This is a genomic window from Streptomyces sp. NBC_00158, assembly GCF_045160885.1.
In the GTDB taxonomy this organism is placed as follows: Bacteria; Actinomycetota; Actinomycetes; order Streptomycetales; family Streptomycetaceae; genus Streptomyces.
The window spans coordinates 4,365,717-4,422,385 of record NZ_CP108161.1; the positions used below are offsets into that span (position 1 = coordinate 4,365,717).

48 protein-coding genes, 1 tRNA gene and 1 riboswitch (1 of these 50 only partly in view) are annotated in these 56,669 nt (G+C 73.2%); of the genes, 30 read left to right on the forward strand and 19 right to left on the reverse strand.

All coding sequences use genetic code 11. From position 1 onward, the window contains the following. The first annotated feature begins 47 nt into the window (after nt 1-47). Nucleotides 48-905, forward strand: a complete 858-nt coding sequence (locus OG553_RS20215; RefSeq protein WP_405980336.1) for a trans-aconitate 2-methyltransferase — start codon at nt 48-50, stop codon at nt 903-905. Between the two features lie 2 nt (nt 906-907). Beyond that, nucleotides 908-1,273 (forward strand): VOC family protein, encoded by a 366-nt coding sequence (locus tag OG553_RS20220; RefSeq protein ID WP_405983085.1) that lies wholly within the window; start codon nt 908-910, stop codon nt 1,271-1,273. Between the two features lie 112 nt (nt 1,274-1,385). On the opposite strand, the gene OG553_RS20225 is transcribed toward OG553_RS20220, so the two are convergent. Next, nucleotides 1,386-2,060, reverse strand: coding sequence for a TetR/AcrR family transcriptional regulator (locus OG553_RS20225; protein WP_351826256.1), 675 nt, complete (start codon nt 2,058-2,060; stop codon nt 1,386-1,388). Then, nucleotides 2,057-3,028 carry an acyl-CoA desaturase gene (locus OG553_RS20230; RefSeq protein ID WP_405980337.1) on the reverse strand — a complete coding sequence of 324 codons (972 nt, stop codon included), beginning with the start codon at nt 3,026-3,028 and terminating at the stop codon, nt 2,057-2,059. The genes OG553_RS20225 and OG553_RS20230 overlap by 4 nt, the downstream gene beginning before the upstream one ends. Before the next feature lie 397 nt (nt 3,029-3,425). On the opposite strand from OG553_RS20230, the gene ppc reads away from it, so the two are divergent. Beyond that, nucleotides 3,426-6,119, forward strand: coding sequence for a phosphoenolpyruvate carboxylase (gene ppc / locus OG553_RS20235; RefSeq protein ID WP_405983086.1), 2,694 nt, complete (start codon nt 3,426-3,428; stop codon nt 6,117-6,119). 65 nt (nt 6,120-6,184) lie between these two features. Here ppc and pth read toward each other — a convergent pair whose 3' ends face one another. The 5 genes from pth to OG553_RS20260 all read right to left on the reverse strand — a co-directional run bounded on the left by pth (nt 6,185) and on the right by OG553_RS20260 (nt 10,384). After that, nucleotides 6,185-6,775 (reverse strand): aminoacyl-tRNA hydrolase, encoded by a 591-nt coding sequence (pth, locus tag OG553_RS20240; protein ID WP_405980338.1) that lies wholly within the window; start codon nt 6,773-6,775, stop codon nt 6,185-6,187. A 111-nt stretch (nt 6,776-6,886) separates the two neighbouring features. After that, complete coding sequence (locus tag OG553_RS20245; protein ID WP_405980339.1) at nt 6,887-7,471, reverse strand: 50S ribosomal protein L25/general stress protein Ctc; 585 nt, start codon at nt 7,469-7,471, stop codon at nt 6,887-6,889. A 173-nt stretch (nt 7,472-7,644) separates the two neighbouring features. Beyond that, entirely contained in the window at nt 7,645-8,622 is a 978-nt protein-coding gene (locus OG553_RS20250; protein WP_362459180.1) for a ribose-phosphate diphosphokinase, read from the reverse strand. 133 nt (nt 8,623-8,755) lie between these two features. Next, nucleotides 8,756-10,204, reverse strand: a complete 1,449-nt coding sequence (gene glmU, locus OG553_RS20255) for a bifunctional UDP-N-acetylglucosamine diphosphorylase/glucosamine-1-phosphate N-acetyltransferase GlmU (protein WP_405980340.1) — start codon at nt 10,202-10,204, stop codon at nt 8,756-8,758. 105 nt (nt 10,205-10,309) lie between these two features. After that, nucleotides 10,310-10,384, reverse strand: a tRNA-Gln gene (locus OG553_RS20260). A gap of 184 nt (nt 10,385-10,568) precedes the next feature. Between OG553_RS20260 and OG553_RS20265 the strand changes: the two genes are divergently transcribed. Continuing rightward, nucleotides 10,569-11,816 (forward strand): histidine kinase, encoded by a 1,248-nt coding sequence (locus OG553_RS20265; RefSeq protein WP_405980341.1) that lies wholly within the window; start codon nt 10,569-10,571, stop codon nt 11,814-11,816. Nucleotides 11,817-11,917: 101 nt separating this feature from the next. Here the strand turns inward: OG553_RS20265 and OG553_RS20270 are convergent, their stop codons facing one another. Then, nucleotides 11,918-12,427, reverse strand: coding sequence for an SUKH-3 domain-containing protein (locus tag OG553_RS20270; protein ID WP_405980342.1), 510 nt, complete (start codon nt 12,425-12,427; stop codon nt 11,918-11,920). A 5-nt stretch (nt 12,428-12,432) separates the two neighbouring features. Then, nucleotides 12,433-12,996 (reverse strand): YwqJ-related putative deaminase, encoded by a 564-nt coding sequence (locus tag OG553_RS20275; RefSeq protein ID WP_405980343.1) that lies wholly within the window; start codon nt 12,994-12,996, stop codon nt 12,433-12,435. Between the two features lie 228 nt (nt 12,997-13,224). Between OG553_RS20275 and OG553_RS20280 the strand changes: the two genes are divergently transcribed. The 5 genes from OG553_RS20280 to OG553_RS20300 all read left to right on the forward strand — a co-directional run bounded on the left by OG553_RS20280 (nt 13,225) and on the right by OG553_RS20300 (nt 19,384). Then, a complete protein-coding gene (locus tag OG553_RS20280; protein WP_405980344.1) occupies nt 13,225-14,220 on the forward strand; it encodes an SMI1/KNR4 family protein in 996 nt (331 codons plus the stop codon). A gap of 7 nt (nt 14,221-14,227) precedes the next feature. Further along, nucleotides 14,228-16,771: an SUKH-4 family immunity protein gene (locus OG553_RS20285; RefSeq protein ID WP_405980345.1), complete on the forward strand. Its 2,544-nt coding sequence runs from the start codon at nt 14,228-14,230 to the stop codon at nt 16,769-16,771. Nucleotides 16,772-16,938: 167 nt separating this feature from the next. Next, the gene (locus tag OG553_RS20290; protein ID WP_405980346.1) at nt 16,939-17,769 is read left to right on the forward strand and encodes a cellulose-binding protein; all 831 of its coding nucleotides are present in this window, start codon (nt 16,939-16,941) and stop codon (nt 17,767-17,769) included. A gap of 557 nt (nt 17,770-18,326) precedes the next feature. Continuing rightward, nucleotides 18,327-18,935, forward strand: coding sequence for a hypothetical protein (locus tag OG553_RS20295; protein ID WP_405980347.1), 609 nt, complete (start codon nt 18,327-18,329; stop codon nt 18,933-18,935). A gap of 2 nt (nt 18,936-18,937) precedes the next feature. Beyond that, nucleotides 18,938-19,384, forward strand: coding sequence for a hypothetical protein (locus OG553_RS20300; protein WP_405980348.1), 447 nt, complete (start codon nt 18,938-18,940; stop codon nt 19,382-19,384). On the opposite strand, the gene OG553_RS20305 is transcribed toward OG553_RS20300, so the two are convergent. Beyond that, nucleotides 19,359-20,219, reverse strand: a complete 861-nt coding sequence (locus tag OG553_RS20305) for an alpha/beta fold hydrolase (protein ID WP_405980349.1) — start codon at nt 20,217-20,219, stop codon at nt 19,359-19,361. The genes OG553_RS20300 and OG553_RS20305 overlap by 26 nt on opposite strands. An 82-nt stretch (nt 20,220-20,301) precedes the next feature. Here OG553_RS20305 and OG553_RS20310 point away from each other — a divergent pair, with 82 nt between their 5' ends. The 3 genes from OG553_RS20310 to OG553_RS20320 all read left to right on the forward strand — a co-directional run bounded on the left by OG553_RS20310 (nt 20,302) and on the right by OG553_RS20320 (nt 21,889). Then, nucleotides 20,302-20,862 (forward strand): CGNR zinc finger domain-containing protein, encoded by a 561-nt coding sequence (locus OG553_RS20310; RefSeq protein ID WP_405980350.1) that lies wholly within the window; start codon nt 20,302-20,304, stop codon nt 20,860-20,862. Next, nucleotides 20,859-21,248, forward strand: coding sequence for a hypothetical protein (locus tag OG553_RS20315; RefSeq protein WP_405980351.1), 390 nt, complete (start codon nt 20,859-20,861; stop codon nt 21,246-21,248). The genes OG553_RS20310 and OG553_RS20315 overlap by 4 nt, the downstream gene beginning before the upstream one ends. 140 nt (nt 21,249-21,388) lie before the next feature. Further along, nucleotides 21,389-21,889, forward strand: coding sequence for a hypothetical protein (locus OG553_RS20320; protein ID WP_405980352.1), 501 nt, complete (start codon nt 21,389-21,391; stop codon nt 21,887-21,889). A 49-nt stretch (nt 21,890-21,938) separates the two neighbouring features. Here the strand turns inward: OG553_RS20320 and OG553_RS20325 are convergent, their stop codons facing one another. Continuing rightward, nucleotides 21,939-22,820: a hypothetical protein gene (locus OG553_RS20325; protein ID WP_405980353.1), complete on the reverse strand. Its 882-nt coding sequence runs from the start codon at nt 22,818-22,820 to the stop codon at nt 21,939-21,941. 120 nt (nt 22,821-22,940) lie between these two features. Then, nucleotides 22,941-24,599: an MFS transporter gene (locus OG553_RS20330; RefSeq protein ID WP_405980354.1), complete on the reverse strand. Its 1,659-nt coding sequence runs from the start codon at nt 24,597-24,599 to the stop codon at nt 22,941-22,943. A gap of 374 nt (nt 24,600-24,973) precedes the next feature. On the opposite strand from OG553_RS20330, the gene OG553_RS20335 reads away from it, so the two are divergent. Together OG553_RS20335 and OG553_RS20340 are read left to right on the forward strand one after the other, a co-directional pair. Next, nucleotides 24,974-25,750, forward strand: a complete 777-nt coding sequence (locus tag OG553_RS20335; protein ID WP_405980355.1) for an ABC transporter ATP-binding protein — start codon at nt 24,974-24,976, stop codon at nt 25,748-25,750. Continuing rightward, entirely contained in the window at nt 25,747-28,320 is a 2,574-nt protein-coding gene (locus OG553_RS20340) for an FtsX-like permease family protein (protein ID WP_405980356.1), read from the forward strand. The genes OG553_RS20335 and OG553_RS20340 overlap by 4 nt, the downstream gene beginning before the upstream one ends. A gap of 162 nt (nt 28,321-28,482) precedes the next feature. Here OG553_RS20340 and OG553_RS20345 read toward each other — a convergent pair whose 3' ends face one another. Then, on the reverse strand, nt 28,483-29,895 hold the full coding sequence (locus OG553_RS20345; protein ID WP_405980357.1) for a DUF2079 domain-containing protein: 1,413 nt from the start codon (nt 29,893-29,895) through the stop codon (nt 28,483-28,485). A 223-nt stretch (nt 29,896-30,118) separates the two neighbouring features. On the opposite strand from OG553_RS20345, the gene mfd reads away from it, so the two are divergent. Together mfd and OG553_RS20355 are read left to right on the forward strand one after the other, a co-directional pair. Next, a complete protein-coding gene (mfd, locus tag OG553_RS20350) occupies nt 30,119-33,658 on the forward strand; it encodes a transcription-repair coupling factor (RefSeq protein ID WP_405980358.1) in 3,540 nt (1,179 codons plus the stop codon). Nucleotides 33,659-33,684: 26 nt separating this feature from the next. Beyond that, nucleotides 33,685-34,254: a GNAT family N-acetyltransferase gene (locus OG553_RS20355; protein ID WP_405980359.1), complete on the forward strand. Its 570-nt coding sequence runs from the start codon at nt 33,685-33,687 to the stop codon at nt 34,252-34,254. A 13-nt stretch (nt 34,255-34,267) separates the two neighbouring features. On the opposite strand, the gene OG553_RS20360 is transcribed toward OG553_RS20355, so the two are convergent. From OG553_RS20360 to OG553_RS20370, 3 genes are all read right to left on the reverse strand, one after another. Continuing rightward, complete coding sequence (locus OG553_RS20360; protein ID WP_405980360.1) at nt 34,268-35,125, reverse strand: hypothetical protein; 858 nt, start codon at nt 35,123-35,125, stop codon at nt 34,268-34,270. A 30-nt stretch (nt 35,126-35,155) separates the two neighbouring features. Continuing rightward, nucleotides 35,156-35,920, reverse strand: a complete 765-nt coding sequence (locus OG553_RS20365) for a hypothetical protein (RefSeq protein ID WP_405980361.1) — start codon at nt 35,918-35,920, stop codon at nt 35,156-35,158. Nucleotides 35,921-35,983: 63 nt separating this feature from the next. Continuing rightward, nucleotides 35,984-36,730 (reverse strand): hypothetical protein, encoded by a 747-nt coding sequence (locus OG553_RS20370; RefSeq protein ID WP_405980362.1) that lies wholly within the window; start codon nt 36,728-36,730, stop codon nt 35,984-35,986. A 171-nt stretch (nt 36,731-36,901) separates the two neighbouring features. On the opposite strand from OG553_RS20370, the gene OG553_RS20375 reads away from it, so the two are divergent. The 3 genes from OG553_RS20375 to OG553_RS20385 all read left to right on the forward strand — a co-directional run bounded on the left by OG553_RS20375 (nt 36,902) and on the right by OG553_RS20385 (nt 41,272). Further along, nucleotides 36,902-38,983, forward strand: coding sequence for an N-6 DNA methylase (locus OG553_RS20375; protein ID WP_405980363.1), 2,082 nt, complete (start codon nt 36,902-36,904; stop codon nt 38,981-38,983). A 106-nt stretch (nt 38,984-39,089) separates the two neighbouring features. After that, nucleotides 39,090-39,767 (forward strand): hypothetical protein, encoded by a 678-nt coding sequence (locus tag OG553_RS20380; RefSeq protein ID WP_405980364.1) that lies wholly within the window; start codon nt 39,090-39,092, stop codon nt 39,765-39,767. Beyond that, nucleotides 39,764-41,272, forward strand: a complete 1,509-nt coding sequence (locus tag OG553_RS20385) for a protein kinase domain-containing protein (RefSeq protein ID WP_405980365.1) — start codon at nt 39,764-39,766, stop codon at nt 41,270-41,272. Before OG553_RS20380 ends, OG553_RS20385 begins: the two co-directional genes overlap by 4 nt. Nucleotides 41,273-41,342: 70 nt before the next feature. On the opposite strand, the gene OG553_RS20390 is transcribed toward OG553_RS20385, so the two are convergent. Beyond that, nucleotides 41,343-43,766: a YfhO family protein gene (locus OG553_RS20390; RefSeq protein ID WP_405980366.1), complete on the reverse strand. Its 2,424-nt coding sequence runs from the start codon at nt 43,764-43,766 to the stop codon at nt 41,343-41,345. Between the two features lie 177 nt (nt 43,767-43,943). Between OG553_RS20390 and OG553_RS20395 the strand changes: the two genes are divergently transcribed. Together OG553_RS20395 and OG553_RS20400 are read left to right on the forward strand one after the other, a co-directional pair. Next, nucleotides 43,944-44,570 (forward strand): SurA N-terminal domain-containing protein, encoded by a 627-nt coding sequence (locus OG553_RS20395; RefSeq protein ID WP_405980367.1) that lies wholly within the window; start codon nt 43,944-43,946, stop codon nt 44,568-44,570. Between the two features lie 28 nt (nt 44,571-44,598). Beyond that, nucleotides 44,599-45,612: a nucleoside triphosphate pyrophosphohydrolase gene (locus OG553_RS20400; protein ID WP_405980368.1), complete on the forward strand. Its 1,014-nt coding sequence runs from the start codon at nt 44,599-44,601 to the stop codon at nt 45,610-45,612. Here OG553_RS20400 and OG553_RS20405 read toward each other — a convergent pair. After that, nucleotides 45,609-46,781: a globin domain-containing protein gene (locus tag OG553_RS20405; protein WP_405980369.1), complete on the reverse strand. Its 1,173-nt coding sequence runs from the start codon at nt 46,779-46,781 to the stop codon at nt 45,609-45,611. The genes OG553_RS20400 and OG553_RS20405 overlap by 4 nt on opposite strands. Before the next feature lie 197 nt (nt 46,782-46,978). Between OG553_RS20405 and OG553_RS20410 the strand changes: the two genes are divergently transcribed. The 8 genes from OG553_RS20410 to OG553_RS20445 all read left to right on the forward strand — a co-directional run bounded on the left by OG553_RS20410 (nt 46,979) and on the right by OG553_RS20445 (nt 54,715). Next, nucleotides 46,979-48,205 carry a cytochrome P450 gene (locus tag OG553_RS20410; protein ID WP_405983087.1) on the forward strand — a complete coding sequence of 409 codons (1,227 nt, stop codon included), beginning with the start codon at nt 46,979-46,981 and terminating at the stop codon, nt 48,203-48,205. Nucleotides 48,206-48,344: 139 nt separating this feature from the next. Next, complete coding sequence (locus OG553_RS20415; protein WP_405980370.1) at nt 48,345-49,400, forward strand: transglycosylase family protein; 1,056 nt, start codon at nt 48,345-48,347, stop codon at nt 49,398-49,400. A gap of 275 nt (nt 49,401-49,675) precedes the next feature. Continuing rightward, nucleotides 49,676-49,848, forward strand: a riboswitch (cyclic di-AMP (ydaO/yuaA leader). Nucleotides 49,849-49,850: 2 nt separating this feature from the next. Next, on the forward strand, nt 49,851-50,594 hold the full coding sequence (locus OG553_RS20420; protein WP_405980371.1) for a transglycosylase family protein: 744 nt from the start codon (nt 49,851-49,853) through the stop codon (nt 50,592-50,594). Between the two features lie 316 nt (nt 50,595-50,910). Then, entirely contained in the window at nt 50,911-52,197 is a 1,287-nt protein-coding gene (gene eno, locus OG553_RS20425; RefSeq protein ID WP_042801000.1) for a phosphopyruvate hydratase, read from the forward strand. A gap of 89 nt (nt 52,198-52,286) precedes the next feature. Beyond that, the gene (locus tag OG553_RS20430; protein ID WP_405980372.1) at nt 52,287-52,775 is read left to right on the forward strand and encodes a septum formation initiator family protein; all 489 of its coding nucleotides are present in this window, start codon (nt 52,287-52,289) and stop codon (nt 52,773-52,775) included. Nucleotides 52,776-52,826: 51 nt separating this feature from the next. After that, nucleotides 52,827-53,381: a DUF501 domain-containing protein gene (locus OG553_RS20435; protein ID WP_405980373.1), complete on the forward strand. Its 555-nt coding sequence runs from the start codon at nt 52,827-52,829 to the stop codon at nt 53,379-53,381. After that, nucleotides 53,378-54,346, forward strand: a complete 969-nt coding sequence (locus tag OG553_RS20440) for an exopolyphosphatase (protein ID WP_405980374.1) — start codon at nt 53,378-53,380, stop codon at nt 54,344-54,346. Before OG553_RS20435 ends, OG553_RS20440 begins: the two co-directional genes overlap by 4 nt. A gap of 99 nt (nt 54,347-54,445) precedes the next feature. Continuing rightward, on the forward strand, nt 54,446-54,715 hold the full coding sequence (locus OG553_RS20445) for an RNA polymerase subunit sigma-70 (protein WP_405980375.1): 270 nt from the start codon (nt 54,446-54,448) through the stop codon (nt 54,713-54,715). A 6-nt stretch (nt 54,716-54,721) separates the two neighbouring features. On the opposite strand, the gene OG553_RS20450 is transcribed toward OG553_RS20445, so the two are convergent. Beyond that, nucleotides 54,722-55,009 (reverse strand): hypothetical protein, encoded by a 288-nt coding sequence (locus tag OG553_RS20450; RefSeq protein ID WP_385762951.1) that lies wholly within the window; start codon nt 55,007-55,009, stop codon nt 54,722-54,724. A gap of 576 nt (nt 55,010-55,585) precedes the next feature. Here OG553_RS20450 and OG553_RS20455 point away from each other — a divergent pair. Continuing rightward, a protein-coding gene (locus OG553_RS20455) for an NAD(P)/FAD-dependent oxidoreductase (RefSeq protein ID WP_405980376.1) crosses the window boundary here: on the forward strand, nt 55,586-56,669 show its 5' portion. It continues 302 nt past the right edge of the window; the window shows 1,084 of its 1,386 coding nt (coding positions 1-1,084); its start codon is at nt 55,586-55,588; its stop codon lies beyond the right edge, outside the window.

Below are 56,669 nucleotides of genomic sequence, written 5' to 3' on the forward strand. Positions count from 1 at the left end.
GGAACAGCTTCCGCTTCCGACCGCCCCACCAGTAGGGAGGCTCGAACATGCATTCCGACATCGCGCCGGCCGTGCGCCACCACACGATGGACGGCTCCGCACCCGTCTGGGACCCCCAGCAGTACCTCCGCCACGCCGGCCACCGCACGCGCCCGTTCCTCGACCTGATGAACCGCATACCCGAGCTCCCCACCGCCCCCGCCCGCATCGCCGACCTGGGCTGCGGCCCCGGCAACGTCACCGCGCTCCTCGCCGAGCGCTGGCCCGACGCCCGCATCACCGGCTTCGACCTCTCCCCGCAGATGCTCCAGCGCGCCACCGCCGAGCACGCCGGCCCCACCCCCGGCGGCGGACACCTCGACTTCCGCCACGCCGACCTCGCCGACTGGATGCCCGAGGAGACGTACGACCTGATCGTCTCCAACGCGGCCCTGCAGTGGGTGCCCAGCCACCCCGGCTCCTTCGCCGCCTGGGTCAACGGCCTGCGCCCCGGCGGCACCTTCGCCTTCCAGATCCCCGGCAACTTCACCGCCCCCAGCCACCGGCTCCTCGCCGAACTGTGCGACACGCCGCGCTGGCGCGACCGCCTCGCCGGACACGGCGCCCGCTACATCCACATCCTCGAACCCGCCGAGTACCTGGCCCGCTTCACCGAGCTCGGCTGCGCCGTCGACGTCTGGGAGACCACCTACTCCCAGCTCCTCCAGGGCGCCGACCCCGTCCTCGACTGGGTCAAGGGCACCGCCCTGCGGCCCGTCCTCACCGCCCTCGGCGACGACCGCGAGGCCGTCGACGCCTTCCTCGCCGAATACCGCGAGGCCCTGCGCGCCGCCTACCCGCCGGGCCCGCGCGGCACCGTCTTCCCGTTCCGCCGCATCTTCGCCATCGCCCACAAGGAGGCATGACCGTGCTGACCGCAGTCGACCACGTCCAACTCGCCGCGCCGCCCGGATCGGAGGACAAACTGCGCGCCTACTACCAAGACGTCCTGGGCATGCGGGAGATCTCCAAACCGCCCGTCCTCGCCGCGCGCGGGGGCTGCTGGTTCACCGCCGGAGGCGTGCAGCTGCACCTGGGCGTGGAAGAGGACTTCAGGCCGGCCCGCAAGGCGCACCCCGGGCTGCGGGTGACCGGCATCGAGGCGTACGCGGACAGACTCCGCGAACGCGGCGCCGACGTCGTCTGGGACGACAACCTGCCGGGCCACCGGCGCTTCTACTCCCACGACCCCGTCGGCAACCGGCTCGAATTCCTGGAGCCCCTGGCCGGCTGACGGACCGGCGGCCCCCGCACGACGCGACGGCGCCCCGCCACCGGGACCTCCGGTGACGGGGCGCCGTCGCGTCCGCGTCCGCGTCCGTACCTGTAGCCGTACCCGTACGGCCTCAGCTCTTGCGGTGGCCCACCAGCCGCGGCCGCGCCTCCAGGTTCTCCAGCCCGTGCCAGGCCAGGTTCACCAGGTGCGCCGCCACCTCCGCCTTCTTCGGACGCCGAGTCTCCAGCCACCACTGGCCCGTCAGCGCCACCATCCCGACCAGCGCCTGCGCGTACAGCGGCGCCAGCTTCGGATCGAAGCCGCGGGCCTTGAACTCCAGCCCCAGGATGTCCTCCACCTGCGTGGCGATGTCACTGATCAGCGAGGCGAAGGTGCCCGTCGACTGCGCCACCGGCGAATCCCGCACCAGGATCCGGAAGCCGTCCGTGTAGTTCTCGATGTAGTCCAGCAGCGCGAACGCCGCCTGCTCCAGCAGCTCCCGCGGGTGCCCGGCCGTCAGCGCGCCCGTCACCCCGTCCAGCAGCTGGCGCATCTCGCGGTCCACGACCACCGCGTACAGGCCCTCCTTGCCGCCGAAGTGCTCGTACACCACCGGCTTGGACACCCCGGCCTTCGCCGCGATCTCCTCCACCGAAGTGCCCTCGAAGCCCTTCTCCGCGAACAGGGTGCGGCCGATGTCCAGCAGTTGCTGGCGCCGTTCGGCGCCCGTCATCCGGACCCGGCGGCCTCGCCTGGGCTTGTCGCTGCTGGAACTGCTGCCGTCGATCGCCACGTCCCCCATCATGCCGCGTTCGGCGTCTTGTCCCTGCGCCGGGCGTCGATCCTCGCCTCGGACGGCCAGCGCACGTCGGAGGCCCATCCGAGCAGCTCGAACCAGCGGATCAGCCGCGCACTCGAATCCACCTGGCCGCGCAGCACCCCGTGCCGCGCCGACGTCGGGTCCGCGTGGTGCAGGTTGTGCCAGGACTCACCGCACGACAGCACCGCCAGCCACCACACGTTGCCGCTGCGGTCCCGCGACTTGAACGGCCGCTTGCCCACCGCGTGACAGATCGAGTTGATCGACCACGTCACGTGGTGCAGCAGCGCCACGCGCACCAGCGAACCCCAGAAGAACGCCGTGAACGCGCCCCACCAGGACATCGTCACCAGACCGCCCACCAGGGGCGGGATCGCCAGCGACAGCATCGTCCAGAACACGAAGTCACGGCTGATCCGCCGGATCGCCGGGTCCTTGACCAGGTCCGGGGCGTACTTCTGCTGGTCGGTCTGCTCCTCGTCGAACAGCCAGCCGATGTGCGCCCACCACAGGCCCTTCACCAGCGCCGGCAGCGTCTCCCCGAACCGCCACGGCGAATGCGGGTCGCCCTCGTGGTCGGAGTACTTGTGGTGCTTGCGGTGGTCGGCCACCCACCGCACCAGCGGCCCCTCCACCGCCATCGACCCCATGACCGCCAGCGCGATCCGCAGCGGCCGCTTCGCCTTGAAGGAACCGTGCGTGAAGTAGCGGTGGAAGCCGATGGTGATCCCGTGGCAGGCCAGGAAGTACATGAACACCATCAGGCCGAGGTCCAGCCAGGTCACCCCCCAGCCCCAGGCCAGCGGCACCGCCGCCAGCAGAGCCAGGAACGGCACGGTGATGAACAGCAGCAGCGCGATCTGCTCCACGGAGCGCTTCTGCTCACCACCGCGCGTCGCGGAGGGCGCCGAAGGCGCCGAGGAGTCCTCGATCAGTTCGGGACTGATGGTCATGGTGGGGTTCCCCTGGGGGGTGAGAAGCCGGCAGGCACCGGGCCACGGACCTACGGATCCGTAACCTACGGCATCGTAAGTATGGCAAAGACGGCCCCCGCGGCAACATGACGACGCCACCCGCGCGAACCGAGTCCAAAGAGCGGGCGCTCTGCCGGGGCACAGGGGCAGGCCACCTATCCTGGTGTCGTCGGACAGCGCGGTCCGCACGGGCAGCCCGGGCTGCGCAGCACGACCGGCACGGCCGCGCACCCCCGGGAGCCCACAGCCCAGTAGCGCTCGAACACTGCAAGGAGCCGCACCTGTGAGCAGTGCTGACCAGGCCGCCCAGGCCCCCGTCACCCAGCCCGCCGCCCCCTCCGCCCCCACGCGGACGGCGGAGACGGCGAACGCGGAGCTGCGCGCGGACATCCGCCGCCTCGGCGACCTCCTCGGCGAGACCCTCGTACGCCAGGAGGGCCAGGAACTCCTCGACCTCGTCGAGCGGGTCCGCGCCCTGACCCGCACCGACGGCGAGGCCGCCGCGGCCCTCCTCGGCGACACCGACCTGGAGACCGCCGCCAAGCTGGTGCGCGCCTTCTCCACCTACTTCCACCTCGCCAACGTCACCGAGCAGGTGCACCGCGGCAAGGAGCTGCGCGCCCACCGCGCCGCCGAGGGCGGGCTCCTCGCCCGCACCGCCGACATGCTCAAGGACGCCGACCCCGAGCACCTGCGCGAGACGGTCAAGAACCTCAACGTCCGCCCCGTCTTCACCGCGCACCCCACCGAGGCCGCCCGCCGCAGCGTCCTGAACAAGCTGCGCCGCATCGCCGCCCTCCTGGAGGAGCCGGTCTCCGGCGCCGGCGAGCGCCGCCGCCACGACCTGCGGCTCGCCGAGAACATCGACCTCGTCTGGCAGACCGACGAACTGCGCGTCGTACGCCCCGAGCCCGCCGACGAGGCCCGCAACGCCATCTACTACCTGGACGAGCTGCACGCCGGCGCCGTCGGCGACGTCCTGGAGGACCTCGCCGCCGAGCTCCAGCGCGTCGGCGTCGAGCTGCCCGCCGGCACCCGCCCGCTCACCTTCGGCACCTGGATCGGCGGCGACCGCGACGGCAACCCCAACGTCACCCCCCAGGTCACCCGGGACGTGCTGATCCTCCAGCACGAGCACGGCATCACCGACGCCCTCGAACTCGTCGACTTCCTGCGGAGCCTGCTCTCCAACTCCATCCGCATCGCCGGCGCCACCGAGGAGCTCCTCGCCTCCCTCCAGGCCGACCTGGAACGCCTCCCCGAGATCAGCCCCCGCTACAAGCGGCTGAACGCCGAGGAGCCGTACCGCCTCAAGGCCACCTGCATCCGGCAGAAGCTCCTCAACACCCGCGAGCGCCTCGCCAAGGGCACCTCGCACGAGGAAGGCCGCGACTACCTCGGCACCGCCGAGCTCCTCGCCGACCTCACCCTCATCCAGAGCTCCCTGCGCGAGCACCGCGGCGCCCTCTTCGCCGACGGCCGCATGGACCGCACCATCCGCACCCTGGCCGCGTTCGGCCTCCAGCTCGCCACCATGGACGTACGCGAGCACGCCGACGCCCACCACCACGCCCTCGGCCAGCTCTTCGACCGCCTCGGCGAGGAGTCCTGGCGCTACGCCGACATGCCGCGCGACTACCGGCAGAAGCTCCTCGCCAAGGAGCTCCGCTCCCGCCGGCCCCTCGCGCCCACCCCGGCCCCCCTCGACGCGGCCGGCCAGAAGACCCTCGGCGTCTTCTTCGCCGTCAAGGACGCCTTCGAGAAGTTCGGCCCCGAGGTCATCGAGTCCTACATCATCTCGATGTGCCAGGGCGCCGACGACGTCTTCGCCGCCGCGGTCCTCGCCCGCGAGGCCGGCCTCGTCGACCTCCACGCCGGCTGGGCCAAGATCGGCATCGTCCCGCTCCTGGAGACCACCGACGAGCTCCGCGCCGCCGACGTCATCCTCGACGAGATGCTCGCCGACCCCTCCTACCGGCGCCTCGTCTCCCTGCGCGGCGACGTCCAGGAGGTCATGCTCGGCTACTCCGACTCCAGCAAGTTCGGCGGCATCACCACCAGCCAGTGGGAGATCCACCGCGCCCAGCGCCGGCTCCGCGACGTGGCCCACCGCCACGGCGTCCGCCTGCGCCTCTTCCACGGCCGCGGCGGCACCGTCGGCCGCGGCGGCGGCCCCTCGCACGACGCGATCCTCGCCCAGCCCTGGGGCACCCTGGAAGGCGAGATCAAGGTCACCGAGCAGGGCGAGGTCATCTCCGACAAGTACCTCGTCCCCTCCCTGGCCCGCGAGAACCTGGAGCTGACCGTCGCGGCCACCCTCCAGGCCTCCGCCCTGCACACGGCCCCGCGCCAGTCCGACGACGCCCTGACCCGCTGGGACGCGGCCATGGACATCGTCTCGGACGCCGCCCACGGCGCCTACCGCGAGCTCGTCGAGGACCCCGACCTGCCCGCGTACTTCTTCGCGGCCACCCCCGTCGACCAGCTCGCCGACCTGCACCTCGGTTCCCGGCCCTCCCGCCGCCCCGACTCCGGCGCCGGCCTCGACGGCCTGCGCGCCATCCCGTGGGTGTTCGGCTGGACCCAGTCCCGCCAGATCGTCCCCGGCTGGTACGGCGTCGGCTCGGGCCTCAAGGCCCTGCGCGAGGCCGGCCAGGACACCGTCCTCGCCGAGATGGGCGAGCGCTGGCACTTCTTCCGCAACTTCCTGTCCAACGTCGAGATGACGCTGGCCAAGACCGACCTGCGGATCGCCGGCCACTACGTCGACACCCTCGTCCCCGACGAGCTCAAGCACGTCTTCGACCGCATCCGGGCCGAACACGAGCTCACCGTCCGCGAGGTCCTGCGCATCACCGGCGGGGAGCAGCTCCTCGACTCCCAGCCGGTCCTCCAGCAGACCTTCGCGGTCCGCGACGCCTACCTGGACCCGATCTCCTACCTCCAGGTGTCCCTGCTGGCCCGCCAGCGCCAGGCCGCCGCCCGCGGCGAGGACCCGGACCCGCTGCTGGCCCGCGCCCTGCTGCTCACCGTCAACGGCGTCGCCGCCGGCCTGCGCAACACCGGCTGACCGGCCCCGTACGCGCAGGAAGCCCCCCGCCGCCGGCGGGGGGCTTCCTCGTCATGCGGGGGGGATCAGGAGTTGTACGCCGACTGGGCGCGCTCCAGACCCTCCTGGACCAGGCACTCCACGGCGTCCGCGGACCGGTCCACGAACCAGTCCAGCTCCTTGCGCTCCGTGGAGGAGAAGTCCTTCAGGACGAAGTCGGCGACCTGCATCCGGCCGGGCGGCCGGCCGATGCCGCAGCGCACCCGGTGGTACTCCGCGCCCATCGACTTCGTCATCGACTTCAGCCCGTTGTGGCCGTTGTCGCCGCCGCCCAGCTTGAGGCGCAGCGTCGCGTAGTCGATGTCCAGCTCGTCGTGGACCGCGACGATCCGCTCCACCGGCACCTTGTAGAAGTCCCGCAGCGCCGTCACCGGACCGCCCGACAGGTTCATGAAGGACATCGGCTTCGCGATCACCACACGGCGGTTCAGGGGCCCCGGCGGACCCATCCGGCCCTCCAGGACCTGTGCCCGCGCCTTGTGCGCCTTGAACTTCCCGCCGATCCGCTCCGCCAGCAGGTCCGCCACCATGAATCCGATGTTGTGGCGGTTCCCGGCGTACTCCGCGCCCGGGTTACCGAGACCGACGATCAGCCACGGCGCCGCGTCGTCCGACATCAATAGCTCCTTAAACCCGTGAACAAGCCCGTGAACGAGAACGACCGCCGTCCCGCTCCAGTGGAGCCGGACGGCGGTCGGTCAGCAACTGCTGAGGGGGTGGGGCGAGGCTCAGGCCTCGGTGCCCTCGGCGGCCTCGGCGGCCGGCTCCTCGGCCTGCGGGGCGACGACCTGCAGGACGGCGGTCTCGCCGTCGACGGCCAGCGTGGTGCCGGCCGGCAGGACCAGGTCCTTGGCGTGGATGGAGGCACCGGCCTCGAGGCCCGCGATGGAGACGGTGACCTCGGTCGGGATGTGGGTGGCCTCGGCCTCGACCGTGATGGTCGTCAGGAGGGTCTCCAGCAGGTTGCCGCCGGCGGCCAGGTCGCCCTCGGTCACGACCGGAACCTCGACCGTGACCTTCTCGCCCTTCTGGACGATCAGGAAGTCGACGTGCAGGATGTTGCGCTTCAGCGGGTGGCGCTGGACGGCCTTGGAGATGACGAGCTCGGTGCCGTCACCCTCGATGTCCAGGGAGAGCAGCGCGTTCGGGGTCTTCAGCGCCATCATCAGCGCGTGGGACTCGACGCCGACGTGCTTCGGGGTGGTGCCGTGACCGTAGATGACACCCGGGGTCAGGGCGTCACGACGGGACTGGCGGGCAGAGCCCTTGCCGAAAGAGTCGCGGAGCTTCGCGGAAAGCTTGATCTCGGACATGTTCACTCCTCGTGGGGTGACGAAAACGGACAGAGGTCACCCGGCCGGAACGGCCTGCTACGAAGAGCGCGTCGATAACGGAGCACCCGTACCGGAAAACAGGTACGGCCTCCCTCGCCGAGCAACTCGTCGAGTGTACCCGGGAGGGAGGCCGTGCCCAAAAGGATCTAGTCCTACTGCTGTTCCTCGAACAGGCTGGTCACCGAGCCGTCCTCGAAGACCTCGCGCACCGCGCGGGCGATCATCGGGGCGATCGACAGGACCGTGATCTTGTCGAGCTCCAGGTCGGACGGGTCCGGCAGGGTGTTCGTGAAGATGAACTCGCTGACCTTCGAGTTCTTCAGGCGGTCGGCCGCCGGGCCCGACAGGATGCCGTGCGTGGCCGTCACGATGACGTCCTCCGCGCCGTGCGCGAACAGCGCCTCGGCGGCGGCGCAGATCGTGCCACCCGTGTCGATCATGTCGTCGACCAGGACGCAGACGCGGCCCTTGACCTCACCGACGACCTCGTGGACGGTCACCTGGTTGGCGACGTCCTTGTCGCGGCGCTTGTGCACGATCGCCAGCGGCGCGTCCAGACGGTCGCACCAGCGGTCGGCCACGCGGACGCGGCCGGCGTCCGGGGAGACGACCGTCAGCTTCGAGCGGTCCACCTTGGCGCCCACGTAGTCCGCGAGGACGTTCAGGGCCGACAGGTGGTCCACCGGACCGTCGAAGAAGCCCTGGATCTGGTCGGTGTGCAGGTCGACCGTCAGGATGCGGTCCGCACCCGAGGTCTTCAGCAGGTCCGCCACCAGGCGGGCCGAGATCGGCTCGCGGCCCTTGTGCTTCTTGTCCTGGCGGGCGTACCCGTAGGACGGGATGATCACGGTGATGGAGCGGGCCGACGCGCGCTTCAGCGCGTCGATCATGATCAGCTGCTCCATGATCCACTTGTTGATCGGAGCCGTGTGGCTCTGGATCAGGAAGCAGTCCGCGCCGCGAGCCGACTCCTGGAAGCGGACGTAGATCTCGCCGTTCGCGAAGTCGAAAGCCTTGGTCGGCACGAGGCCGACACCGAGCTGGTGCGCGACCTCCTCGGCCAGCTCGGGGTGGGCGCGGCCGGAGAAGAGCATCAGCTTCTTCTCGCCGGTCGTCTTGATCCCGGTCACAGCACTGTCTCCTCAGACGTGTGAAAGCTGCTCGCCCCCGTGTGCGTCCGTCCCGCACACGGTGAGCCAGCCGAATTGCGTGCACCTATCACGGTACGCCGTCCTGGGCGTACCTGTTTCCGGTCAGTTCACCTCAATGGCTGCCGGAGTCCTTCTCCGCCGACGACTGCGCGGCCGTCGCCGCCGCGCTGCCGGGACGCTTGCGGGCCACCCAACCCTCGATATTCCGCTGCTGGCCACGGGCCACGGCCAGCGCGCCGGGCGGCACGTCCTTCGTGATCACCGAGCCGGCGGCCGTGTAGGCGCCGTCCCCGATGGTGACGGGAGCCACAAACATGTTGTCCGAACCCGTCTTGCAGTGTGAGCCGACCGTGGTGTGGTGCTTGTGCTCGCCGTCGTAGTTGACGAACACGCTCGCCGCGCCGATGTTCGAGTACTCGCCGATCGTCGCGTCACCCACGTAGGACAGGTGCGGCACCTTCGTGCCCTCGCCGATCGTCGCGTTCTTCATCTCGACGTACGTGCCGGCCTTCGACTTCACGCCCAGGTTCGTGCCCGGACGCAGGTACGCGAACGGACCCACCGAAGCCAGGTCCCCGATCACCGCCGAGTCCGCCACCGCGTTGTCCACCCGGGCGCCCGCGCCCACGCGGGTGTCCTTCAGGCGGGTGTTCGGGCCGACCTCGGCCCCCTCGCCGATGTGCGTCGCGCCGAGCAGCTGCGTGCCCGGGTGGATCACCGCGTCCTGCCCGAACGTCACGGTCACGTCCACGAACGTCCCCGCCGGGTCCACCACCGTCACGCCGGCCAGCATCGCCCGCTCCAGCAGCCGCGCGTTCAGCAGCGCCCGCGCCTCGGCCAGCTGCACCCGGTTGTTGATCCCCAGGATCTGCCGGTGGTCGCTGCCGGCCGCCGCGCCCACCCGGTGCCCCGCCTCGCGCAGGATCCCGAGCACGTCGGTGAGGTACTCCTCGCCCTGGCTGTTGTCGGTGCGCACCTTGCCGAGCGCGTCCGCGAGCAGCGCGCCGTCGAAGGCGAACACCCCGGAGTTGATCTCCCGGATCGCGCGCTGCGCGTCGGTGGCGTCCTTGTGCTCGACGATCGCCGTCACGGCGCCGGTGGCCGGGTCGCGGACGATGCGGCCGTAGCCGGTGGAGTCGGGGACCTCGGCGGTGAGCACGGTGACGGCGTTGCCGTCGGCCTCGTGGGTGGCCGCGAGGGCGCGCAGGGTCTCGCCGGTGAGCAGCGGGGTGTCGCCGCAGACGACGATGACGGTGCCGGTCAGCTGGCCGCCGAGCTCCTCCAGGGCCATGCGGACGGCGTGGCCGGTGCCGTTCTGCTCGTACTGGACGGCGGTGCGGACGCCGGCGTCGACGCCGGCGAGGTGCGCGGTGACCTGCTCGCGGGCGTGGCCCACGACGACCACGAGGTGGGTCGGGTCCAGCTCGCGGGAGGCCGCGACCACGTGACCGACGAGCGAGCGCCCGCAGATCTCGTGCAGAACCTTGGGTGTGGCCGACTTCATGCGGGTGCCCTCACCCGCTGCGAGTACGACGACGGCTGCCGGGCGGGTTGCGCTCACGGGTGGGCCCTTCGGCTTCGGGGGTGGACCCGTGAAGGATAGCGGGGGGTCACAGTCCGAAAACGAGGCCGGGTCCCGACCGTGAGGTCGGGACCCGGACGTGCGTGGCTCCCCCGCCAGGACTCGAACCCGGACATAAGGCACCAAAAGCCTCAGTGCTGCCAATTACACCACAGGGGATGGCCGATCAACCCGAAACGGATGATCAGTCGCCCCGGTCCAAGTTGATCGCTCCTACTATGCCGCACCCTGCCCCCTCGACGCGACGGTCAATACGGCGGTGCGGACCGGCGCCTTTCGGCCTCCGGCGGCTCGCGCGATTTCGGCCCGCACCGCGCCGGGCCCGCTGCGTACGCTGGTCGGCATGACCAGTACGGGGGATGAGCGCGGGGGGACGGGCCGGGACGGGCCCTGGTGGTGGGAGCGGCGGCGGGGAGCCGTGCTCGACGTGGGGCTCGGGGCGGCCTCGGCCGTCGAGTGCGCCCTGGAGGGGGTGCCGACCGCGCGCGAGGCCGGGGTGCCGGTGTGGGCCGCGGTGCTCTTCGGGGCGCTGGCGGGGTCCGTGCTGGTGCTGCGCAGGCGCTGGCCGGTCGCGGTGGTGCTCGTCGGGATCGCCGTCATACCGGCCACGATGGGCTTCCTGCTGGGCGTGGTGGGGCTGTACACGCTGGCCGCCTGCGAGGTGTCCCGCAGGGCGCTCGCGACGCTGGCCGCGATGTCGCTGGCCGGGACGTTCGTGGTGACGTACGTGCAGACCCGCGGGGACGTGGAGGCCGACGGCACGCTCGTGATCGTGCTGTCCGTGTTCATGGCGGTGGCGCTGACCGTGCCGCCGGTCCTGCTCGGGCTGTACGTGGGCGCGCGGCGCCGGCTGATGGAGAGCCTGCAGGAACGGGCGGACTCGCTGGAGCGGGAGCTGTCGCTGCTGGCGGACCGGGCCGAGGAGCGGGCCGAGTGGGCCCGCCAGGAGGAGCGGACGCGCATCGCGCGGGAGATGCACGACGTGGTGGCGCACCGGGTGTCGCTGATGGTGGTGCACGCGGCGGCGCTGCAGGCGGTGGCGGCGAAGGATCCCGTGAAGGCGGTGCGGAACGCGGCGCTGGTGGGTGACATGGGACGCCAGGCGTTGACGGAGCTGCGGGAGATGCTCGGGGTGCTGAGGGCTCCGGAGAAGCCGCCGGCGGCGCGGGAGGTGCCCGCCGCGCCGGTGGCGCTGGAGGAGGGGCCCTCGCTCGGGGAGCTGGAGGCGCTGGTGGGCCAGTCGCGGGCGGCCGGGATGGCCGTGGAGGTGCTGGTGCAGGGCGAGGGCGGCGGCTACCGGCCCGAGGTGGAGCAGACGGCGTACCGGGTGGTGCAGGAGGCGCTGACCAACTGCCACAAGCACGCCCCGGGCGCGCGGGTCGTCGTACGGCTGGCGCACCGGGAGGGGGAGGTGGCCATGCAGGTGGAGAACGGGCCGTGCGAGGGGGAGGCGCGGGGCGCCGACCTGCCCAGCGGGGGGAACGGGCTGGTCGGGATGCGGGAGCGGGTGCTGGGGCTGGGCGGGGTGTTCGTGTCCGGGCCGACGGACGGCGGCGGGTTCAAGGTGTCGGCGGTGCTGCCGGCCCGGTAGGGGGTGTCCGCGAAGTGGCGCCGTCCGCCCGGAGGGCGGGCCCACCGGGCGTCGCGGGGCGGGCGCGACTTCGCGGACACCCCCTGGCCGCCGCGGGTCCGTCAGCCGGTGGTGAGGCGGGCGGGCTGGAGGCCGGTGAGGAGGAGGGTGAGGGCCTCGTCGAATCCGGAGCCGAGGTACCAGTCGCCGGTCTGGTCGACGAGGTAGACGCGTCCCTCCAGGTCGATGGCGAGGTGCGAGCCGCCGTCGGTGCCGGCGCCGAGCGGGCAGAGCTGGGTGGAGAGGGCGCGTCCGAGGTCGGCGAAGGTGCGGGCGAGGTGGAGGCCGGTCAGCGGGTCCACGCGTACGGGCGTCGGTGCTATCTGGCGGCCGGGGCCCGGCGCGGTGAGGGTGAGGCCGCCGAATTCGGCCCAGGCCTCGACGGCGGCGGGGAAGACGGTGTGCCGGTGGCCGGCGGGGGTGGTGTGGTCGCGCAGGGCGTCGGCCCAGTATTCGGCCTGCTTGATGTCCCAGCGGCCGGGTTCCCATCCGGCGGTGCGCAGGGCGGAGTCTACGGGGCCGGGGAACCGGGTGGCCGAGGAGCGGTCGTAGGAGGCGGAGGACGCGGTCATGGTGGCTACTCGGGGTGGGTGAGGTCGACGGGGCGTACGCCGAAGTGGTTGAGGAGCGCGTCGCAGGAGCGGCAGGGCGGCGCGTAGGTGCCGTGGAGCGGGTCGCCGTCCTCGCGGATGTGGCGGGCGGTCATGCGGGCGTGCTTGAGGGAGCGGCGGGCCTCGCTCGCGGAGAGGGGCTTGCGGGAGGCGCGCCTGCTGCGGGCGCCCTCGACGGCGGCGAGGTGGCGGGAGAGCAGGATCGCCTCGGGACACCGGCCGGTGAAGCGCTCGCGCTGGCCGCTGGTGAGGGTGTCGTGGAAGTCCTGGACCAGGGGGTGCAGGGCGGGCGGCCGGTCGCCCTTGCCGGCGGTGCCGGTGAGGGTCTCGCCGCGAACGGAGAGCGCGGCGGCGACGGTGGGCAGGATGCCGTCCCGGCGGAAGCGGAGCACGGGCGTGGTCTGGGTGGTGCCGGTGGTGCTCCAGCGCAGGCGGGGGTCGCCGGCGGGGCCGGCGTCGCCCGGCTGCGGGCGGCCCGTGCGGGATGCCGCGTTTTGTGTGGCCGCAGTCTGTGTGGTCGCGGTCTGCATGGTTGCTCTTCCCTCCCGTGGCGGCGGTGGTGGTCGCTGTCGCGCACGCCCCCGTGCTGCGGGACAGCCTGTCAAATGTCACCTGTCGCGCGGAAGCGGGGTCGAATATTCGTATCAATTCGGATGTTCCCGCCCCGTCGGCGCACGCACGGCTCGGGGGCGGGTGAGGGTCTTGCCGGAGCACATAGGCTGTGGTGAACCAGCCAGATCCAGCAGGGGGCTACCGCCATGACGACAGGTCGGCTCGGGCAGCAGGCCGCGCCACCCAACGCCGCTTACTCGGGGCAGGTCGTGCACTTCCCGGACCCGGTCCGGGCGGCGCGGCATCCCCACGGGGTGCGGATGGACGGCAACGGTCATCCCGATTTCTCGCGCTACGCGCGCGCGGCCGTGGAGATCGCCGAGCCCCCGGAGGGCTTCGGCGTCGACGAGCTGCGCCTGACGGACTTCGTGTCCGCCAACGCGGCGATGCGCGCCGCCGCCCACCCGCTGTGGGACACCGTGGGTCCGGTGGCGACCCCGCACGGCTGGACCTGGCACCACGTCGCGGGCTCGCGGCGGATGGAGCTGGTCCCGGTCGAGGTCAAGGCACTGCTGCGGCACCACGCCGGTCTGGCGACCGCCCCGGTGGACCACGACAAGCGCGGGGCGCGGCCGCTCCAGGAGGCGCGTCCGGCGCACCTGGGGCTGCCGAAGGCCCTGGTGTCGGTGTCGGAGCTCCAGGTGCAGGGCGTCGAGGAGGACCTCGGCTACCGGCTCCCGGAGGCGTACCGGTCCTTCCTGAAGGCGGCGGGCGGCTGCGCGCCGGTCGGCGCGGGGCTGCTGGTGGAGCTGGGGCTGCTGGTGGACCAGCCGTTCTTCACGGTGCGTGAGGAGGCGGCGGTCAACGACCTGGTGTACGTCAACAAGTGCCTGCGGGACCACCTGACGAAGGACTACCTGTGCGTGGCCTTCGTGCAGGGCGGACTGCTCGCGGTGAAGGTCAGGGGCGAGGGCGTGGGCTCCGTCTGGTTCTCCCCGTACGACGACGCGCGCGACCGGGACGGCTGGACGGTGCAGGAGCGGGTGGAGCGTCTGTTGCTGCCGTGCGGTGCCGATTTCGATGCCTTCCTGGAGCGGTTGGCGGGCAATCCGCCGGAGCTGGAGACGGTGGCCGGTCTGATGGTGGACGGCGGATTCGCGCGTTCGGTTGCAGTGTCCGGCGCCGGCATGGGTGAGGGGTGAGCGCGTCGTGGTGACGTTCGCGCAGGCGCAGGAGCGCGCCGAGGAATGGATCAACGGGGACCTGCCCGCGTACCAGCACCGCGAGGTGCGCGTACGGGAGTTCGGGCTCGGGTTCGTGGTGTGGGCCGAGGACCGGGCGGCCGGTCCGGTGTCCGGCGGCGGCCGGCAGCGGCTGGTCATCGCGCGGGACAGCGGTGAGGTCACGCTGTGGCCCGGGCTGCCGGTGGGCGAGGTGATCCGGCGTTACGAGGAGGAGTACGGGGCCGCTGCCGCGTCGGCGGCTTCGGAGGCTTCGGTTCCGCCGCCGCGGATCGACTCGGAGCAGACGTCGTTCATGATGGCGCCGCCGCAGTGGCTGCAGGAGGCGGCGGACCGGGCGGGGATCCCGCCGGCGGGTGGTTCGGCGCCGGGTGCGGGTGCGGGCTCCGGTCCCGGTTCTTCCGGCTCGGGTCCGGGTGCGGGTTCGGCCGCTGGTGCGGGCGGGCCGGTTCCGCTCGGGCGCGGGGGCGAGGTGCCCTACGAGCCGACCGCGAACGACGGGGTGCCCGCCGGTTCGACGCCGTGGGCCGGGACCGACGTGAACTCCGGCGCCGACGACGGCTCCGTCCCGCTGCCCGCCACCGTGTTCGCGCCGCCGCTGTCCGGCTCCGACCTGGACGACGCGCCCTCCGCCTCGGGGGTGGCCCCGGAGGCCAGGACCACGCTGATGGCGGGTGGCAGCCAGCTGCCTAGGACGACCGTGTCCCCGGCGCTGGCGGTACCGGCGGAGGCCGCGGCCATCGCCGACGCGCCGACGAGCAGGGCCCGCGTCTCCCCGCCGGGCGGCGTCGCGCAGCCGCCGTCGGCTCCGTCCGCCCCTCCGTCCGCACCGCCGGTCCCGTCGGCTCCGCCGGCCGGTGCGCCCGGTGCGCCCGGTGCTCCTGGTGCGCCCGGGGGCGGGGCGCAGTACGCCGCCACGATGCTCGCCGCGCCGGGTATGACGCCCGCACCTCCGGGGACGCCGCCGGCGCCTCCCGGGCCTCCCGGTGCGCCCGGTTCGCTGGGCGGGGGGCTGGACCACGCCGCGACGATGCTCGCCGGTCCGGCCGTCGTACAGCCGCCCGGCCCGCCGGCGCCTCCCGGTGCGCCGGGGACCCCGGCTCCGCCCCCGCCTCCGGGTGCTCCCGGTGCCGGTGCGCACCATGCCGCGACCATGCTGGCGGCGCCGGGCGTGGTGCAGCCGCCCGGTCCTCCCGGGCCTCCCGGTGCGCCGACGCCTCCCGGGCCTCCCGGGCCTCCCGGGCCTCCCGGTCCGCCTGGTGCTCCGGGTGCGCCCGGTTCGCTGGGCGGGGGGCTGGACCACGCCGCGACGATGCTCGCCGGTCCCGCCGTCGTGCAGCCGCCGGCGCCTCCCGGTCCGCCCGGGGCGCCCGGTGCTCCGACGCCTCCCGGTGCTCCTGGTGCGCCCGGTGCCGGTGCGCACCACGCGGCGACCATGCTGGCCGGTCCCGGTGCGGTGCAGCCGCCCGGGGCGCCCGGCACGCCCCCCGGTCCGCCGCCCGGCCCCGCAGGGCAGCCGGGGGCCCCGTCCGGCGCGCCCACGGTCGGCCCCGGCTACCAGGCCGTGCTGCGCTACCGCGCGCCCGACGGCTCCGAGCAGCAGCTGATCCGCCGCTCGGCGCCCGGCACCCCGCACCCCGAGTGGCAGATCCTGTACGAACTGCGCGCCATGAACGTGCCGCCGCAGCAGGTGCTGGAACTGCACACCGAGCTGGCCTCCTGCGAGCTGCCCGGCGGCTACTGCGCCCGGATGATCCGGGAGACCTGGCCGCAGGTGCGGATCACCAGCGTGGCCCCGTACGGGACCGACCACGCGGGCCGTCAGCAGGGCATGCGCCACCTGCTCACCCATCAGGGTGAGCTGCACCAGGTGGCCGACGGGCCCGCGCGCCCCGCGCCGGTCCGGGCTCCGCTGCCGCAGGTCCCGCTCCAGCCTGCGATCCCGATGGACGCGATCGCGCAGGAGCTGGCGGGCGCCTTCGGGCCGCAGGGGGTCTTCCGCTTCGACCAGCGGGCGGTGTCCCGTCAGGGCGTGCCGGAGATCGTGGCGCAGACCCTGATGTGGGCGGGTCTGCCCGTCGACTTCGGGCCGTTCTTCTGGGCGCAGGCCGTGCCCGGCCAGCCGGTGCCGACGCTGGCCGAGCTGGCCGCGCAGCGCGGGGTGCAGCCGGCGTCCGACGCGGGCTCGTACCTGGTCGTCGGCAGCGACTTCGGCAAGGCGCTGTGCGTCCAGTACGGGACCGCGCACATAGTGGCGGTGCCGGTGGAGGCCGGTCCCGGAGGGGCGCCCGTGCCGCCGCAGTTCGTGAACTCCAGCCTCCCGCAGTTCGCGCGGTCGCTGGCGATGCTGGGTCACATGTGGCGGCTGCGCCAGCATCTGACGCCGGAGCAGGCCGGGCGCTGGACCGTCGATTTCCAGGCGAACCTGGCCGGTCTGGACAGTGCGGCGCTGGCCTCTCCGGAGAGCTGGTGGTCGGTGCTGCTGGAGCAGATGTGGGACGGACTGCTCTGACGGGACGACCGTGTGCGTGGCCGGGCCGGGTCCCCTCGTGAGGGGGACCCGGCCCGGCCATTCCGGCTTCTGCGAGCAAATGACGCATCCTTGACAGCAATCCCCGCGAGAGAGGCGCTCCCAGGATGACTGCACCCTTTGCGACTGTGCGCGGTCGTGGCTACCGGATGGAAGAAGTCGACCGGTACCTCGCGCGGCTGTCCGGCAGCCGGGACGAGGCCTGGGAGCGGGTGGCGCGGCTGACCGTGCTGGCCCGTCAGATGGAGGCCGAGGCCGAACGGTTGCGGGCGGCCGTGGCCGCGCTGGCCCCGCAGACGTACGACGAGCTGAGCGAGCGGGCGCGGCGGATCCTGCAGCTGGCGCAGGAGGAGGCGGAGGTCCTGCGGGAGGAGGCGCGGGCGGACGCCGCCGAGGCGGCGGGCGCGGCCGAGGCGCACGCCGACCGGGTGGCCGAGCTGGCGCGGCACGACGCGGAGGCGGTGCGCGAGCAGACCGAGGTGCGGGCGCGGCAGGGGCTGCTGCGGGCACAGCGGGAGGCGGACGGGCTGCGGGCGGAGGCGCGGGAGGACGCGGCGGGCTGGCGGTCCGAGGCGCAGGCCGCGCTGGCGGAGACCGGGCGCCGGGCGCGGGCGCTGCTCGCGGAGCTGGAGCAGGAGCAGGTCGAGCGGTGGGACGCGTCGGGGCGGGAGCTCGCGGCGCGGGCGGACGAGCAGGACGCGCGGTACGCGGAGCTGGAGCGGTACGCGGAGGCGCGGCTGGCGGAGGCGCGGCGGGGGTACGCGGAGGCGGAGGAGTCGGCGCGGCACGGGCAGGAGGACGCGGAGGCGCGGGCGGAGGAACTGGTCGCGCAGGCGCGGGTGCGGGAGGAGCGGACGGGGCGCGAGACGGACCGGATCCTGCGGGAGCACGAGGAGGCGCAGGAGGAGATGCGGGCGCACATGAGCCACGTCCGCTCCAGCCTGGCGGCGCTGACGGGGCGCGCGCCGGCGGAGGGGTAGGGGTGGTCCTCGGCCCTGGCCGTTGCCCTGGCCGGGCGGTTGGCGGTGACCGGTGCTGCCCCGGCCGGGCGGGGTCCGGGGTGGGTTCGCCCCCTTGACCGGGCGCCCGGCCGGGCGGGGGTGCGGGGGTTTGCGGCGGGGGGCTGGGTGTCCTGCCGGGCGGGGGTGCGGGCGGTGGCTGCGGGGCCGGGGGTGGTGCCGGGGTGGGGTGTCGTCCGGGACGGGCTTCGATGTTCGGCGCCTGCTCCGTGTGTGTCCTGCCGAGCGGTACCGCGCGCCGAATTCATCTCGTTCTAGTCCCGGACGACACCCCACCCCGTCCCCACCCCCGACCGGCAGCCCCCGCGCCGTGGTGCCCGCCAGCCGCGGCCGGCCAATCCCGCCCCGCCACACTTTCCGGCCTCGCCGGCGTTTGAGGCGCGGGGTCCGGGGCGGAGCCCTGGGGAACGGGCGAAGGGTGGGGCGGGGAGACGGCCCCGCGCAGCGGGACCCCGCGCAACGGCCCGGCCAGGGCAGCGGCCAAGTCGGCTGTCAGTGGGCGGCGTTAGCCTCGGCCCATGAGTTCTTCGCTGAGTGTGTACCTGCTCGATCTGAACGCCGTCCACGCCCTCGTCGGCTCCCGCGACGACGCGCTCCTGGACGCCGTCCGGCAGCGTTTCGCCGCCGATCTCGCGCATGACGACGACTGGTTCGACTCGGAGATCGAGAACGGCGCGCCCACGGCGTACGAGGCGCTGCGCGCGGTGGTCCACGGCGGTCCGTTCAGCGAGGACCGGGAGCACGCCTTCCAGTACGCCTACGCCTACAAGCGGCTCTGTGACGCCAGCGGGTCCTTCCTCGACAACTCCTCCTTCTCGCCGTACCGCGGCGACTGGCTGTCGATGGTCGACGCGGGGCTGCGGGCCATGAAGATCGACGCCGTTTCCGTCGAGGACTTCGACTTCTCGGACCTGCCCGGCGGTCTGCCGTCCACGTACACGCCGGGCTGCGGCGAGTGGACGTACGAGGAGTGCGTGAAGGCGCTGGAGCAGTTCGAGGGGACCAAGCGGGAGGGGAACGTTCCGCTGCTGGACAGGGAGGTGGCGGACGCCGTGCAGGACGTGCTGGGGTGGCTGCGGCAGGTCGAGGCGCGGCCCGGGTTCGGGATCGTGGGGTTCCGGTCCTAGTCGTGCGCGAGGTGCTGGGGCGGGCCGGTGTGGAGGTGGTGCCCGGCGGGGTGCCGGAGTCGGTGGTCGCGCGCGTGGAGGGGTACGGCTCGGCGGAGGTGTTCGGCGGGGTCTACGTGCGGTACGCGGACCCGCGGCTGGTGGAGGCGCTGAACGCGTGCTGGTACCGGCTGGCCGTGGCCGAGGGGCTGTTCGGTGAGGGGCGTGAGTTCCTGCTGATGCCGTCCGGTGGGGCGGACGGCTGGCACCGGGTGCGGCTGCGGGAGCGGTGGGACCTGATGGGGGCCGGTGCGGAAACGTTTCTCGGGGCCGGCGCCGGGCGCCCCGGCTTCACCGCGCTGGCCTTGGACGGCGGTGTCGCAGTGGTCGCCGCGTCGTACGTGGCGGGTGCCGGGGTCCATGCGGTGCGCCGTCCCGGGAGCGTCACCGGCCGGAAGCGGTGGGGCTGAGGAAGTCGCGGATCAGCGGGGCGATTTCGGCGAGGTGGGTCTCCAGGGCGAAGTGGCCCGCGCCCTCGAAGACGTGGACCTCGGCGTGGGGTGCGTCGCGGAGGTAGGCCTTGGCGCCCGCCGGGGTGAAGAAGGGGTCGCCGGCGCCCCAGGCGACGAGGACCGGGACGGCGGCCTCGCGGAGCCAGGCCTGCCAGGCGGGGTAGTGGGCGAAGTTCGAGGCGTAGTCGAAGGCGAGGTCGGCCTGGGCGTCGGTGCGGCCGGGCAGGCCGAGGTAGTGGACGTCGAGCGTCCAGTTGTCGGGGGAGATCAGGGCGGTGTCCGCGACGCCGGTCTCGTACTGGAAGCGGGTGCCTTCCTCGGTGAACAGGGCGCGGACGCGCTCCTCGTTGCCGGGCACCTCGCGGCTCAGTCCGGCGAACTCGCGGGCGGCGTCGGAGAGGCCCTCGTCGTACGCGTTCCCGTTCTGGACGATCAGGTGCGTGACGCGGTCGGGCCGGCGGGTGGCGAGCCGCAGTCCGACGGGGGCGCCGAAGTCGAAGACGTAGAGGGCGTAGCGGTCGAGGCCGAGGGCGTCGGTGAAGCCCTCCACGACGTCGGCGAGCCGGTCGAAGGTGTACGTGAACCCGTGCGGGGCGGTGGTGCGGCCGAAGCCGGGGTAGTCGGGGGCGATCAGCCGGTAGGGGGTGCCGGCGAGCGCGTCCATCAGGCGGGTGAACTGGTGCGACGCGGTGGGGAAGCCGTGCAGGAGCAGCAGGACCGGGCCGTCGGCCGGGCCGCTCTCGCGGTAGGCGACGGTCACGCCGTCGACGTCGATGGTGCGGTGAGCGATCATCACATGCCTCCTGTGACTTCGGTGGCATTAGTCTGCGGGAGATGTGGCTAATGGGTCAAGAGGGATTGCTAGCATTAGCGGCGTGAACTTCTTTCCGCTGTTGGGTGAGCCCCTCGCCCTCGACCTGCTGAACACCCGGCCCGCCGGCGCCGGCGACCTCATCGCCGACCGTGCGGGACTCGCCGCCTGGCTGGCCGAGGAGCCCGGGCGGCTGAGCCGTGTCGCCGAGGTCGGGGAGGCCGAGGTCGCCGCCGCGCTCGCCGTGCGGGAGGCGGCCGGGCCGCTGCTCGCCGCCGCCCGGCGCGGTGAGCGGCCCCCTGCCGACGAGCTGGCCGCGCTCAACGGGATCCTCGCCGCCGCCCCGGCCCGCACCGAGCTGGCCTGGACGGCGCTGACCGGCATGACGGCCGCCCCCTACCGGGAGGCCGCCCCCGCGCAGCGGCTCGCCGCGGAGCTCGCGGAGGCCGTGGTGGCGCTGCTGACGGACCCACGGGTGACGACGGTGCGCGAGTGCGAGGCGCAGGACTGCGTGCTGCTGTTCCTGCCCGCGCACCCGCGCCGCCGCTGGTGCGTGGCTTCGGCCTGCGGCAACCGGGCCCGGGTGGCCCGTTACTACGCCCGGCACAAGGGGGAGGGCGCGTGAGCGCCGAATGGGAGTCGCTGACCGAGAGCCAGCGGGCGTTCATGGTCAACGCCTTCGAGATCGACATCCTGCCCGGCGTCTGGGGCGACCTGGCCGAGGAGGACAAGGAGCTGCCGGCCGCCGAACTGGCCCCGGTCCTGATCGACCTCGTCGACCGCGGGTGGGTCGAGGTGCGCAGGGTGGCCCCGTGGACCGCGCCCGACGGGACCCCCGGGTTCCAGCCGGGTGAGGCGGTGCCGCGCGAGGTGCTGCCGCAGGTGCTGGCGGACCCGGACGAATGGGAGTACCCGGAGGGCGCGATGGACTGGATCGGGGCCCTGACGCTCACCGAGACCCCCGAGGGGTGGCGGGTCAACCGGATCTCCCCGGAGGAGGGGGCGGAGTGAGCCCGTGGGGGCAGGGTGGGTGAACCTCGGGGCGCGCTCCCGGTGAGGAAAGGTTTCGCCAGAGCGCCGCGCTTCTACGCTCCCTCCCGGATGCCACCGGACCGGCATCCGCCCGTGGAACAGAAGAACGGAACCCCCTCATGCGTCTTCGCACCACCGCCGTAGCCCTCGCCGGAGCCCTCGCCCTCGTCCTGCCGACCGCCGCCACCGCGCTCGCGGACGACGGCGAGGCCCTCAGCTACAGCTTCCAGCAGAACGGCGAGAGCAAGACCGGGCAGGTGAGCGACCTGGCCGAGGACAAGTGCCACGCGCTGGCCGTGACCGACGCCTCCGCGATCGAGGAGGTCGTCAACGAGACCGGCAAGGTGGCCCTGCTCTTCGGCAACAAGGACTGCGAGGGCGAGCCGGTCGCGGCCGTCGGCCCGGGTGAGAAGGCGGGCGACCTCGACGCCGTCGCCGTCGCCTTCGAGGCCGCCAAGGACGACCAGAAGGCCGAGCCGGGCCAGAAGCCCGAGCAGGGCGAGAAGGACAAGCGCGAGGAGGCCGCCCAGGCCCCCGTCCAGCAGCCGGCCGACAGCGACAGCAGCGACTCCGAAGAGGACTCCGACTACTTCGACTCCCCGTTCCGCGCCATCGGCTGATCCCCCCTGGCGGACGAGGGGCCCGGTACCCGAGGGTGCCGGGCCCCCGTCATGCCCGCGGGGGAGGCGCGGGGGCAGCGGCCGGAGCCTGGGCCGGATCCGGGGCCGCCGGGGCGCCCGCGTAGCGGTACGGGTCGCTGCGCAGCCCGCGCGAGGCGACCACCACCGTGAACGCCGGCTTCGCCGTCTCCGGCATCCGGGCCGTCAGGGCGCCGGTCGCCGGATCCGGGGTGGCGTCGAGCGGGGTGTCGTCCACCGTGAGGCGGGGCTCGGTGAAGCCGCCCCCCTCCACCCGGAGCAGCCCGTCGGGGGTGACGGTGACGTCGGTGATCACCGGGTTGGCGCGGGTGGCCATCTTGTTCACCAGGTAGGCCCCGGCCGGAGCGCAGGTCAGCGCCCAGATCTCGGCGGGCAGCCGGGGCAGCCCGCCACCCACGTCGGAGAGGAAGAAGAGGACGACGTAGAGCATGGTGACCGCGCTGAGGGCCACGTACTGGAGGTCCACCAGGTCGGTCCGGCCGCTGTCGTTCGCGATCAGCTCCCGCAGCGGGCGGCGGCCGCCGGGGGTGGCCTTGGGGGCCGGCTTGGCCATGCTGCCGCTCTCCAGCCGGAAGCCGACGACCGCCTTCGCCGCGATCAGGGCCGCGTACGGGCCCCCGAGCAGCGGCAGGTACACCGAGGTCAGGGACGACAGCGGGCCGTCGGGGCCGGTGCCCGCGAAGTAGGAGACGCCGCCGCCGGCCGTCAGCCCGTACGCGAGGATCGCGAGCAGCAGCCAGATCAGGAGCACCGTCCAGGCCAGCGCGAGGGTGGTGGAGGTGGAGAGCCGGCCGTCGCGGCCGGTGACGAAGCCCGGCCGGCGGCGCAGGCGCAGGGCCACCGGCCCGGCCAGGGCGGCCAGTAACGCGAGCGCGAAGAGTGCGGATGCCATGTCGTCCCCCCGGAAACGGTCCTGGGCACGAGGGTCACCCACTGGACCCGAACATGACAACCCGGCTCGCGGTCGGGACCGGGACCGGGTCCGGGTCCGGGTCCGGCGGAATCCGCCCCGCTACTCGTGCTCCGGCAGCACCGGGAACCTGCGCGGCGCCACCAGCAGCAGCACCAGCACCGCCGCCACCCCGGCGGCCGTCGCGCCGAGGAAGATGTGCTCCACCGCGGCGGCCACCGCCCCCCGCAGGTGCTCCGCGGCGGCCGGCGACAGCCCGTCCGGCTCCGCCAGGGCCCGCGACACGTCGTCGAGGTGGTCCGGCAGCCCCGGCAGCGGCGCCCCGGCCAGCCGCCCGGCGACGGTCGCGTTGGCCACGGCCCCCAGCAGCGCGGCCCCCACGCTCTGCCCGACGGTGCGGCAGAACAGCACCGAGGCCGTCGTCGTCCCCCGCTCGGCCCAGCCCACCGTGGACTGCACCCCGACCACCAGCGGCAGCTGGAACAGCCCGAGGGCGGCGCCCAGCAGCAGCATCACCAGCGCGGGCTGCCACGGCCGCGCCGGGTACGGCAGCAGGGCGAACGAGAACAGGACCAGCGACGCGAGCCCCATCCCGAGGGCGGCGGTGTCGCGGAAGCCGATGCGCCGGTACACGTGCTGGCAGAAGGCGGCGGACAGCGGCCAGCTCAGCGTCATCAGGGCGGTCAGGAGCCCGGCTCCGACCGGTCCGAGGCCGAGCACGGACTGGGCGTACGTCGGCATGAACACCATCGGGGCGACCATCAGCAGTCCCAGCGCCGCCATCGCCAGGTTCACGGCGGCGATGGTGCGCCGGCGCCACACCCAGCCGGGCAGGATCGGTTCCTCGGCCCGGCGCTCCACCCGGACCACCACCACCGCCAGGACCGCGCTCGCGCCCAGCAGCGCCAGCGAGGGCGCCGACAGCCAGGGCCAGGCCACCCCGCCCTGGACCAGTGCGAAGAGCAGCAGCCCGCCACAGGCGAAGACGGCCAGCGCCCCGGCCCAGTCGACCGGGCCCCGGCGGCCGGGGGAGCGTACGGGTTCCACGAGGTGGCGGGCGGTCAGCCAGAGGGCCAGGCCGGCCAGCGGCACGTTGATCAGGAAGGTCCAGCGCCAGCCCGCGTACCCGGCGAGCAGTCCGCCGAGCGCCGGGCCGAGCAGGGCGGAGCTCGCCCACACCGTGGTCATCCGGGCCTGTATGCGGGGGCGCTCGCGCAGCGGGTAGAGGTCGGCGGCCAGGGTCTGCACGGTGCTCTGCAGGGCTCCGCCGCCCAGCCCCTGGACGATCCGGAAGGCGATGAGCGCGGCCATGTTCCAGGCGGACGCGCACAGCAGCGACCCGGCCAGGAAGAGGGCGGTGCCGAAGAGGAGGACGGGCTTGCGGCCGAAGGTGTCGCTGAGCCTGCCGTAGACGGGGAGGGTGACGGTGACCGCGAGGAGGTAGCCGGAGAACAGCCAGGAGAAGACGGAGAACCCGCCGAGGTCCCCGACGATCTGGGGGACTGCGGTGGAGACGATGGTGCTGTCGAGCGCGACCAGGGCCATGTTCAGCATCAGCGCCGCCACCACCCGGGTGGGCGGCCGGCCGGGTGTGCCCGCCCGGGACCCGGAGTCCGGCCCCGAGGGCGTTCCGGGTCCGGGGCCGTCCGCGGGAGCGCCGCCACGGCTGGGGCGGGTGGGGTCCGCCGCCCCCTCCGTCGGGCCCTTCGCCCCGTTTTCTGCTGCTTCCACCGTGTTCCCCTCGTCTGCGGGGAACACCATCTCACCGGCCCGCGCCGGGCGGAATCCCCGTCTCACGGGCGCCCGCCCCGTCCGTGTCCCCTACCCCCGGTCCGCCGAAGGGTGGACAACCCCTAGGGGTGGCTCAGCATTTGGGCCCAGGGGACGCTCGTCCCGGCGGAGGACGACCGGAGGCCGGCGAGGTCCTTAACTGGTTCATACGAGCGGGGCCGCCGGGGGGTGGGGTGGGGTTAACCCCCCGGTGGATACGGCTACGGGCACCAGCGCGCCGGCCGCGCCCGCGCAGCAGACTTCGACGGCGGCCGTACGGAAACCGGCCATCCGCATACCGGCCACCACGTACGCGTCGGCAGCACCGGCACACCAACAGGGGAGACAGCACCGTGACAACGGCGATGACCGAGACCAGGCACGGGAGCGGCGGGGGACAGGACTCCGTCGCGGCCCGGGCGCGCCAGGTCGTCAAGGCCTACGGCTCCGGCGAGACCCGCGTCGTCGCCCTCGACCACGTGGACGTGGACATCCACCGCGGCCAGTTCACCGCGATCATGGGCCCCTCCGGCTCCGGCAAGTCCACGCTGATGCACTGCCTGGCCGGGCTGGACACGGTGACCGGCGGGCAGATCCACCTGGAGGACACCGAGATCACCGGCCTGAAGGACAAGAAGCTCACCCAGCTGCGCCGGGACAAGATCGGCTTCATCTTCCAGGCCTTCAACCTGCTGCCGACGCTCAACGCCCTGGAGAACATCACCCTCCCCATGGACATCGCGGGCCGCAAGCCGGACCCCGAGTGGCTGGACCGGGTCGTCCAGACGGTCGGCCTCGCGGGCCGCCTCAAGCACCGCCCGACCGAGCTGTCCGGCGGCCAGCAGCAGCGCGTGGCGGTCGCCCGCGCCCTGGCCGCCCGCCCGGCGATCATCTTCGGCGACGAGCCGACCGGAAACCTGGACTCCCGCGCCGGCGCCGAGGTCCTCGGCTTCCTGCGCCAGTCCGTCGACCAGCTGGGCCAGACCATCGTGATGGTCACCCACGACCCGGTCGCCGCCTCCTACGCGGACCGCGTCATCTTCCTCGCCGACGGCCGCATCGTCGACGAGATGTACGGGCCCACCGCCGACCAGGTGCTCGACCGGATGAAGGACTTCGACGCGCGCGGGCGGACCTCGTGACCGTCATGAAGACCGCGCGGCGCAACTTCCTCGCGCACAAGGGCAGGATGGCGCTCTCCGCGGTCGCCGTGCTGCTGTCGGTCGCCTTCGTCTGCGGGACCCTGGTGTTCACGGACACCATGACCACCACCTTCGACAAGCTGTTCGCGGTCACCAGCTCCGACGTCACCGTCAGCCCCAAGGAGGCCGAGGAGGGCGAGGAGATCTCCAGCCGCGGCAAGCCGGAGTACCTGCCCGGCTCGGTCGTGGAGAAGGTGCGCGGCGCCGAGGGCGTCAAGTCCGCCGAGGGCGGCGTCGTCTCGATGGCCGTCACGGTCGTCAACTCCAAGAACGAGAACATGGGGTCGACCACCGGAGCCCCGACCATCGCGGGCAGCTGGAACGACAACGAGCTCAAGTCGATGAAGATCACCTCCGGCCACGCCCCGCGCGGCCCCACCGAGGTGATGGTCGACGCCGACACCGCCGACAAGCACGGGCTGAAGCTCGGGGACGAGCTGCGCACCATCGCCGTCACCGGTGACGTCCGGGCGAAGATCAGCGGCATCGCCTCCTTCACCGTGACCAACCCGGGCGCGGCCATCGTCTACTTCGACACCGCCACCGCCCAGGAGAAGCTGCTCGGCGCCCCGGGCACCTTCACCCACGTCAACGTCACCGCCAAGGACGGCGTGACGCACGAGCAGCTGAAGAAGAACGTGGCGGCCGCGGTCGGCGACGGCACGTACAAGCTCCAGACCGCCAAGGAAGCGGCGGCCGCCAACAAGAAGGACATGGGCTTCCTCGACGTCATGAAGTACGTGATGCTCGGCTTCGCCGGCATCGCCTTCCTCGTCGGCATCTTCCTGATCTTCAACACCTTCTCGATGCTGGTCGCCCAGCGCACCCGCGAGATCGGCCTGATGCGCGCCATCGGCTCCGACCGCGGCCAGATCAACCGCTCGGTCCTCATCGAGGCCTTCCTGCTCGGCGTCGTCGGCTCCCTCGCCGGAGTCGCGGCGGGCGTGGGCCTGGCCGTCGGCCTGATGAAGCTGATGGGCCAGCTCGGCATGCAGCTGTCCACCGCCGACCTGACGGTCAAGTGGACGACCCCGGTCATCGGCCTGGTGCTGGGCATCGTCGTCACCGTCGTCGCCGCCTACGTCCCGGCCCGCCGGGCCGGCAAGGTCTCCCCGATGGCCGCCCTGCGCGACGCCGGGACCCCCGGCGACAAGAAGGCCGGCAGGGTCCGCGCGGCCCTCGGCCTGGTGCTCACGGGCATCGGCGCCGCGGCCCTGTTCCTCGCCGGGGCCGCCGACAAGGCCTCCGAGGGCTCGCTGTGGCTGGCCGTCGGCGTGCTGTTCAGCCTCATCGGCTTCATCGTGATCGGCCCGCTGCTGGCCGGTGTCGTGGTCCGGGTGCTCGCCGCCCCCGTGCTGCGGCCCTTCGGCTCCGTCGGCCGGCTCGCCGAGCGCAACGCGCTGCGCAACCCGCGCCGCACCGGTGCCACGGCCGCCGCGCTGATGATCGGGCTGGCGCTGGTCGCCTGCCTGTCGGTGGTCGGCTCCTCCATGGTGGCCTCCGCCACCGACGAGCTCGACCGCACCGTCGGCGCCGACTACATCGTCGCCTCGCAGGGCGGCCAGCCGATGATGCCGCAGGCCGAGCAGGCCATGAGGTCCAGCAAGGGCCTGGACCACGTCACCGCGTACCGGGAGGTCGAGGCGAAGATCACCGCCCCGGACGGCACCTCCGCCAAGGACCGCCTCAGCGTCACCGACCCGACGTACGCCCAGGACGTGCGCCGCAAGATGACCGCCGGCGAGCACAAGGACGCCTACGCGCCCGGCTCCATGGCGGTGGGCTCCCTCTACGCCGACAAGCACCACGTCAAGGTCGGCGACGAGCTGACGGTCGCCTTCGACGGCGGCAAGACGGTCAAGCTGAAGGTCGCGGCGATCACCTCGGACGAGGGCAACCTCGACAAGGGCGTGAAGTACATCAGCACCGCGACCGCCGAGGCCAACATCCCGGCCGACCGGCTGGCGCGCCCGTTCATGCTGCTGGCCAAGGCCGAGAAGGGGCACGCCGACAGCGCGTACACGGCGCTCAAGGCGGCCATGGCCGAGTACCCGCAGTACAAGGTGCTCAACCAGGCCGACTACAAGCAGGACCTCAAGGACCAGGTCGGCCAGCTGCTCAACATGGTCTACGGGCTCCTCGCCCTCGCGATCATCGTCGCGGTGCTGGGCGTCGTGAACACCCTGGCCCTCTCGGTGGTGGAGCGGACCCGCGAGATCGGCCTGATGCGCGCCATCGGCCTCTCCCGCCGCCAGCTGCGCCGCATGATCCGCCTGGAGTCGGTGGTCATCGCCCTGTTCGGCGCCCTGCTGGGCCTCGGCCTGGGCATGGGCTGGGGCGCCACCGCCCAGCGGCTCCTCGCCCTCCAGGGGCTGAAGGTGCTGGAGATCCCGTGGCCGACGATCCTCGGCGTCTTCGCCGGCTCGGCCCTGGTGGGCCTGTTCGCCGCACTGGTCCCGGCCTTCCGGGCGGGGCGGATGAACGTTCTGAACGCGATCGCCAGCGAGTAGCGGGGCGGTCGTACGGGGGAAGCACGGGGGCCCGCGGGGGAAGCACGGGGGAAGCACGGGGGCCCGCGGGGGAAGCACGGGGGAGCAGTACGGGGGAACGCGCCGGCCCCGGACCGTCCGCAGGGACGGTCCGGGGCCGGCGTCGCGTCGTCCGCCGCCGGCTCACCGCATCCGCTGGAGCAGCACGTACCCGCCCGCCTCGCCCATCAGCGCGAACCGCGACCCGGGGTGCAGCCGCTCGGCGAAGTCGACGGGGTCGCCGGCCCGGCCGTCGGAGGCGTCGAAGACCAGGAACGCCGGCAGCACCCCCTCGGTGCCGCCGATCCAGTACACCTGGCAGCGCGAGGTCAGCCGGGTCAGCGGCCCGTAGCCCGTTTCCACCCGCACCCCGTCCGGGATCTGCGCCAGCAGCCGTTCGACGGCGGCCACCCGCGCGGGCCTCCCGTACGCGGACCACTCGCCGAGCCGGGCCAGCGGCAGGGTCGTCGCGCTCAGCGCGAGGGCGGCCGCGAGCACGGCGCCGGGCAGCTGGTGGGCGTACGCCCGCACCCGCGGCCGGGGGCTGCGCCGGGCCGTGTCGAGGGCGTCGGCCAGGGCCAGGGCGACGACCGGCATCAGGACGGCGCTGTAGTGGTAGTCGGTGGACCAGTAGTGCGGGTCCCCCGACAGGAACCGCCAGCCCAGGGTGGGCACGGCCACCAGCAGCAGCGGGGAGCGCAGCGCGAGGAGCCCGGTGGTGGGGACGAGGACCCAGCAGAGGGTGGTCAGCTTCGTGCCGAGGCCGCTCAGCGGTCCGCCGCCCGCGCCGTCCTCGCCGCCGCCGCCGAGCTTCTCCCAGTAGGCGTAGCCGTCGGTGGCGAAGGCGGGGATCACCACGGTGAACACCAGTGCCGCGACGGCCACCCCCGCCACGGCGACGGCCGCCGCGAGCCGCGCGGCCCGCGGGTCGGCGCGCCGGGCCCGCCAGGCGGTGACGAGGGCCAGGGCGGCCAGGGTGACCCCGAGGTCCTCCTTGACCAGCAGCAGCGGCAGCCCCCAGCCCAGGGCGGCCCGCCAGCGGCGCGCGAGCAGCGCCTCCAGGGCGAAGGCCAGCAGCGGTACGGCGAAGCAGATCTCGTGGAACTCGAACTCGACGGCCCGCTGGATCCCCCAGGACAGCCCGTACGCCGCCCCGAGCGCGAGTCCCCGGGCCCGCCCGAGGAGCTTCGCCGAGGCCCGGGTGACGGGCAGTGCGGACAGCGCGATCAGGGCGGCCTGCACCACGAGGAGGGTGACGGGGGTCGGGAAGACCCGGTAGAGCGGGGCGATCAGGGCGATGGCCGGGCTGAAGTGGTCGCCGAGGATGTTGGAGCCGGGGCCCTTCAGGTCCACCAGGGGCGGCTGGAGCCAGGCGTAGGCCCTGACCGCCTGCTCGAAGATCCCGAGGTCCCAGGAGGTCTCCTCCATCCGCCGGTAGCGGGTCACCGAGAGCACGGCGTACGCGAGGAACAGCGCGGCGGTGAGTGCGTACGGCGCCCGGCGCCCGGCCCGCCCGGCGCGGTCGCCGAGGCTCGGGGTGGGTCCGGGTATCGGCATCCGGACAGATTCTCACCCCCGACCGGAATGCCTCCCTCCGCCCCCCTGTTCCCCGCCGGGGACGGCTCCCGGGCACCCGCCACACCCGCGCCGGAGCCGGAATGCCCCGCGCGGCCGGGGGAGCGGCGTCATAGGGTGGGAACCCCCGGCCCGTTCACGTGTCGGGCCCTTCGCGTTGCCCCGGCACCACCCCTCGCCCCTCACCGGATGGAAAGCCTGTCTCATGAGCCTGCACGGACTGCTCGACGCCGTCACCCGGGATCCCGCCCTCGCCGAGGCGGTCACCGCGGCCGGGGACGGCAACCGCATGCACGTGGACCTCGTCGGCCCGCCCGCCGCCCGGCCCTTCGCGATCGCCGCGCTGGCCGCCCGCACCGAGCGGACCGTGCTCGCGGTCACCGCCACCGGCCGGGAGGCGGAGGACCTCGCCGCCGCGCTGCGCTCCCTGCTGCCCCCCGACGAGGTGGTCGACTACCCGGCCTGGGAGACGCTGCCGCACGAACGGCTCAGCCCGCGCAGCGACACCGTCGGCCGCCGGATCGCCGTACTGCGCCGGCTCGCGCACCCGAGCAAGGACGACCCGGCCGCCGGGCCCGTCTCGGTGGTCGTCGCCCCCATCCGCTCCGTGCTCCAGCCGCAGGTCAAGGGGCTCGGGGACCTGGTCCCGGTGAGCCTGCGGCAGGGTGACTCCACCGACCTGGGCGTGATCACCGAGGCCCTGGCGGCCGCCGCCTACGCCCGCGTCGAGCTGGTCGAGAAGCGCGGAGAGTTCGCCGTGCGCGGCGGCATCCTCGACGTGTTCCCGCCCACCGAGGAGCACCCGCTGCGCGTGGAGTTCTGGGGCGACGAGGTCGAGGAGATCCGTTACTTCAAGGTCGCCGACCAGCGCTCCCTGGAGATCGCCGAGCACGGTCTGTGGGCCCCGCCCTGCCGCGAGCTGCTGCTCACGGACGAGGTCCGCGAGCGGGCCGCCGCTCTGGCCGAGGAGCACCCCGAGCTCGGCGAGCTGCTGAACAAGATCGCCGAGGGGATCGCGGTCGAGGGCATGGAGTCCCTCGCCCCGGTCCTCGTCGACGACATGGAGCTGCTGATCGACGTCCTGCCCGCCGGGGCGATGGCCGTGGTCTGCGACCCGGAGCGGGTCCGCACCCGTGCCGCCGACCTGGTGGCCACCTCGCAGGAGTTCCTGATGGCCTCGTGGGCGGCCACCGCCGGCGGCGGCGAGGCCCCCATCGACGTCGGCGCGGCCTCGCTGCGCGGGATCGCGGACGTGCGCGAGCACGCGCGCGAGATCGGCATGATGTGGTGGTCCGTGTCCCCCTTCGCGGCCGGCGAGGAGGACCTGGCCGGCGGCGACACGCTGAAGCTCGGCATGCACGCCCCCGAGGCCTACCGGGGCGACACCGCCCGCGCGCTCGCCGACACCAAGGGCTGGATCGCCGACGGCTGGCACACCGTCTACCTCACCGAGGGCCACGGCCCGGCCGCCCGTACCGTCGAGGTGCTCGGCGGCGAGGGCATCGCCGCCCGGCTGGAGCCGCGCCTGGCGGCGCTGGAGCCCTCGATCGTGCACGTCGCCTGCGGCTCGATCGACAACGGCTTCGTGGACCCGGCGCTGAAGCTGGCCGTCCTCACCGAGACCGACCTGACCGGGCAGCGCACCGCCACCAAGGACCTCGGCCGGATGCCCACCCGGCGCCGCAAGTCCATCGACCCGCTCACCCTGGAGGTCGGCGACTACATCGTGCACGAGCAGCACGGTGTCGGCCGCTACATCGAGATGGTGCAGCGCACCGTGCAGGGCGCCACCCGCGAGTACCTGCTCGTCGAGTACGCGCCCGCCAAGCGCGGCCAGCCCGGCGACCGCCTCTACATCCCGACCGACCAGCTGGAGCAGGTCACCAAGTACGTCGGCGGCGAGGCCCCGACCCTGCACCGGCTCGGCGGCGCCGACTGGACGAAGACCAAGGCGCGGGCGAAGAAGGCGGTCAAGGAGATCGCCGCCGACCTCATCAAGCTGTACAGCGCGCGCATGGCGGCCCCCGGCCACACCTTCGGCCCGGACACCCCCTGGCAGCGCGAGCTGGAGGACGCCTTCCCGTACGCGGAGACCCCCGACCAGCTCACCACCATCGCCGAGGTCAAGGAGGACATGGAGAAGTCGGTCCCGATGGACCGCCTGATCTGCGGCGACGTCGGCTACGGCAAGACCGAGATCGCGGTCCGGGCCGCCTTCAAGGCGGTCCAGGACGGCAAGCAGGTGGCCGTCCTCGTCCCCACGACCCTCCTCGTGCAGCAGCACTTCGGGACGTTCTCCGAGCGCTACAGCCAGTTCCCGGTCAACGTGAAGGCGCTGTCCCGCTTCCAGACCGACACCGAGTCCAAGGCCACCCTGGAGGGCCTCAAGGAGGGCTCGGTGGACGTGGTCATCGGCACCCACCGGCTCTTCTCGCAGGAGACCAAGTTCAAGGACCTGGGCCTGGTCATCGTCGACGAGGAGCAGCGGTTCGGCGTCGAGCACAAGGAGCAGCTGAAGAAGCTGCGCGCCAACGTGGACGTGCTGACCATGTCGGCGACCCCGATCCCGCGCACCCTGGAGATGGCGGTGACCGGCATCCGCGAGATGTCGACGATCACCACCCCGCCGGAGGAGCGCCACCCGGTGCTCACCTTCGTCGGCCCGTACGAGGAGAAGCAGATCGGCGCGGCCATCCGCCGCGAGCTGCTGCGCGAGGGCCAGTGCTTCTACATCCACAACCGGGTCGAGTCCATCGACCGGGCGGCCGCGAAGCTGCGCGAGATCGTGCCCGAGGCGCGGATCGCGACGGCCCACGGCCAGATGTCGGAACAGGCCCTGGAACAGGTCGTCGTCGACTTCTGGGAGAAGAAGTTCGACGTGCTCGTCTCGACCACGATCGTCGAGTCCGGCATCGACATCTCCAACGCCAACACCCTGATCGTGGAGCGCGGAGACAACTTCGGCCTCTCCCAGCTGCACCAGCTGCGCGGCCGTGTCGGGCGCGGCCGCGAGCGCGGGTACGCGTACTTCCTGTACCCGCCGGAGAAGCCGCTGACGGAGACGGCGCACGAGCGGCTGGCCACCATCGCCCAGCACACCGAGATGGGCGCCGGCATGTACGTGGCGATGAAGGACCTGGAGATCCGCGGCGCGGGCAACCTGCTGGGCGGCGAGCAGTCCGGGCACATCGCGGGCGTGGGCTTCGACCTGTACATCCGGATGGTCGGCGAGGCGGTGGCCGACTACCGGGCCGCCGTCGAGGGCGGCGGGGCGGAGGAGGAGCCGCCGCTGGAGGTGAAGATCGAGCTGCCGGTCGACGCGCACGTCCCGCACGACTACGCGCCCGGCGAGCGGCTGCGCCTCCAGGCGTACCGGTCCATCGCTGCGGCGAACTCCGAGGCCGACATCAAGGCCGTGCGGGAGGAGCTGACGGACCGCTACGGCAAGCTGCCCGAGCCGGTGGAGAACCTGCTGCTGGTGGCGGGGCTGCGGATGCTGGCGCGGGCCTGCGGGGTCGGTGACATCACCCTCCAGGGGCCGAACATCCGCTTCGGGCCGGTGGAGCTGCGCGAGTCGCAGGAGCTGCGCCTCAAGCGGTTGTACCCGGGGACGGTCCTCAAGCCGGCCACCTCGCAGGTGCTGGTGCCGCGGCCGAAGACGGCCAGGGTCGGCGGGAAGCCGCTCGTCGGCCGGGAACTGCTGGCGTGGACCGGGGAGTTCCTGACCACGATCCTCGGCTCGTAGCGCCCGGCCGTGCCTATCATCGGCTGATGATCACGCCGACGACCCTCCGGTCCGCCGCGACGGCGGACTTCCCGGCCCTGTTCCTGCGCCCCTGGCGGGAGGACGACGTCCCCGCGCTCGTGGAGGCGTACGCGGATCCCTTCCTGCGGCGCTGGACGGCGGAGCCCCTGGACGACGCGGCCGGCGGGCTGCGCTGGGTGGCGGAGCAGCGCCGGGGCTGGGAGGCGGGGGCGCGGTTCGCCTTCGCGGTGCTGGAGGGCGAGCCGGGCCGGCTGGTGGGCGGCGCCGTCCTCAAGAGGGGCGCGCCGGAGGCCCCTTCGGCGGAGGTCGGCTACTGGACCGCCGCCCGAGCCCGGGGCCGGGGCGTCGCACCGCGCGCCCTGGAGGCCCTCACGGCTTGGGCGTTCGAGGCCTTCGCCGGTTCCGGTCTGGAACGCCTCGACCTGCTGCACCAGGAGGACAACGGGGCCTCCTGCCGCGTGGCGCAGAAGAGCGGCTACGTCTTCCGCGCCGTCCTCCCGGCGGCCCCGCCCGAGTTCCCGCTCAGCGGCCACCTGCACGTCCGGGCCGCAGGGCCGGCACCGGCCGGGGTCTGAACGGGCGGGCGGTTCAGACCTGTTCGCCCACCGCCCCGCCGGTCTTCGAGAGGTCCAGGACGTCGGAGTCCTTCGGCGAGGCGGTGTCGACCGGTACGTCGAAGGCGGAGAACAGCACCGCGCCCGTGGTGTCGCCGCTGATCGACGACTTCAGGATGTAGGGCATGCCCCGCGTCGCGATCCAGTCGGTCTGGGTGCCCTGCCGGGCGGGGGAGATCACGGCCAGGGCCGGCTTGCCGTCGACGGTGCCCGTCTCCCCCTTGCGGGCGAGCGGGCTTCCCTTGCCGAGGTCGTCCGTCAGCCGGCCGAGGTCGCAGCTGCCGGTCATCGGGGCGGCGCGCGGGTCGGTGGCGGGGAGCTTCACCCAGCGGCCGGCGAGCACGGCGACCATCTGGTCCGTCTGCTTCTGGGAGGCGTGCTTCTGCTTGGCGGCGCCCCGCCAGTAGTCGGCGTCGCCGCGGAAGTGGACGAGTTCGGAGGACTTGATGATGTCCATCGTCCCCATGCCGTCGAGGCGGACGGCGCCGTTGCAGTTGCCGTTCTTGTCGAGGGAGAGGTCGATCTTCATCGGCTTGGACTCGTACTCCACCGTGGCCGTGACGTGCATGGACTGCGCCTTGCGCGTGACCTCACCGGCCCGGCCGAGGATCTCCGGCCCCGACAGGTCGGTCAGCGCCCGCCCGCCCTTGGCGTCCGACGGGCCCGAGGGCGCGGCCGGCCCGGACGCGGACGCGGCGGGCGACCGGTCGGCGCGGGCCCGGCTGCCGACGTCGGAGGCCCGGCCGTCGCCGGGCACGCACGCCGTCAGCCCGCCGCCGATCAGGGCCGCGGCGGCGAGTGCCGTCGCGGTGGTCTTCGTACGGCTGCGCATCTCGGTTCCCCCTGGAGCGGCGATCGGTTCTCAGGTTCCGAGGGTAGGCGCCGGCTGTGACACGGCCCCGGTCGGGCGCACGCCGTCGTATTCGACCCTGCCGTGGTCGTTCGCCGACTGGTGCCAGTGCTTGCTCAGATAGGGCACCCCGTCCAGCAGGACGTGGTCGGTGATCTCCGTGCCGCCGGGGATCCTCGCCTTGAACACCGCCACCGGCTTGCCGTTCTGGTACGTGTCCGGTTCGCGGCGGACGTCGGTCAGCTCCGCCGGGTCGGGGCGGGCCGCCGTGCACAGGGCGCGGAGGTGTGCGACCGAGGGGTCGGAGGTCCTGGCGTCGATCCATCCCTGGTCGGTGTCGGGCGACTTGGGGGGCGTGGACGCGAACTGGTCCTTGAGGAAGCCCTCGTCGCCCCTGAACGACAGCCTGCTGCCCTCCATGAGGATCTCTCCCGTCCCGGCGCGCATGACCGTGACGCTGCCCCAGCAGTCGCTGTCGCCCTCGAAGGTCAGGCCGGCGCTCATCTGGCGCTCGCCGATGGTGCGGCTGATGACCGCGTTCTTGGTCCCGGCCTTCGCCGTCTCCTCGTACGCGGCGCGCAGGACGGCGGCCGGGTCCTTGCCGGCGAGCGGGTCGGGCGGCGTCGCGGAGGCGCTGGGTGACGCCTTCGCCGCCGCGTCGGTCCCGGTCCCCGTCGCGGGGCCGCAGCCGGTGGCGGTCAGCAGGGCCGCGAAGGCGAGTGCGGTCGCGGTCGCGGACATGCCGGTGGACATGCCGGTGGGCATGGTGGTGCGCATGAGCTGGTCCCCCCTGGGATCGTTCAGGACCCGGAGGGTATCCGGTCGCACTGGAGTCCGGAGTCAGGACTTCTTCCAGGTCGCGCAGCCCGTGGTCTTGAAGTAGCCGTCCTGCGCGGAGACCGTCACCACGGCGGGGCCGGTGGGGTTGTCGTTGGCGGCGATGGAGTCGATGTCGTGTGCGGCGTTCTTGGCGCGCTCCCAGTAGCAGCCGGCCGAACCCGCGGCGGGGCCGGTGGACTTGTAGGTGCCGGGGGCGAGGTCCAGGCCCACCTTGAACATGCCGCCGTCGCCCGCGGCCTCGGTCTTCGGGGCGTCGGACACGGCCTTCGGGTCGACGGTCTCCCAGTCGTTGCAGCCGGTGGACTTGAAGAGCTTGTCGCCCGCCTCGACGGTCACGTAGCTGGTGCCGACGACGTTGTCGTTGGCGATGATCGACTCGACCTCGCCCGAGGCGTCCTTGGCGCGCTCCCAGTAGCAGCCCAGACCCTTGTTGCCGGTGGTGCGGTAGGTGCCGGGCTGGAGGTCCGAGCCGACCTGGAAGGTGCCGCTGCCGCGCATCGCCGCCTTCTTGCCGTCCTTCTTCGGCTCGGACGGCTTCGCGCCCGTCTTGCCGCCGGCCGTCTGGCCGCCGCCCGGCTTCGGGCTGCTCGACGCGGCCGGCTTCTTCGCGCCGGTGTCCTTCGAGCCGCCCGTGCCGCCGCCCCCGGTGCAGGCGCCGACCGCGACGAGGGCGACGAGCGCGCCGGTGCCCGTGAGGACCCGGTGGCGGGCGGTCCGGCTGTGGCGCGGGGTGGAGGACTGGGACATGGGTGTGCTCCTGTCTCGGATCTCTCGGTGCGGCCGGCGTGCTCCGCTGGTTGACGGGATCATCACAACAGAGGCTGTGAACCGAGTCAACACGATTCACGGGATTGATTGGATTCACGCTGTGAAGCGGATCGAAGTGGATTCCGGGCTGTGTACCGGTATGCTCCCGGCATGCTGGAGGAGAACGTCCCCGAGGTCACCGCCGCCGAGATCGCCCGCCTGGCCGGGGTCGGCCGGGCCGCCGTGAGCAACTGGCGCCGCCGCCACCCCGACTTCCCCAAGCCCGTCGGCGGCACCGAGACCAGCCCCTCCTTCGCGCTGCCCGAGGTCGAGGCCTGGCTGCGGGCCCAGGGCAAGCTCGCGGAGGTCCCGCTGCGCGAACGCGTCTGGCAGCAGATCACCGCCCACCCCGGCGGGGCCGTCGCCGCGCTCGTCGAAGCCGGAGCCGCGCTGCTCGTCGTACGCGACCGCCCCGCGCAGTGGCTGGAGCTCGCCGCCCTCCCCGACGACCGGCTCGCCGAGCGGCTGCCCGCCGTACGGGACGAGGCGCTCGCCGCCCGGCTGGGAGCCGGCCACCCGGTGGCCGTGCGGCCCGCCGCCGGATCCCCGGCCCTGCTGCGGGCCGTCGCCGAACTCGCCGCCGGACTCGGTGCCCGCCAGGCCTTCGAGTTCCTCCTCGGCCGCCACCTGGAGGCCAACCCCCGCCAGTACACGCTGACCCCCGACGGCTGCGCCGAACTCATGGCCGGACTCGCCGGACCCGGCGTCCGCACCGCCCTCGACCCCGCCTGCGGCACCGGCAGCCCGCTGCGCGCCCTCACCGGCGCCGCCGTCCTGCACGCCCAGGACGCCTCGCCCGAACTGGCCGCGCTCGCCGCGCTCCGCCTCGCCCTGCACGGCTCCGCCCAGATCCGCGCGGCCGCCGCCGACAGCCTGCGCGCCGACGCCTTCCCCGACGCCGCCGTCGACGCCGTGCTCTGCCACCCCCCGTTCAACGAACGCAACTGGGGCCACGAGGAACTCGCCTACGACCCGCGCTGGGAGTACGGCTTCCCCGCCCGCACCGAATCCGAACTCGCCTGGATCCAGCACGCCCTGGCCCGCCTGCGCGAGGGCGGCACCGCCGTGCTCCTCATGCCGCCCGCCGCCGCGGCCCGCCGCTCCGGCCGCCGCATCCGCGCCGACCTGCTGCGCCGCGGCGCCCTGCGGGCCGTCGTCTCCCTCCCAGCCGGCGCCGCGCCCCCGTACGGGATCCCGCTCCAGCTGTGGGTGCTGCGCAGGCCCGCCCCCGGCGGCGCCGCCCCGGCCGGGCTGCTGCTCGTGGACACCGCCGGCCTCGACCCCGACGGGCCGGCCCAGGCACGGGCCGCCTGGACCGACGTGCGCGACGCCGTCCTCGGCACCTGGACCGCGTACGACCGCACCGGCGCGACCCCCGAGACCCCAGGCGTCAGCCGCGTCGTGCCCGTCATCGAGCTCCTCGACGACGACGTCGACCTCACCCCCGCCCGCCACCTCCCCCCGCCCGCCGCCCGCGGCGGCCTCGCCGAGCTGGCCGCCGTACGCGAACGCCTCGACGCCACCCTCGCCCGCGCCGCCCGGCTCACCCCGCCGCCCGCGTCCCCCGCCGGACCGGCCGGCCCCGCCGCCTCCCTCCCGCAGACCACCGTCGGCGAACTCGCCCGCGCCGGAGCCCTGCTGCTGCGCGCCGGCACCGGCACCGGCAGCGGCGAGCTCCCCGTCCTCACCGAGTACGACGTCTACGCCGGAACCGCCCCCTCCGGCACGGTGGCCGCCACCGCGCCCGCCGGCTCCGGCGCCACCGCCGCCCCCGACACCGGCGAGACCCTCGTCGCCGAACCCGGCGACGTCGTCGTCCCCGTCGTCGGCGCCCTCTCCGCCGCCCGCGTCGTCACCGAGGACCCCGCCAGCGGGGCCGGCGCCGTCATCGGCCGCAACCTCCAGCTGCTGCGCCCCGACCCGGCCGCCCTCGACCCCTGGTTCCTCGCCGGGTTCCTGCGCGGCACCGCCAACACCCGCCGCGCCAGCAGCCACGCCTCCACGGCCACCCGCCTCGACGTGCGCCGGCTCCAGCTGCCCCGGCTGCCCCCGGCCGAACAACGGCGCTACGGGGCCCGCTTCCGGGCACTCGCCGAGTTCGAGGACGCGCTGAGGCTGGCGGGACGCCTGGGGGAGCAGCTCGTACAGGGCATGTACGACGGACTGTCGGACGGCAGCGTCACACCGCGGTGACCGTGCTGCGACCCTGCAACGGTTGGGTCCATCCCCTCACGAACGGCCGGAAACGCTGTATACGCTTCGAGCCGTCACCTTTCCGCACGGCCCGTCAGGAGCACCGATGCACGGCCCCGGCATCCCGCCGCAGCAAGGCCTCCACGGCCACCGGCCCCTCTCCGGGGCCGCGATGACGCTGCGCGTGCTGTTCACGGCGCTTCCCGTCCTCACCTGCGGGTTCTTCGCCTGGGGCTCGATGGTGCGGCTCGCCATCCTCACCCGCAAGGGCCGGGACTGGGCGCTGCTGGTGCTGAGCCTGGTGCTCTCGGTCGTGTGGATCACCTTCATCGGGCTCGACCCGACGGAGAAGACGAACGGCTGGCAGGGCAACCTCGGCGCCGGTGGCTCGATCTTCACCGGCTTCGCGATCTGCGTGTACTACCTCGTCGCCGACATCAAGCACCACGAGGCCAAGGCCCTGGCCCCGGCGCCCGCACCCTGGTACCCGCCCGCGCCGCAGGCCCCGTACGCCCAGCCCCACCAGCCGCACCAGCAGCTCCACCAGCCGCAGCCGCCCCACCAGACCACCCCCGGCTACGGCTACCCGCCGGCCGGACGGCAGGACGCCCGCCCGCCCGTCCCCCCGCAGCAGCCCGCCACGCCCCCGCGCCTCGGGCAGGTCCGCGCCGAACTCGACGAGCTCAGCGAACTCCTGCGCCAGCAGAACCCGCCCCGGCCCCCGCAGCCCGGCGGCCCCTACCAGGACCCCAACACCACGGCGTTCGAGGACCCCCAGCGGTGACCGAACGCCTCATCGGCGAGCGCTACCAGCTCGCCACCGTCCTCGGCCAGGGCGGCATGGGCCAGGTGTGGACGGCCTACGACCGCCGCCTCGACCGCCGCGTCGCCGTCAAGCTGCTGCGCCCCGACAAGGTCGCCGGCCCCGGCACCGTCGCCGAGGAGCTGCGCCGCCGCTTCGTGCGCGAATGCCGCGTCACCGCCCAGGTCGACCACCCCGGCCTGGTCACCGTCCACGACGCGGGCAGCGACGGCGACGAGCTGTACCTCGTCATGGGCTACGTCGAGGGCTCCGACCTCGCCGACCACCTCGCCGAGCACGACCCCTACCCCTGGCCCTGGGCCGTCGCCGTGGTGGCACAGCTGTGCGCCGTGCTCTCCGCCGTGCACGCCGTCCCGATCGTCCACCGCGACCTCAAGCCGCGGAACGTGATGGTCCGCCCCGACGGGACCGTCCTCGTCCTCGACCTCGGCGTCGCCTCCGTCATGGACACCGACACCACCCGCCTCACCAGCACCGGATCCCCCATCGGCAGCCCCGCCTACATGGCCCCCGAACAGGCCATGGGCGGCGCGGTCGGCCCCTACACCGACCTGTACGCCCTCGGCGTGCTGCTGTACGAACTCCTCAGCGGCGGCGTCCCCTTCGCCGGCACCACCGCCCTCGGCGTCCTCCACCGCCACCTCTACGAACCCCCGGCCCCGGTGCGCCCGCTGCGCCCCGAGATCCCCCCGGAGCTGGAGGCCGTCCTGCTGCGCCTCCTCGCCAAGGACCCCCAGGACCGCCCCGGCTCCGCCCAGGAGGTCTACGAGGCCCTCGTGCCGCTGCTCCCGGCCCCCGGCAGCCGCCTCCCCTCCGGCCCCCTCGACCCCACCCGGCCCTTCCTGCGCCCCCAGGCGCCCTGGCCCGACCGGGCCGCCGCCGTGCCCCCGCGCCCGGCCGCACCCCCGGCGCCGCCCCGCCCGGACATCCCCGGCGCCGTCGACGAGGCCCGCAAGCTCCTGGACCAGGGCCGGCTCACCCAGGCCGTGGACATCCTCGGCAACATCCTCCCGGCCGCCGCGGCCGAGCACGGCGAGCACTCACCGGTGGTCCGCAGCCTGCGCAAGCAGTACGCCGCCACCCTCATGGACGACGGCCAGTACCGCCGCGCCCTGCCCGAACTGCGCCGCCTCGCCGAACAGTTCCCGGCCGGGGACCCCCAGTCGCTGCGCTTCCGCTACGACGCCGCGCAGTGCCTGGAGCAGCTCGGCGAACCGGCGGCGGCCCTCGCGGAGTACCGCTCGCTGCTGCCCCTGTTCGAGAACCACTACGCCAACCCGGACCCGGGCCTGCCGCTGGAGGTCCGCCGCCGGATAGCGCACCTGCTGCTCTCCCTCGGCGACCGCCCCGCCGCCCACGACACCCTGGTCCGCCTCCTCTACGACGCCGACCGCGTCCACGGGCCGGCGCACCCCCTCCCGGTCGAGATCCGCCGCACCCTGCAATGGCTGGGCCAGGTGCGGTGACCGACCCCGGGCGGCGCTCCCGGGAACGGGCCGGCGCCCGCCCGGTCTCCGGCGGCCCGCACGCCGAGGACTACTGCACCGCCGCGTCCGAGGCCGCGCCCGGGCGCAGCTGACGCCGCCGCAGCGCCAGCCCGGCCAGCACGAGTACGGACACCCCCGCCACCCCCGCCCCGGCGGGCAGGCCCGGCGGGCTGAACCCGCAGGTCACCGTGGTGGTGCGGCCGTCAAGCGGGACGGCGAGCAGCCCGAGCCGGGACCGCCCCGGGCGGCCCTCGCAGCTCCAGCCCGCGATGGCCGGCACCGACACCACCGCCGTGCCCGTGCTGCCCGGCGGCAGGGTCGCGGTCAGCCCCGACGCGGTCACCCGGACGCCGGCGGCGGCCTTCGCCCGCAGCCCGGCGACCGCCGCGCCCAGCCGGGCCCCGTCCAGGCAGGACAGCGCCCACTGCGCGGGGGCCGGGCGGTCGAAGACGAGCTTCGAGGCGGCACCGCGCGAGATCCCCAGCGACTGGAGCGCCGCCCGGTTCTTGGGCGGGTTGCCGTTCAGCTTGAAGGGCCGCCCGCCCGCCAGCCGGGCCGTCGCGTTGTACTCCGGCGCCCACAGGAACGCCTCCGTCCCCGCCCGGCAGATCCCGGGCGCGACCGGGTCCTCGTACACCTTCGCGCCCAGCAGCAGCTCCTGGTTGGCGAAGGGCGACTCCCCGTACGCCCCCGGCACCTCGGCCGGCTGCACGGTGACCAGCGGCAGGGCCTCGGCGCGGGCGACCGTGCCGTCGGGCTTCAGCCGGGCGCCCACCGCGAACAGCGCGTCCGTCACCGGGTTGTCCAGGCTCTGCACGCTGCGCCCGCGCGAGGTCGAGCCCGCGCCGAGCGCCGTCATCGTGCGCGTGAACACGTCCGGGGTGTGGCTGCTGTAGTACGAGCCGCCCTCACCGCCCAGCAGCATCGGGTCGTTGCCCGACAGCGCCGGCCGGCCCGCGTCGGTCCGGTACGCCGGCCAGCCCTCCGCCCCGGCCAGGGCGCGGGCGCGCGCGGTGTGCGACCGGTTCCAGGAGGGGTAGTCGTCCAGCCCGGCCAGCTTGCCCTTGTGCCCGTACGCCGTCGTCGCCGCGGCCTGCGCCACCAGCACCGCCGCGAGCAGCCCGGCGGCCGCCGGCCGCAGCCGCCTCCGGCCCAGCGCCCGCCAGGCGGCGGCGGCCGCGAGGAGCCCGCCCGCGAAGAGCGCGTACCCCCACGTGGTCACCAGCCCGCTGCCGCCCGCCCACAGCGCGGCCGCCGTCAGCAGGCCGGCGCCCGCCGCGAGCGCCCGTACGCCGGGAACGCCCGCGGCGAGCCCCGTCCAGGCGGCGATCACCGCGAGGCCGGCCAGCACGAACGTCTGCCGGTACGCGCTGCCGTTCGGGGTGGCGAACAGGTGCCACAGCAGATGGGTCGGCTCCCACTGCAGGGACAGCGCCACCGCCGCCACCAGCCCCGCCCACCAGCAGCGGGTGCGGACCGGCAGCGCCCGGTGGAACGGCAGGGCCGCCACCAGGAGGAGGGTTCCGGTGCCGACGAACACGGCGGGGGAGTTGAAGGAGTACGTGGCCGGCATCAGCCGGGCGAAGAAGTCGGACCACGGCACCGGCCCGAACTCCTTGGACCAGCCCGGGTAGGCCTGCTTCGTGCTGAGGAACAGCGGCACCAGCACCGGCGCCGCCAGCCCGATCCCCAGCAGGGTCGTCACCGCCGCCCGCCCGACCACGAGGGCCCGCTCGCGCACCCCCTCCCGGGTCAGCACCACCCGCACCACCAGCACCAGGGCCGCGCCGAGCGTGGCCATGTACGCGGTGTAGAAGTTGGCGGTCCACCCCACCGCGACGACCAGCACCCCGAGCACCGGCCGCCGGCCGCGCAGCGCCCACTCGCCGGTCAGGCACAGCAGCGGGAAGGCGACGAGCCCGTCCAGCCACATCGGGTTGTACGCGGCCTCGATCACCGACCACCCGCACAGCGCGTACGAGGCCCCCAGCAGCCCCGCCGCCCACCACGGCCCGCGCCGCTGGCTGCGCAGCAGCCACGCCATGGCGGCGGCCGCGGCCGCCGTCTTCAGCACGGTCACCACGTACACCGCGAGGTCGATGTCCTCGCGCGGGAACAGCGCGACCAGCACGGCGAACGGGCTCGTCAGGTACGTCCCGAAGTCGGGCAGGAAGCTGGTCCCGTACCCGGACTGCCAGTTGAACAGCAGCCCGCCCCCGGCCCGCCCGTGCAGCAGGTCCCACAGGTGGGCGTGGAACGGCACGAACTGGTTGCCGAGGTCGTTGACGCTGCGGTGCCGCGGCCCGTACGGGAACACCCGCGCGACGGCGTCCCCGCCGCACACGGCGACGACGGCGACGACCGAGGCGGACACCGCCCCGAGGAGCGAGTCCTTCCGCCCGGAGGGCCGCACGGCCGGCGGGCCGGCGGGACGCCCGGGAACCCGGCGCGGGGCGAGCTGCGATGTCGGCATGGTGCACCGACGATCTCAGGAAGGAAGGACTCCGCGGTGACCGGGGGGTGAACTCGCACCCCAACACCACCGGAATCGTTGGTCGAACCGGTGGCTCGGGCCACCCTGACTGCATACCATCGATCACCGCAAGGCCCTTGTGCACCGAAGCACAATCTCCCGGCCCTGGAGGCTCCTTTGCACCGTCGCACTGCGCTCTCCGTCTCCGCCGTCCTGCTCGCGGCGGCCCCCCTGCTGACCGCGTGTTCGGGTGAGACCCGGCCCGGTACCGCCGCCGTCGTCGGGGGTGAGCGCATCACCACCTCGGCGCTCCAGGCCCAGGTCGGTGACGTGCGCGCCGCACAGAACAAGTCCGAGCAGGGCGCACAGCTGATCGGCGCTACCGCCGGGCTGGAGCGGCTGAAGCTGAACAAGATGATCCAGAGCGCCGTGCTGGAGCGGGCCGCGGAGGACGCCGGGCTGAGCGTGAGCCCCAAGGAGGTCCAGGACGTCCGCAAGGCGCAGATCGAGCAGCTGGGCGGGGAGAAGGAGCTGAAGGACGCGGCGCTGCAGCAGGCGCAGCTGGCGCCGGGGCAGATCGAGGCGGACACCCGTTTCAAGCTGCTGCGGGACAAGCTGTTCGCGCACTACGGCAGCCAGGACAAGGCGCTGGCCAAGCTGGCGGAGGCGGCGAAGGCGCTGCACATCGAGGTCAACCCGCGCTACGGCCGCTGGGACGCGCAGCAGATCCTGCTCGGGGACCAGGAGACGCCGTGGATCACCCAGGTGACCCGTCCCGAGCAGGCGGCACCCGCCGGAGCCTGACGGCCGCGGGCGGGGGTAGGTTCGGGGGGTGAACGACACCCCCGCCTCCGCCGCCGCTCCCGCCGAGCCCACGGGCCGGATCGTCCTGCTGACCGCCAGCCACCGGGTCGCCCCTGGGCTGCTGTCCTGGCCGGCCTGGCAGACCCTGCACGCCGCGGACCGGGTGCTGTGCGCGGACCCGGGCCACCCGCAGCTGCCGTACCTGCGCGAGGCGGGGGTCGAGGTGGCGCACGAGGTCCCGGACGCGCACGCGCTCGTCGAGGAGTGTGCCGGGGGCCGGACGGTCGTGGTGCTGCCCAGCGGCGAGGGTGACCAGCGGCTGACGGACGGGCTGGCCCGGCTGGCCGGCTCGGGCCGGGTCGCGATGCCCGACCTGGAGCTGCTGCCCGGTTCGTACGACCTGCCGGGGGCGCGGCTGCTGGACCTGGTGCAGATCATGGACCGGGTGCGCCGGGAATGCCCCTGGACCTCGCGGCAGACCCACGAGGGGCTGGTGAAGTACGCCATCGAGGAGGCGTACGAGCTGGTCGAGGCGATCGAGGACGGGGACCGGGACGCGCTGCGCGAGGAGCTCGGCGACGTGCTGCTGCAGGTGGTGTTCCACGCGCGGATCGCCGAGGAGGAGGGCGGCGGCGAGGAGGGGGCCGAGCCGTTCTCCATCGACGACGTCGCGGGCGACCTGGTCGACAAGCTGGTCCGGCGCCACCCGCACGTGTTCGGGGACGCCACGGCCCGGTCCCCGGAGGACGTCAGCGCCCACTGGCAGGCCACCAAGGCGGTGGAGAAGCAGCGGGACTCGGTCACGGACGGGATCCCGCTGGGCCAGCCGGGCCTGGCGCTGGCGGCGAAGCTCGCCGGGCGGGCCCGTACGGGCGGGGTGGCCGTGGAGCTGCCCCGGGGCGAGGGCATCGGGTACGAGCTGCTGGAGCTGGCGGCGCGCGCCGAGGCGTCGGGGACCGATCCGGAGACGGCGCTGCGTGCGGCGGCCCGGGTCTACCGGGACGCGATCCGGGCGGCCGAGGGCGTCGAAGACACGGCCTAGTCCCGCGGGGCGCGGGCCGAGGGGTCGTGCCAGTGCGGGGACGGGCGGTGCAGGAACCACTCGCCGAAGCCCAGGGGGCGGGTGCGCTGGGAGCCGGCGACGGGGACGGCGTCGTGGAAGAGGCGGTCGGGGCGGGCGCCCAGCTCCTGGAGGAGGTGGGAGGTCTCCTCGAGGAACAGGGCCGGTCCGCTGAGGTAGACGTCCTGTTCCCGCCAGAGCGCGCGGTTGCCGAGGGCGGTGGCCAGCCGGTCGGTGGCCTGGTTGCGGTGCTGCCCGGGGGCGGGGGTGATGTAGGTGACGCCGAGCCAGCGGCAGGCCGCGGCGTGCCGGTCGATCAGGGGCCGGTCGTAGAGGTGCGCGGAGTCCCGTGCGACCACGAAGAGGCGTACGTCGTGGCCGGGAGGGTGCTGGAGGAGTTCCTCCAGCAGGGCGCGGACGGGCGCCCAGCCGGTGCCGGCGGCGATGAGGGTGAGGGGGCGGTCCTCGCGGCGCAGGGTGAGGCGGCCGCCGGGGGCGCCGAGGCGCAGCACTTCGCCGGGCAGGACGTCGCGGACCAGGGCGGTGCTGAGCCGGCCGCCTTCGATGCGGCTGACGTGCAGGTCGACGGTGCCGTCGGGGCGGGGGGCGTTGCCGAGGGAGTAGGTGCGCCAGGTGGTGGGGACGCGGGCGCTGCTCACGCTGACGTACTGGCCGGGCCGGTAGGTCAGCGGGGTGCGCGGTGCGAGGGTCAGTACGCCGATGTCCTCGCCGTACTGGAGGTGGCGCACCACCTCGGCCTCCCACCAGGGGGGTTCGTCGCTGTCGGCGGCGCCGGCCGTCATGGCGTCGGCGATGAGCTGGTAGGCCTCGTACCAGGCCTTCTCGACGGCCGGGGTCCAGGCGTCGCCGGAGGTCTGGGCGAGGGCGGCGACCAGGCTGGTGCCGACGGCCGCGTAGTGCTCGGGGCCGACGAGGAACTTGCGGTGGTCGCGTCCGAGGTCGCGTAGATAGGGGACGAGGGTCTCGGCCTCCAGGTGGGCGACGACATGGGTGAGCGCGGCGAAGAGCCGGTCGCGCTGGCGTTCCATGTCCTCGGCGGAGGCCGGGAAGAGTTCGCGGAGCCCGGGGTTGTGCCAGAAGAGGTGGGAGTAGAAGTACTTGACCGCGTGCTCGGCCCTTCTCTCCACCACCGCGAAACTGCTTTTCAAGATCCTCACATCCACAGAACCGAAAGTAGGAATGTCGCAGAACCCGGCGTCAAGTGATGTCCGATCTGCGGACAGCCGCGACGAAGCGGCCATAAGGGATGGCCGGTGGCGAGCCGGGATACGGTCGACGGGTGCACGATCAGACCTCCGCCGCCCAGCCCGATCCTTCCCTCCCGGAGATGCCGACGCTCTTCGACTGGGAGTTCGCGACCGACCCGTACCCGGCCTACGCCTGGCTGCGCGAGAACTCGCCGGTGCACCGCACCCGGCTGCCCAGCGGGGTCGAGGCGTGGCTGGTGACCCGGTACGCCGACGCCCGCCAGGCCCTCGCGGACCAGCGGCTGTCCAAGAACCCGGCGCACCACGCGGAGCCGGCGCACGCCAAGGGCAAGACCGGGATCCCGGGGGAGCGCAAGGCGGAGCTGATGACGCACCTGCTGAACATCGACCCGCCGGACCACACCCGGCTGCGGCGGCTGGTGTCGAAGGCGTTCACCCCTCGGCGCGTGGCGGAGTTCACCCCGCGCGTCCAGGAGCTGACCGACCACCTGATCGACCGGTTCGCGGCCAAGGGGGAGGCGGACCTCATCCACGAGTTCGCGTTCCCGCTCCCCATCTACGCCATCTGCGAGATGCTCGGCGTACCGCGCGAGGACCAGGACGACTTCCGCGACTGGGCCGGGATGATGATCCGGCACGGCGGCGGGCCGCGCGGCGGGGTCGCCCGCTCGGTGAAGCAGATGCGCACCTATCTCGGGGAACTCATCCACCGCAAGCGGGATGATCTGGGCAATGACCTCATTTCAGATCTGATCCGGGCAAGTGATCACGGAGACCATCTGACGGAGGCCGAGGCCACGGCGATGGCCTTCATCCTGCTCTTCGCCGGCTTCGAGACGACCGTGAACCTCATCGGCAACGGCATCCACTCCCTCTTCATGAACCCGGACCAGCGCGAGCGGCTCCAGGCCTCCCTCGCCGCCGGGGAGAGCGCGCTGCTGGAGACCGGCGTCGAGGAACTGCTGCGCTACGACGGCCCCGTGGAGCTCGCCACCTGGCGGTTCGCCACCCGGCCGCTGGCCCTCGGCGGGCAGGACGTCGCGGCGGGGGACCCCGTACTGGTGGTCCTCGCGGCGGCCGACCGCGATCCGGAGCGGTTCGCCGAGCCGGACACCCTGGACCTCTCCCGGAGTGACAATCAGCACCTCGGGTACGGCCACGGGATCCACTACTGCCTCGGCGCCCCGCTCGCCCGTCTCGAAGGGCAGACGGCACTCGGAACTTTGCTGAAGCGTCTGCCGGATCTGGAACTTGCGATTCCCCCTACTGACCTGCGCTGGCGCGGCGGACTCATCATGAGGGGCCTGCGCACCCTCCCCGTCCGCTTCACAGTCCCGAACGAATGAGGCCGCGAGCGAAGCGCGACTGACCGGAAGTCAGCCTGGAAGCCGGTCCGGAAGTCGCTCCCCCGTCGAACTTGTGACATCCGTTCGAAGGCGGCTAGGTTCTGCCGTTACCCCGCCGTTATGCGAAAGGTGCAGTCTCATGCTTCCCGGGAACGGCCGCCACAGACGCCCCCGCCAGGTACCCGCGATCGTCGTCACCGCAGGAGTCACCGGCTCCGCGCTGGCCATGCCGCTGCTCGCCGCCACAGGTGCGAACGCGGCCGACACCGCCACGTGGGACAAGGTCGCCGACTGCGAGAGCGGCGGCACCTGGAGCGCGAACTCCGGCAGCGGCGCCTACGGCGGCCTGCAGTTCACCCTGGAGCAGTGGCGCAACGCCGGCGGCCTCGCGTACGCGGAGCGCCCCGACCTCGCCAGCCGCTCCCAGCAGATCGCGGTCGCCGAGCGGGTGCTGGCCTCCCAGGGCCCCCAGGCGTGGCCGCTGTGCTCCGCCTCGGCCGGACTGACCCAGCAGGGCCCCGCCCCCGAGGTGGACCCCGGTGACAAGCTGGAGCCCGGGCCCGTCGCGCCGACCAAGGGCCGCCCCGACGGCTCGGTGCCGAACGCGGGCAAGGGCAAGCCCTCCACGGACTTCGGGGCCCCGACCCCGGCGCCGAACACCCCGTCCAACCCGAGCGGGCTGCCGGACTACCCGCTGGGCCCCTCCAGCGGACTGCCCGTCATGCCCGCGCCGGACTTCACGGTCCAGCCCACGACGCCCGGCACGGCCACGCCCACCCCGGGCACGCCCACCCCGGGCACGCCCACGCCGACGGCGCCGGGCACCCCGACCGCTCCGGGCGTCACCCCGACGGCCCCGGCCACCCCCGGCGCCACCCCCACCCCGGGCGTCACGCCCACCGCCCCGGCCACCCCGGGCGACCCGACGGCCACCCCGTCCGCCGGGGCGACCGACGGCTCGGGCAAGCACCGCGGCCCGGCCGCCATCGAGGTGCCGGCGGCACCTGGCACGGCGTCAGTGCCCGCCGGGGAGCCCGTCTACACCGTGAAGCCGGGCGACAGCCTTTCGGACATTGCGAAGGCCAAGGGCGTCAAGGGCGGTTGGGACGAGCTCTACAAGGCCAACGAGCAGGTCATCGGTGGGGACGCGGACCTCATCAAGCCCGGACAGAACCTGGATCTAACCAAGAAATAGAGGGCAGTTCGGGCATCCATTAAGAGTTGAATGTCCGTTATCGCCAAATGAGACATGCATCTCTTCCGGACAACTGGCGTGTCTCGTTCCGGAACTGTTGCAAACCCGCCTCTCACCTGCACAAACGTGCTCCCGAGAGAGGCAAGTAGGCCGGTTTCTCCCCAAAATCACACGTTGAACATCGGGGAGAGACCTGTCTACCTTCTGAATCGCTCGCCACCGCGGGCTCCTTCGACCGCATCGCCGAATCCTGCCGGCGGACGGAGGGAACAGTCGTCGCGCAAGCGCCGAAGGCAGGAGCGGGGGAACCAAGGTAGGCGCCGGGAAAGGCCGTTGAGAGACGGCCCGCGTACCGGCTAGGGGTGAAGACACGCGCCGCGCCGCGTGACCGGGCAACTCATCCGCCCGAACCCGACAGCTCACCTCGAAGGCGTCGGTGAGGAGAACTCCATGCTGCTTTCCGGCAAGGGCAAGCACCGCCGCGGCTCCAAGGCCGTCCGCATCGTCACGCTCGCCGGTGTCGCCGGTGTCGCCGTCGCGGCCCCGCTGATGGCCGCCGGCACCGCCAGCGCCGCCACCGCGGCCGAGTGGGACAAGGTCGCCGCCTGCGAGTCCGGCGGCAACTGGTCCATCAACACCGGCAACGGCTACTACGGCGGTCTGCAGTTCTCCGCCTCCACCTGGGCCGCGTACGGCGGCAAGGCGTACGCCTCGCAGGCCAACCAGGCCACCAAGGGCCAGCAGATAGCCATCGCCGAGAAGGTCCTCAAGGGCCAGGGCAAGGGCGCCTGGCCGCACTGCGGCGTCGGCCTGTCCAACTCCTCGTACAACGGCGGCGGTTCCACCACCCCGTCGAAGCCCGCTCCGGCCAAGCCGGCCCCGGCCAAGCCCGCTCCGGCCAAGCCGGCCCCGGCGAAGCCCGCTCCGGCCAAGCCCGCCCCGGCGAAGCCGTCCACCTCGACGACCGAGACCAAGGGCTCCGGCAACGGCTCGGGCAACTGGACCCCGGCCAAGCCGTCGACCGGCACCCCGGCGACCGGTGGCACCTACACGGTCAAGGACGGCGACACCCTCGGCACCATCGCCGACGCCAACAAGGTCAAGGGCGGCTGGGAGAAGCTCTTCGAGCTCAACAAGGACACCGTCTCCGACGCCGACCTGATCTACCCGGGCCAGAAGCTGAAGCTCGCCTGAACGTCCGCGTAACACTCGCGGCACCCCGCAGCATCCCCACCGCCCGGCGCGTATCCCCCCACGCGCCGGGCGGCGGCGTGTCGTCCTCCAGTGCCCGCATTCCGGAACCGGAGCGCCGACCTCCGCCGTCTCCTCTCTCGTCAGGCACGCGAATTCAGGGGCCCTATGTCCCGGAAGGCGGGTATTCGGCCCCTTTTTCGTCCCAGGACCCGGGCGGTCGGGCAGCCCACACCCCGGAGCCGGTTAGGCTCTAGTCGGCAGGGCCGTCCCACGGCCCACACGCCACCGCACACCCAGCGTCACATCCCAGAAGGAGATGCTCGTGCCGTCCATCGACGTCGTCGTAGCCCGGGAAATCCTGGACTCCCGAGGCAACCCCACGGTCGAGGTCGAGGTGGGCCTCGACGACGGCAGCACCGGCCGTGCTGCCGTTCCGTCCGGCGCCTCCACCGGTGCCTTCGAGGCCATCGAGCTCCGTGACGGTGACCCCAACCGTTACATGGGCAAGGGCGTGGAGAAGGCCGTCCTCGCCGTCATCGAGCAGATCGGGCCGGAGCTCGTCGGCTACGACGCCACCGAGCAGCGCCTGATCGACCAGGCCATGTTCGACCTCGACGCCACCGACAACAAGGGCTCGCTCGGCGCCAACGCCATCCTCGGCGTCTCCCTCGCCGTCGCGCACGCCGCGTCCGAGGCCTCGGACCTGCCGCTGTTCCGCTACCTCGGCGGCCCGAACGCGCACCTGCTGCCCGTTCCGATGATGAACATCCTCAACGGTGGGTCGCACGCCGACTCCAACGTGGACATCCAGGAGTTCATGATCGCCCCGATCGGCGCGGAGTCCTTCTCCGAGGCGCTGCGCTGGGGTGCCGAGGTCTACCACACCCTCAAGAAGGTCCTGCACAACAAGGGCCTCTCCACCGGCCTGGGCGACGAGGGCGGCTTCGCCCCGAACCTGGAGTCCAACCGCGCCGCGCTCGACCTCATCATCGAGGCCATCAAGCAGGCCGGCTACACCCCGGGCAAGGACATCGCGCTCGCGCTCGACGTCGCCGCGTCCGAGTTCTACAAGGACGGCAAGTACGAGTTCGAGGGCCAGTCCCGCTCGGCCGCCGAGATGACGGACTACTACGCCGAGCTCGTCGAGGCGTACCCGCTCGTCTCCATCGAGGACCCGCTCTTCGAGGACGACTGGGCCGGCTGGAAGACCATCACCGACCGCCTGGGCTCCAAGGTCCAGATCGTCGGCGACGACCTCTTCGTCACCAACCCCGAGCGCCTCGCCCGCGGCATCGAGGAGGGCTCCGCGAACGCCCTGCTCGTGAAGGTGAACCAGATCGGTTCCCTGACCGAGACCCTCGACGCCGTCGAGATGGCCCAGCGCAACGGCTTCAAGTGCATGATGTCGCACCGCTCCGGTGAGACCGAGGACGTCACCATCGCCGACCTCGCCGTCGCCGTGAACTGCGGTCAGATCAAGACCGGCGCCCCGGCCCGCTCGGACCGCGTCGCCAAGTACAACCAGCTGCTGCGCATCGAGGAGATCCTCGACGACGCGGCCGTGTACGCCGGCCGCAGCGCCTTCCCGCGCTTCAAGGGCTAATCGCGCTCAGCCTCCGTACGTCCCCGCACTCGGTCCCGTACCGTGTGCGGGGACGTATTGCGTAGTGCGCGCACAGGGGAGGCGGGGCCATGGCCGGGAACCGGGATCGGTTCTCCACCTTCTCGACGGCGACCCGGCTCAAGCAGCTCGGCGAACGGACCGCGGCCCACGTCTACCGCTCGCAGTCCCGCCGGCACATCCGCCGCAGCCGGCTCACCGGCCGCGCGGCACTGCTGGTCCTCGTCCTCTGTACGCTGGTCGTCGCCCTCGCGTATCCGATGCGCCAGTACGTCTCCCAGCGCTCGGAGATCACGGACCAGCAGCGGGCCGCGGACACCGCGCGCAAGCGCCTCGAACAGCTCCGCGACGAGAAGGCCCGCTGGCAGGACCCCGCCTACGCGGAGCAGCAGGCGCGCAAGCACCTGCACTTCCTGCGCCCGGGGGAGATCGGCTACATCATGACCGACCCCGGGGCCGCGGCCCCGGACCACCGCCGCGGCGGCCAGGACGGTTCCGACCGCCCCTGGTACTCCAACGTCTGGGACGGCGTTGACAAGGCCGACCGCCCCGGCGAATGACCCACTGACCCACCCATCACGCACGACCGAACGAAGAGACTTCCTCCAGGCATGCAGACGCCCCCGCCCCAGACCGACCGGACCGAGCCGACCGACGCGGACATCGAGGCGTTCGAGCAGCAGCTCGGCCGCCCCCCGCGCGGGCTGCGCGCCATCGCGCACCGCTGCCCCTGCGGTCAGCCGGACGTCGTCGAGACCGCACCCCGGCTGCCCGACGGCACGCCCTTCCCGACGCTGTACTACCTGACGTGCCCGCGCGCGGCCTCCGCGATCGGCACGCTGGAGGCCAACGGCGTGATGAAGGAGATGCAGGCCCGGCTCGCCGAGGACCCGGAGCTCGCCGCCGCGTACCAGAAGGCGCACGAGGACTACATCCAGCGCCGCGACGCCATCGAGGTGCTCCAGGGCTTCCCGAGCGCGGGCGGCATGCCGGACCGGGTCAAGTGCCTGCACGTGCTGGTGGGCCACTCGCTGGCCGCCGGCCCCGGGGTGAACCCGTTCGGCGACGAGGCGCTGGCCATGCTGCCGGAGTGGTGGGCCAAGGGCGCCTGCGTCACCCCGTGCGGGGAGAAGAAGGAAGAGGAGAGCGGGGAGGGAACCGCGTGACCCGGGTCGCGGGCATCGACTGCGGTACCAACTCCATCCGCCTCCTGGTCGCCGACTGCGACCCGGCCACCGGCGAGCTCGTCGAGCTCGACCGGCGGATGATCGTCGTCCGGCTCGGCCAGGGCGTGGACAAGACCGGCCGGCTGGCCCCGGAGGCGCTGGAGCGCACCTTCGCGGCCTGCCGCGAGTACGCCGGGGTGATCAAGGAGTTCGGTGCCGAGCGGGTGCGGTTCGTGGCCACCTCGGCCTCCCGTGACGCGGAGAACCGGGACGAGTTCGTCCGGGGCGTGCTGGACGCCCTCGGCGTCGAGCCCGAGGTGATCTCCGGCGACCAGGAGGCGGAGTTCTCCTTCACGGGCGCCACCAAGGAGCTCGTCGCCCACGAGCTCCTCCAGACTCCGTCCGGGGGGACCCCCATGGAGCGCCCGTTCCTGGTGGTGGACATCGGCGGCGGCTCGACCGAGTTCGTCGTCGGCGAGGACCACGTGCGCGCGGCCCGCTCGGTCGACGTGGGCTGCGTCCGGATGACCGAGCGCCACCTGCTGGTGGACGGCGAGGTCACCGACCCGCCGACCGCGGCGCAGATCGCCGCCATGCGGGCCGACATCGAGGCGGCCCTGGACCTGGCCGCCGAGACGGTGCCGCTGGCGCAGGCCCGCACCCTGGTGGGCCTCGCGGGCTCGGTGACCACGGTCGCCGCGATCGCGCTCGGGCTGGACGAGTACGACTCGTCGGCGATCCACCACTCCCGGATCTCCTACGAGCAGGTGCGCGGGATCAGCGAGCGCATGCTGACCGCCACCCACGCCGAGCGCGCCGCCATCCCCGTGATGCACCCGGGGCGGGTCGACGTGATCGGCGCGGGGGCCCTGGTGCTGCTCGCGATCATGGAGCGCGTCGGCGCCACCGAGGTCGTGGTCTCCGAGCACGACATCCTGGACGGCATCGCCTGGTCCGTCGCCTGACCCGGCACGGCACCACGAGGGCCCCCGCCCGGCGGGGGCCCTCGTCGTTCCCGCCCGTTCCCGGGTCCGGGCGGGGCCCCTCCGGGTAGCCTCGAATCCATGATCGACAACTCCGCCCCCGCCGACGCGCTCCGCGCCGTGATCGCGGACCTCGCGGCCGTCCCGGACCCCGTGGAACGGGCCCGGGCGCTGGCGGCGGTCCTGGACGCCGTCCCCGGTTTCCAGGCGGAGCTCCGGGCGGCCAGGCAGGCCGCCGTCATCGAGCTGCGGGCCACCCGGTCCCTGGCCGAGGTGGCCGCGGCCCTCGGCATCTCCGTGCCGCGCGTCTCCCAGATCGCCTCCGGCGTCAGCCGCAGCGCGAAGAAGTGACTCCGGCTACTTGCCCTTGGCCAGCTGGTCCACCCTCGGTATGGACAGCCCCAGCAGTTCTCCCACCTCCCTGAGGGTGCGCCCGTGGCGCAGTTCGAGTACCGCGGCGGTCCGGGCCTGCCGCGCGGAGCGCACGGCGTGGGGGAGGAGGTCGTCGGAGAGCAGGCGTGCCGCGCGCTCGCGCTCCAGCGGGTCCTGGATGCCGTCGAGGTGGGCGAGGGCGGCGCCGATGTGCTCGGCCATGAGGGCGCGCAGCTCCGTGAGGCGCGCTTCCAGGGTGTCCTTTTCGATCATGGAACCAGCGTACGAGCGGGCCGGGTCCCAGCGGTCCGCTTCGGCGATCCCGCCTCGACCGGATCCCGTCCGGGCGTGCAGCGGGCGTCGTGCGGGCGTCCGGCCGGAGTCGGACCGCTGAACATCGTGTTCCGCCCGATGGGTGGCTGGTGGGCGGGGGGAGGGGGGCCGGTGCGGCGGCAGTGCGGGGGTGGTGAAGGGCCTCTGGAGCGGCCGAAATCGCCCCTCCGGGAACGAGGTTCGTGAAGTTCTTCACAAGGAAAAGGGGTCTGTTGGGTCAACAAGGAGGCCCTTCGGGGCCTTCTTGGGGGTCGCAGGGCCGTTTCGGCACCTGTTTGTGCGATGCGAGGCCGCGACGGGTTTCGTATCAGAGGTATGGACGAACCCCAGTGGTCCAGTCCGGTTGAGGCCTTGGAGGCCAGTTCAGACCGGGTGAACAACGACTCCCGTTATACGTTGGTTCCCGTTGCGCGTCATGATCTGGGTCACGCGGGCCGCGCAGTGTAGCAGAGGCCTTGTGTCACCTTGTGAAGGGGCTCACGAGCGTCACCCCTTGGGGTGCTGGATACTCGTTCCATGAGCACCACGGAGCGTCCCAGGATCCTCGTAGTAGGAGGTGGGTACGTAGGCCTGTACGCGGCCAAGCGCATCATGAAGAAGATGCGCTACGCCGAGGCGACCGTCACGGTCGTCGACCCGCGGTCGTACATGACCTACCAGCCCTTCCTCCCCGAAGTGGCCGCAGGCAACATCTCGCCTCGGCACGTTGTCGTCCCGCTGCGACGCGTGCTGCCCAAGGCTGAGGTTCTCACCGGCCGGGTCACCACCATCGACCAGGACCGCAAGGTCGCCGTCGTCACGCCGCTGGTCGGCGAGGCGTACGAGCTGCCCTTCGACTACCTGGTGATCGCGCTCGGCGCCGTCTCCCGCACCTTCCCGATCCCCGGCCTGGCCGAACAGGGCATCGGAATGAAGGGCGTCGAAGAGGGCATCGGCCTGCGCAACCACGTCCTCGAGCAGCTCGACAAGGCCGAGTCCACGACGGACGAGAACGTCCGCCGCAAGGCGCTCACCTTCGTCTTCGTCGGCGGCGGCTTCGCCGGCGCCGAGACGATCGGCGAGGTCGAGGACATGGCCCGCGACGCCGTGAAGTACTACTCCACGATCAAGCGCGAGGACATGCGCTTCATCCTGGTCGACGCGGCGGACAAGATCCTTCCCGAGGTCGGGCCCAAGCTCGGCACCTGGGGCAAGGAGCACCTCGAGTCCCGTGGCATCGAGATCTACCTCAGCACCTCCATGGACTCCTGCGTGGACGGCCACGTGGTGCTGAAGAACGGCCTCGAGGTCGACTCCAACACCATCGTGTGGACCGCGGGCGTCAAGCCGAACCCGGCGCTGGCCCGCTACGGCCTGCCGCTGGGCCCGCGCGGCCACGTGGACACGGCCCCGACCCTCCAGGTCCAGGGCACGGACTACATCTGGGCCGCGGGCGACAACGCCCAGGTCCCGGACGTCGCCGCCCGCAAGGCCGGCGTCGAGAACGCCTGGTGCCCGCCGAACGCCCAGCACGCGCTGCGCCAGGCCAAGGTCCTCGGCGACAACGTGGTCTCCGGCATGCGGGGCTTCCCGCAGAAGGAGTACTCGCACTCCAACAAGG

Excerpts from the sequence above, each read along its gene's own strand:
- OG553_RS20215 (WP_405980336.1), top strand. The coding sequence starts at position 48 with ATGCATTCCGACATCGCGCCGGCCGTGCGCCACCACACGATGGACGGC.
- OG553_RS20225 (WP_351826256.1), bottom strand. The coding sequence starts at position 2,060 with ATGATGGGGGACGTGGCGATCGACGGCAGCAGTTCCAGCAGCGACAAG.
- OG553_RS20230 (WP_405980337.1), bottom strand. The coding sequence starts at position 3,028 with ATGACCATCAGTCCCGAACTGATCGAGGACTCCTCGGCGCCTTCGGCG.
- pth (WP_405980338.1), bottom strand. The coding sequence starts at position 6,775 with ATGTCGGACGACGCGGCGCCGTGGCTGATCGTCGGTCTCGGTAACCCG.
- OG553_RS20245 (WP_405980339.1), bottom strand. The coding sequence starts at position 7,471 with ATGTCCGAGATCAAGCTTTCCGCGAAGCTCCGCGACTCTTTCGGCAAG.
- OG553_RS20265 (WP_405980341.1), top strand. The coding sequence starts at position 10,569 with ATGACCAGTACGGGGGATGAGCGCGGGGGGACGGGCCGGGACGGGCCC.
- OG553_RS20270 (WP_405980342.1), bottom strand. The coding sequence starts at position 12,427 with ATGACCGCGTCCTCCGCCTCCTACGACCGCTCCTCGGCCACCCGGTTC.
- OG553_RS20275 (WP_405980343.1), bottom strand. The coding sequence starts at position 12,996 with ATGCAGACCGCGACCACACAGACTGCGGCCACACAAAACGCGGCATCC.
- OG553_RS20280 (WP_405980344.1), top strand. The coding sequence starts at position 13,225 with ATGACGACAGGTCGGCTCGGGCAGCAGGCCGCGCCACCCAACGCCGCT.
- OG553_RS20290 (WP_405980346.1), top strand. The coding sequence starts at position 16,939 with ATGGAAGAAGTCGACCGGTACCTCGCGCGGCTGTCCGGCAGCCGGGAC.
- OG553_RS20295 (WP_405980347.1), top strand. The coding sequence starts at position 18,327 with ATGAGTTCTTCGCTGAGTGTGTACCTGCTCGATCTGAACGCCGTCCAC.
- OG553_RS20305 (WP_405980349.1), bottom strand. The coding sequence starts at position 20,219 with ATGATCGCTCACCGCACCATCGACGTCGACGGCGTGACCGTCGCCTAC.
- OG553_RS20320 (WP_405980352.1), top strand. The coding sequence starts at position 21,389 with ATGCGTCTTCGCACCACCGCCGTAGCCCTCGCCGGAGCCCTCGCCCTC.
- OG553_RS20325 (WP_405980353.1), bottom strand. The coding sequence starts at position 22,820 with ATGGCATCCGCACTCTTCGCGCTCGCGTTACTGGCCGCCCTGGCCGGG.
- OG553_RS20330 (WP_405980354.1), bottom strand. The coding sequence starts at position 24,599 with ATGGTGTTCCCCGCAGACGAGGGGAACACGGTGGAAGCAGCAGAAAAC.
- OG553_RS20335 (WP_405980355.1), top strand. The coding sequence starts at position 24,974 with ATGACCGAGACCAGGCACGGGAGCGGCGGGGGACAGGACTCCGTCGCG.
- OG553_RS20345 (WP_405980357.1), bottom strand. The coding sequence starts at position 29,895 with ATGCCGATACCCGGACCCACCCCGAGCCTCGGCGACCGCGCCGGGCGG.
- mfd (WP_405980358.1), top strand. The coding sequence starts at position 30,119 with ATGAGCCTGCACGGACTGCTCGACGCCGTCACCCGGGATCCCGCCCTC.
- OG553_RS20355 (WP_405980359.1), top strand. The coding sequence starts at position 33,685 with ATGATCACGCCGACGACCCTCCGGTCCGCCGCGACGGCGGACTTCCCG.
- OG553_RS20360 (WP_405980360.1), bottom strand. The coding sequence starts at position 35,125 with ATGCGCAGCCGTACGAAGACCACCGCGACGGCACTCGCCGCCGCGGCC.
- OG553_RS20365 (WP_405980361.1), bottom strand. The coding sequence starts at position 35,920 with ATGCGCACCACCATGCCCACCGGCATGTCCACCGGCATGTCCGCGACC.
- OG553_RS20370 (WP_405980362.1), bottom strand. The coding sequence starts at position 36,730 with ATGTCCCAGTCCTCCACCCCGCGCCACAGCCGGACCGCCCGCCACCGG.
- OG553_RS20375 (WP_405980363.1), top strand. The coding sequence starts at position 36,902 with ATGCTGGAGGAGAACGTCCCCGAGGTCACCGCCGCCGAGATCGCCCGC.
- OG553_RS20380 (WP_405980364.1), top strand. The coding sequence starts at position 39,090 with ATGCACGGCCCCGGCATCCCGCCGCAGCAAGGCCTCCACGGCCACCGG.
- OG553_RS20390 (WP_405980366.1), bottom strand. The coding sequence starts at position 43,766 with ATGCCGACATCGCAGCTCGCCCCGCGCCGGGTTCCCGGGCGTCCCGCC.
- OG553_RS20410 (WP_405983087.1), top strand. The coding sequence starts at position 46,979 with ATGCCGACGCTCTTCGACTGGGAGTTCGCGACCGACCCGTACCCGGCC.
- OG553_RS20415 (WP_405980370.1), top strand. The coding sequence starts at position 48,345 with ATGCTTCCCGGGAACGGCCGCCACAGACGCCCCCGCCAGGTACCCGCG.
- OG553_RS20420 (WP_405980371.1), top strand. The coding sequence starts at position 49,851 with ATGCTGCTTTCCGGCAAGGGCAAGCACCGCCGCGGCTCCAAGGCCGTC.
- eno (WP_042801000.1), top strand. The coding sequence starts at position 50,911 with ATGCTCGTGCCGTCCATCGACGTCGTCGTAGCCCGGGAAATCCTGGAC.
- OG553_RS20430 (WP_405980372.1), top strand. The coding sequence starts at position 52,287 with ATGGCCGGGAACCGGGATCGGTTCTCCACCTTCTCGACGGCGACCCGG.
- OG553_RS20435 (WP_405980373.1), top strand. The coding sequence starts at position 52,827 with ATGCAGACGCCCCCGCCCCAGACCGACCGGACCGAGCCGACCGACGCG.
- OG553_RS20445 (WP_405980375.1), top strand. The coding sequence starts at position 54,446 with ATGATCGACAACTCCGCCCCCGCCGACGCGCTCCGCGCCGTGATCGCG.
- OG553_RS20450 (WP_385762951.1), bottom strand. The coding sequence starts at position 55,009 with ATGATCGAAAAGGACACCCTGGAAGCGCGCCTCACGGAGCTGCGCGCC.